Here is a 57,671-nt window from a genome sequence, read left to right as displayed (position 1 = left end):
CAACCCCGCCCCGAAGAGCAGCGCCCGCCCCGGCCGCGTCCACGTCGTCCAGGGCACCGACGCCCACCCGACGCAGGTCCTGCTCATGACCGACACCGAGCCGCCGACTGGGCCGCCGCCACGGCGGACGAGAAGGTCTGACCGGCGGACACCCCACGGGCCCCGGGGGATCAGCCACGACACCCCCGGGGCCCGGCTCGGGGGTCGCATCGTCCAACGACATCGCGGCCCCCGCCGTCACGCGGTAGCCGACTCCGGTACCGGGAGCCTTGCTGCACCGGGCCCCGTGAGCGCCCTTGACGCCGGCTCCAGCCTGCGGGACGGCCGTGCCGCAACTACGCGCAACCGGCTCGCTTCGGAGAGGATCATGGCGTTACTTTTCTTCGGCACGGACCCGAAGTCCGGCGGAGGCAACTGCCCTGCGGTGTGGGTGGACACCGACACCGCCCAGGGCCCGGAACTGGTTCTGCAAGGCAAGTTCGCCGACGCGATGATCCGGGCCGCGTGCAGTCAGGACAGTCCGCCCGCAGACGATGAGGGGATCGTACGGATTCCGCTCAGCATGGTGGAGCAGATCAGGAGGGCGTGCGATGCCGCAGAAGCCGTCGGCACCCAGCTTTGCGGACCTGCTCGACTCCGCCCAGGCCCACGCCTTGCACCTGGAGCTCCGCGACGTGTACGCCATGGGGAGGAGCGCGAGGTCTACGACGCGTTCCTGCGCGACGGGAGCGTGCCTGCGGACGACTCGGAGTTCTGAGGCGGCTGCCTGCCTCTGGTGGAGCAGACCGTCGCCCGCGGGGTGAAGGTCCGCCGAGCCTGGATCGTCTCGGAGCCCGCAACCGACTACATCCGCTTCGAGCACGCCATCACCGACGCCAACCTCCGCGCCGGCGAACGGTCCGCTGGCTGCCCCGCCGCCGCGCTTCCACCCTCGCCCTGCCAGGCAACGGCTTCTGGCTCATCGACGACCGCATCGTGTGCTCGAACCTGTTCTCCGGCGGCGGCCAGGCCCTCGAGCCCGACCACACCGACGACCCCGCCGCGGTCAAGCTGCGCACCGAGGCGTTCCGCGCCGTGTGGGACCGGGCCACCGACCACGCCGACTACCACATCTGACCGACGCTCACTCCAAGGGCCACGCACCTCATGACGATCGCCTCCCCCTCGTCCAGCGCACAAGCAGCCCGCGAGGCGCTCGCCATCCGGCTCTCGCACCTGCGCAAGGACGCCGGCCTCACCGGGAAGGAACTCTCCGCCCGGTGCGGCTGGCACCCCGCCAAGACCACCCGCATCCAAAAAGGCGCCACCCTCCCCTCGGACTCGGACATCCGCACCTGGTGCACGGCGTGCGGCGCCGCCGACCAGGCCGCCGACCTCATCGCCACCGCCCGCGCGGTCGACTCCATGTACATGGAGTGGCGCCGCCTGCACCAGGGCGGCATGCGCCAGGTGCAGGAGGACTGGCTCACCCTGCACGCCCGGACCCGCCACTGCCGCGTCTACGTCTCCAACCTGCCCCCAGGCTTCCTCCAGACCCCTGCGTTCGCCACCGCCCTCCTGGAGCAGATCACCCGCTTCCAGGGCACCCCCGACGACGTCGCCGAAGCCGTCGCCGCCCGCGTCGCCCGCTCCCGCTTCCTCTACGAAGGCGGCCACCGCTACGTCGTCCTCATCGAGGAATCCGTCCTGCGCTACCGCACCGCCGACCCCGAAGCGATGAGCGGCCAGTTGCGCCGCCTCCTGGCCGTGATGCCACTCGCCTCCGTCTCGCTCGGGATCATCCCGTTCACCGCCCAGCGCACCGTGTGGCCGCTGGAGGCGTTCTATGTCCACGACGACACCACGGCCGTGGTGGAGACGCTGACGGCAGAGATCAAGGTGACCCAGCCGAGTGAAGTCGCCGACTACATCAAGGCGTTCGCCGGCCTCCAGGAGATGGCCGTCTACGGCGACACGGCCCGCGCCCTCATCCAAGCCGCGATCGACGCCCTGGAATGATGTTCCGCAATTCCCCGCAATCTCGTTGAGAACCACGCGGCGGCCTCCGTAGCGTCGAACGACACCGACACGACACACCCACCACACGGAGGCGGTGCCCATGAGCGCACCCACACCCGCCGACCCCCAGCCGGAATACCGCAGCCCCGAGCCGCCCGCCTTTGGCCGACCCTCCCCGGCGCTCCTGGCTCGCGCCGACCGCGGCTACGCCCGCTTCCTCGCCGCCCAAGCCCCACCCGCTGACACCAGGGATCACGACCAGGACGCCGCTGGAGCCCGATGAGCAACACCCACCTGGTTCTCCACGACCCCGACGGACGCCTCGGCACCGAGCTCCCCCTCGACCGGGAGCTCCACAAGGCGCTGGTGAAGGCCGTGCTCGGCTGGACCGGCGACCCCGCCCTGCCACCTGCGGACCTCCAGCAGATTGCTTTGCTGCTCACCGGCACCGCCCGCACCGTCGCCGCCGACGTCCGCCGCGCCGCCGACCTGCTGCCCGAAGAGCACGCCGCCCGCGCCCTGTCCAACGTCGTCCTCAAGGAAACCGACCGGCGCCTGTCCGTCCCGGCCGATGGCACCAAGCGCTGCGCCCAGGACCGCGCCCGGCTCGTCCGCGCCCTGTACGAGCGCCTGGACCGCCTCATGGCCGTCGCGCCCCAGGCCGCCATGGCCCGGTCGACTTGACCCGGCCCTGAAGGAGCGGGCTTGGGGGTAGCGTCCAACTGGCTGCTGGGTTGGCTCCTCCGTCCAGACACCCCCTTATGGGGTGGCAGGGACGCGTGACTCACGCACCGCGGTCCACACGGCCTCGCCTTTGCGGGCGAGGTTGTGGGACGCCGCCGAGCCGGCGGTCTCAGCTACGGCTACGACCGCTTCCGCTCGCCCCGGCCGTGGCCCCGCTTCAGTGGCCGGACGACGTCCTGGAGCAGTTCCATCCCGTGGAAGTCCGCGGCCGGGGCCGTCTCGAGCTGCCAGGTGATCTCGCGCAGGTCGATGCAGCCGTAGTCGGTCACGAAGTGGTCTTCGTCGCCGAGGTCGTAGAGCCGACCGGAGCCTCCGACGTCGGCTGCATCGAGGAGTTCGCCGAGAACCTGGGCTACCGGGTCGGGAGCGCGCGCCAGAGGTCGGCCTGCACTGGGAGGAGCACGGGATGTTGGCTGCGGCCGCCGCTTCTGATCGGGCGCCGCTGAAAACCTCGCGTACTCCCGTCCAGTTCCCCGCGCAGCGCTCCGGTCGACCGACGTGTGCCCTCCGGTACGGGCGCAGCTTCGGCAGCGGCGGCCGAGAAGCACCAGCCGGTGGGTGCTTCGGTGCCCGTGGCACGCTTCCGCGGCCGGGACGCCATCTTTGCGTGGTGACCCTCATGCGTGGGTCCAGGTCCTACGTGACGAGTTGCGTGGTCACGTCGGCCGACAGGCTTTCGATCCGACGGATGCTGGCAATCGCTGCGCGAGATCGCGGCCACCGCCGACCGTGATCGGCCATCCGCTCCCAGTGGACGGCCCCGGTTGCCAGATTCCTGGTAACCGGGGCCGCAGAGAGCAGGAGCAGGCCGCTTCGTGCCGGCTCTACTGAGCTGTGAACTGGTAGGAGCCGCTCGCGACGCGGTAGACCTTGAATCCCTGCTGGTCGGAGACGTACTGAGCTCCTGCCGGCGCAGTCACACTCTGCCCAGCCTTGACGGGCACGTGGACGAGTGCCGTCCGGCTGACCGGGACGGAGACATCCAGAGTCAGAGCGGAGCCGGATACCTTCCAGCTCGATGACAGGCTGCCGCCCGACGTCGCCAGGGAAGAGGAGGCCCGGTCCAGTCCGGACGGGACGTGAGGCTTGATGACGGCCTCGCCCTCACTGCGCTGGAGGCCGGCGAGGTCCATGAGCATCCAGTCCTCTGCCGTGCCGAGGAACGGATGTCCCTGCGACCTCGACCACGCGCCCCACTCCTCCCACAGGGAGGTGGCGCCAAGCGACTTCCAGTAGCCCCAGCTGGGGTACGTCGTCGAGGAGGCCACGGCGTACGCGGTGTCGACATGGCCGAACTGGGTGAGCACGCGCAGCAGGTACTTCGTTCCGAGAACACCCGTTCCCAGGTGGTTGCCTCGCGACTCGACGTCGGCCTTGATCTTCTGGGCGATCGCGCTGGTGTCTGCTTCCGGCGCGAGACCGAAGACCAGCGGAAGCAGGTTGTTGGTCTGCCAGAAGGGCCCGCCCGCCTTGGCCCGGTAGATACGGTTGGCTGCGTCGTAGAAGTCGCTGTTGAACGTGCTCTTCATCTGCTCGGCACGGTCGGCGAAGAGCGTGGCGTCGCTCGTCTTGCCCAGCTGCTGGGCGATGTCGGCGAACTGGTCGACGCTGCGGTAGCGGTATGCCTTGCCGACGAACGTCTTGTTGTCGTCGTTGTTGCAGTTGGTGTCGGGGCAGACCCAGTCTCCCCACATCTCCTGCGTCGAGGCCCGCTGGCTCCACTCGAACTCGGCGTACTTCTTCAGTTCGTCGTAGCGGGCGGCCACGACGTCGCGCTGTCCGTGCTGAAGCAGCAGCACGGCGGTCTCCGTGCCGGCATTGGCCCACGCGCTGCTGCGAGCCGTGTCTCCGTGGATAGGGGCGAACATCGGCATGTCGCCGTTGCTCACCTGGCTGTCGATGATGTCGTTGAACCACTTGGCGTAGAAGGCGGTGGTGTCGAAGTTGCGCAGCATCGCATCTTCCATGAGCGCGCCGTCCGCCAGCCACGGCAGCTTCTCCACGTAGGACCCGTCTGTGGGGACGCCCTGCACGGCGTTGTTCAGCAGGGTGTCTCGGGTGGCCTGGTGGATCCAGTTGAGAGTGTCGTTGCCGGAGCTGAAGGTGCCGATGCTCGTCAAGTCGTTGTGCATGCGCAGAGCCTGAACCTGCGGCTGCGGCGCGCCGGCGGGCAGTCCGCTGATCTCGAGGTACTGGAAGCCCCTGTAGGTGAAGGCGGGCGTCCACGTGTGCGGGCCCTTGCCGTCGGCGGTGAACGTGTCGTCCTGGTAGCGTCCGTGGACCACGAGGACCCGGCCGTTGTCCAGCCTTTCCCCGTACCGGAGGTTGACCTTGGTGCCTGCGGGCAGGTCGAAGGTGACCTTGGCGTTGCCGGCGATGTTCTGTCCGAAGTTGTAGACGCGCACACCTGCTGCCGGGCTGGCCACCGACACCGGGTTGAGGGTGCCGCTCACGACGGTGGGGGGCACCGGCGATGCCTGCAACTGCACGGCCTCAGGGTGGTCGATCGTCGCAGCGGGCTTCCAGCCCCCTGCGTCAAAGCCTGCGGTGCTCCATCCGTCCTGTTCCAGCCTGGCGTCGTAGCCCTCGCTGTCCGGGAGGCTGGAGGTGAAAGGCAGCGTGGGTCCCAGGTCCGTGGTCCACTGCGGACCGGTCGTCACGACCTTGCGCGTCCCGTCGGTGAAGGCGATCTCCATCACCGCGCGTGCGCGGAGGACGCCGTCCCAGGCACCGCGCCGGTCAGCGGGCACCCAGTCATGCACCCCCTCGAAGTAGCCCTGCCCGAGCGCGATGCCGATCGCGTTGGCCCCCTGCTTGACGGCACTGGTCACATCGATCGTGTCGTAGTGGACCCGCTTGTCGTACCTCGACCACGGGGAGCCGAGCTGGGTGTCGCCGGCCCGCTCGTCGTTGACGTAGGCGACATAGGCGCCCAGGCCCGCGACGAACAGCCGTGCACTCTTGACGGCCTTGTCTGCCGTGAAGCCGGTGCGCAGCAGTGGCAGGGAGATGGGGCGGGGCTGCGGGGCCGGAGGCGGTGTGGTGTTGGTGTAGGACGCCAGTACGGGCTTGAAGGCTGTCAGATCGAAGCGCTTCATGAAGGAGACGGTGGCCGGCGAGCCCCCCACGGTCTGAGACTTGTCGGTGCGCGGGTAGACCTTGACCTTGTTCACGGTCTTCTCTGCGCCGAGGTCGATGGTGATGGTGCCGGGCCTGGCGTCGCCGTTGGCGGTGAGTACCGGATTCGGCGAAGGCGGCCAGGTGGTGAATCCGCGGGCCTGGCTGTTGTTGGTGTTGGTGATGCCGTCGGTCAGCAGGGTGCGGCCCCAGCCCCAGTCCTCAAGACCCGGGCTCGTCGTGACGGGGAGGCCACGCGCGATGTTGTTGCCCGCCTGGTCCAGGAGCTCGACCTCCGCGAGTTGCAGCAGGAAGCCGTTCGGCGTGTCCGCATAGACGTCGCTGACCTCGGGAACCGTGAGGGTCAGCTTGCTGGTCTTGGTGGGTCGGGCCAGGTCGATGGTGTAGGGGTTTCCCTGAGTCGAGTAGGCAGGGTTGGGCACGTTGTCGTTGCTCGCGATGCCTGACCATCCCGCTGCGGAGTCGGCGGCCCGCACGGTGAGGGCTGTGGGGAAGTTGGGGCTCCTGCCGTCGGCGGTCTTCGCGTCGCTACGGGGGTAGAGGACGAGGCGGTCGATCTTCTTCACGGTGCCGAGGTCGACGGTCAGGGTGATCGGCTGGCCGGGGGAGGCGTCGGTGTGCAGCTGAGAGGAGTACCCCCGCGCGGTCGCGGTCGCGCTGTCACGGACGCCGTCCGTGAGGAAGGACTTGGACCAGCCCCAGTTGTCGATCGACTCGGAGGAGGTCACCGCAGCACCCTTGGCCACGTTGGCGCCGCCGGCACCGTTGCGGGCCTCGAGTTCGGCCAGCTGCAGATAGCGGCCCGACTCCCCGGCAATGGGGGCGCCGAGACCGTTGACCTCGAGTGTCAGGTAGCGGGTGGTCGCAGGGCCGCCGGTGAGGGGAATCGTCACCGGCTGCAGGCCGGGGTCGTTCCCCGGCCCGCCAGGGGTCTTCCAGCTGGGATGGGTGATCCACTTCGCGTCACCCCAGTCGGCCGGCGACATCATGGCCGTTCCGAAGGTGGCGGCCTGGCTCCATCCGGTGACTGCGCTGTTCTCGTCGAAGACACGCACCTGCCAGCCGTAGAGACTGCGCGCCTCGAGGGCCTCGCCGTCGTAGACCACGGAGTCGATGCCGGCAGCCGTGATCTTCCCGCTGTCCCACACGACGTTCGAAGGCGTGTCCTTCCACACGCGCACCTGAGCTGCGCTGACCGACGCGCCTCGGCTGGGGGAGGCGACGTTCCACGACAGCCTCGGCTTCGCAGTGTCGATGCCAGGAGGGTTCAACAGGCCGTTGGTGGTGAGCGCCGACAGGGTCAAAGTCTCGGCAGTATCGGCTGCAGCCACGATCGGCGCGTTGAGGCCGTAGCCCGTGAGGCTGGCTATCACGAGAGCCGCTACCGCAGTGTAACGATTCAGTCCATGGGTCCGCATCATTGCGTTTCCGCCCTTACATGAGGTCTCGCCACCGGCGTCGCGCAGGCCGAGGGGGCCTGCGTCGGTGACGAGTGACCGGAACTGTAAGGGGCGTGTTAACCCCGCGTGAAGCCGTCATGCCCCGCAGTAAAATTCGAGATCTCATCTCTTTGCATGGCGGTGGCGCGCGACTCGGCCCCGACTGGGCAGCTCGCGCCGTGCTCGCCGGAGCGGATCCCGGCTCCCGTCCGGGTTGTCGGCCCGATCGGGAGGGCCGCCGGTGGCGTGTACCGGGAGGGTCCAGGCTGCGGGCGCCGGGCCCGAAAAGGAGCCGGTCAGGGGATCGAACTGTCGGTGAGCGTGTGCATCGGAGCGGAACCGAGGCCGACTGCGCTGGGCCGGCGAGCCAGCCGCGTGACCTGCAGCGAGCGGATCGCTCGGCTGCCTCCGTACGCGACCTCCGGGGCGATGTGATCATCGCAGGGCGCCGGCGCCCTGCGATCAGCCTGAACGGCAGGGGGGCGAGGCGCTGGTGCAAAGTCCCGCCCGTCGAGGGCCCCAGCCCCTCCAGCAGGATTTACAGGCGGCTCTCGGGGCTTGTTCCGTCCGGAGAAGCCTGAGATCGCCCGCCGCGAGGAAGGCGGACGATCGGCCCCAGGAGGGCCCTGCTCGTGGCCGCGGCGGGGCGCCACTCTGTCCGGGCTCTTGCGCCGCCGGGGCTCGAGGGCTCGAGTCGCCGCGGCGCGGCGGGCGCCCTGTGGGATCCGAGGCCCGGCGAAGATCTGCCGGGCGCCTTGCCTCCTTGCATTGACCAACGGCGGGCCTGGGCGTAGCTTCACGGCATCCAGGTATTGAATCGATTCATCTCGGGGTGGGGGCGTGAGGCGACAGGGCGCGGATTGCGCACGATCCGTGAACGCAGACGGGCGGTGTCAGCTGCTGACGCCGGGAGCCTCGCGAATAGGTAGTGAGTACCCATTCAACCCGCACTCTTCTACGCGGTTACGTGAGGGGCAGAGGCGGTTGACCGCTCGAGGCAGCCGGCTGATGCGAGGAGGCCATTATGTCTTTCAGCCTTGACGATGCCAGCCTGGTGCCCCCTGTTTCGTTCGCGACCGGGGCGGCACTGCAGCAGCGCACCGCGCCGATGCCCGGTGTTTCGGCTGACCTCAGCCGCCCTGCGCCCGGCCGATGCGAGTGGTCAGAAGCCGGTGATGTCCGAAGCGCCGAAGACGAGGACGGCATGCGACTGCAGTTCGCCCCTCTCCCGCAGGCCGTCCCGCAGGCCCGCCATCTCGTCCAGCATGCGGTGACCAGGCGAGGCTGGGATGAGCTCATGGAGCCCGTCGCCCTGCTTTTCACGGAACTGGCCGCCAACGCGATCCAGCACAGTACCTCTGCTGGTGGCGAGACTCCCGTGCCGGTCGTCGTCACCGTGCGGTTCGACCACCGCTCGATCACCGTCGAGGTTCACAACGCCGGTCCGGCGGCCGAACCGATCGCGGCACCTGCCCAGCCCCCCACTGCTGACGCCGAGAACGGCAGAGGGCTCTTCCTGGTCGAGGCCCTCGCCGCCGACTGGGGCAGCCGTTCCCACGCCGATGGAACGGTCATCTGGTTCACCATCGACCGCCACTGCCAGTAGGGGAGCAACGCCAAACCGGCGGATTCACACCCCCAGCATGACCGAAAGCCCTGGTCACGACCACGCCGCCGCCTGCCGTGAGCCTTCCCGCCCACGGCCGGCAAGGCAGGCCAGGAATTCTTTCGAGGGGCGAAGAAACGTACAACACGGAGGACCCAATGTTGGCTGCGGACGCCACCCGCCGCGACCACACTGCACTCGTCGGCCGACAGGCCGACCTGGCCGATCTGCTGGCTGCTCTGAAAACACTCCCAGCCGTGACAGTCATCGAGGGAGAGGCAGGAATCGGCAAGTCGCGGCTTCTGCTCGAAGCCGCCGAGGCGCTGAGAGCCGCAGGCACGCATGTCATCCTGGCGAACTGCTACCCCCTTCGCCGACCGTATCCGTTCCAGCCCGTCCTCGAGGCATTGCGCAGCCTGCGCCGGACCCTGCCCGGCACCTCGACCCCAGGCTCCATGAGCCCTGCGATGGCCACACTCATGGCCACACCGCCGGCCCGGCACGCGTCACCGACCGCTCCCGCCGCCTACGACCTCGTCGACGACCTGAAAGACCTGCTGCGCCGCGCGGCGCCAGTTGTCCTGATGATCGAGGACATTCAGTGGAGTGACGAATCCAGCCGTGAACTCCTGCTTCTCCTGACGGCGAACATGCCCGACGGGGTCGGCCTGGTCCTCAGCCACCGCCATGGCGATCTACTCCCTCACGAACCACTCCTAGGCGCCGCCTACCCTCCGCAACCGCCCGTGCACACCATGGAGCTGCAGCTCGCCCCCCTGTCACCGGCGGACGTCCGTGACCTCGCCGCCCGCACCCTGGGCAGTCAGATATCACCAGAATCCGCCGCGACGCTCCACACCCGCAGTGACGGCGTGCCCAGAACGCTCATCGAGGACCTCGCCGCACTGCAACGACAGCTTGGGCGACCGCCGCATCCCCAAGAAGACCTCACGCCGATTCTCGAGGCCCTCGGCGCCCCCCGTCCCGTCCGGGAAGCAATGGCCGCCACCTTCCACAGACTGCCACCCGAAGGCATCACCGTCGTACGCGCCGCAGCCGTCCTGGGTGGCACCTTCAGCCTCCCGCTGGCAGCCGAAGTATCAGGCCTCAGCACGGAGGAAGCCTCCACAGGCATCACAGCCGCCCTGGCCTGTGGCCTCCTGCGCGAGACAGGACCCGTCTCCTACGCATTCCGCCGTTCTGCAGCCCGCATCGCGGTGTACCAGGACATCCCCGGACCTGACAGAAGACGCATGCACCGCCATGCCATCAGCACCATGTGGACCCACCCCAGCCCACCCCTTGCCCACATCGCCTGGCAAGCGCGGCAACTGGGAGACACCGCCCTGTGGATCCAGCAGGCGAACGCAGCCGCCAGCCAGGCCGCCGCGGCGGGAGACCGGGCCGGCGCGACCCGCCTTCTGCTCGAAGTCCTCCAGACACCGACGATGGACACCGACAGCCTCTCCCATGCCGCACTCATGCTGGCCAGGAACTCCTACCACCTCGCACAGCACAAGCAGACGCTCCACACCCTGCGCCGCACCCTGGCACGGCCAGACCTGCCCGCCCGCATCCGGGCGGAACTGACCCTGCACACCGAACGCCTCGCCATCGTGCACGCCGGCGACAGCACCCGCATATCCGATCTGCGTGTCGCGGCAGCCGAACTGCACGCAGACCCTGCAATGGCCGCCGAGGCAGCCAGCATGCTCGCCATGATCGAAAGCGACGAACAAGACGCCCAAACCTGGCTCGAAACCGCCCAGCACGCCGCCACGACAAGCGGAGACACACGAACAGCCGCCGTCGTGCGCACCGCCACCTCCGTCCTGGAAGCGGCACAAGGCGACGAAGAATTCTGGAAAGCCATGGAGAACACCCCCCGCCGTACACCCGACCCGAGCAACGCTCTGGAGACGAACCGAGTCCTGTGCGCACTGGGCTCCCTGGCCCTGGGTATCGGACTCGACAACACAGCCCGCCGACTGCTCACCGACGGCCAGACCATGGCAAGCGTGCTCGGCAGCGACCTCCTGCAATGCCAGAGCACAACCGCCCTGACCCTCCTGGACTGGTGGGCCGGCGCATGGCACGGACTCCCGCACCGGCTGCAGGCGCTGCACGAGAACTATCCGGAGATGGCCATGGCAGAGGGAACCCGCTCCCTCATCCTGGCCAACCTCTGCCTGGCCGCGGGCGATCACGACCCCGCCGTCGAGCACCTCCACCATGCCACAGCCACAGGTGGCCACTACGTCTCCGCAGGAGTACGCGCATCCCTCACCCGCCTGCACCTGGACCGCGGCGAACCAGAGGAGGCATGGAGGCAGGCCGCTCAGTGCCTGAAGTACCGCAAACCCGCACTCCAGCGGCACCAGGCATCCGGTCTCGTCCCCCTGGCCGTGCAAGCCGCACTGGCCACCAGCAGAACCGGAGAGGCCCAGGCGATCGTGACGAGCGCGGAGCGCTCCACCCATGCCAGGTGCGCACCCGCACTCAAAGCCGAGATCCACCAGGCTCGAGGACATCTGATCCTGACGAACGATCCTGCGCGGGCCGTAGCCCACTACGCGCGCGCCAGAGCGCTGTGGCACGACATCGGCCGCCCCTACCAGGGCGCCCAGGCTTCGGAGCAGCAGGCAGCCGCTCTGCTCCGAGCAGGCCGGCCAGACACCGCGGCCATCGTCCTGCGGGCGGCGACGGCCGCCTACAGCACACTCGGCGCCACCTACGACGAAAAGCGCTGCCAGGACTCACTGCGTACGGCCCAGGAAGCCAAACCGAAGCCGAGAGGCCGACGCAGTTACGGCCAAGACCTCTCCCCGCGGGAACTGGAAGTCGCCCGCTTGGTCGCCGACGGCGCCACCAACCGAGAGATCGCCGGCAAGCTCTTCCTGTCGCTGCGCACAGTGGAGCATCACGTCACGAAGATCCTGCGCAAGCTCGAGCTGTCCCACCGACATGAGGTCAATTGCGCTCTGGCAACGCCCCGGTGATCGTCGATACGACCGCCCCATGGGGACGGCAAAAAGGACGTTGCCGCACCTGACCCCGGCGGCGCGTCCGACGCCACCGCAACACTCGACCTGGCATACGATCCACCCACACCACGGCGTCCAGATCAACCAGAGCTGCACCAATTGACCCGATACATTCTGCGTACTGCGGCCATGTACACGATCCTTGTACTGGCCGCCGTCACCGTGACGTACCTCCTCGCGGCGTTGAGCCTCGACCCCCGCTCCAACTACCTCCAGCGCAACCCGCGGCCCTCTGACGCCGTGATCTCGGCCACTCTCGACGCGTACAACCTGAATCCCGAAGTCCCCGTCGTGCAGCGATTCCTGCACTGGGCCGGCGACGTGGCACACGGCAACCTGGGCCGTACCGTGACGGGAGGGCAAGTCAACACCGAGTTCGCCAGACGCGTCGCAGTCAGCACCCGACTCCTCCTGATCGCCACGCTCCTCGGAACCGCCTGCGGGGTGCTTGTCGGCACCTGGAGCGCCGTCAGACAACATCGCCTCGTCGACCGAATGACAGCGGCCGCGTCCTTCGCCATCCTGGCCACCCCCGTCTTCGTCCTCGCCACGACCGCCCAACTCTGGGCCAGGGACCTCAACAGCCTTCTGGGGATCACCCTGATTGAGTACACCGGAGAGTACTCACCCGAAGCCCGCGGAACGCTCGAACGATTCGTCAGCCGCGCCCAGCACCTCATCCTGCCCAGTCTCGTCCTCATCGCGTTCCAAACAGCACTCTTCAGCCGCTACCAGCGCAGCACCATGCTCGACGTACTCGGAAGCGACTACCTGCGAACAGCGCGCGCCAAAGGCCTTCCTCGACGCACAGCTCTCCTGAAACACGGCCTGCGCATGGCCCTGCTCCCACTCATCCCGCTGTTCGTCTACAACACGGTGCTCCTCTTCACCGGCGCGGCATTCATCGAGAAGGCATTCGGCTGGCGGGGCATGGGGGACTGGCTCATCGATGCCATCACGACGAACGACGTCAACGCCGTGGCGAGCATCGGCCTCTTCACCGCCGCGCTGGTACTGATCTCCTCCCTGCTGTGCGAAGTAGCCCACGTCGCCCTGGACCCGCGGATCGCAGTGCGATGACCACACCATCCCGATCTGGCCAGACGCCCGCCCTCCAGGACCCGCCATGACCACAGGACTTCCCGGACCGGCGAACCGGCCCACTGCGGAAACCGACCCGCACAGAACCCCCAGTGGTCGCAGACGGCTCATCTGGACCCGCTTCAAACGAAACCGCGGCGCGGCGGCAGGACTCGTACTGCTTGCCCTGCTCTTCGCCCTCGCCTACCTCACTCCGCTCCTGTACCCCTGGAACCACACCGAACTTGACTACACCGCATTTCAGCAACCACCCAGCTCCCGCCACTGGTTCGGCACCGATTCGGCGGGCGCCGACGTTTACGCCGCCACGATGCGCGGCATGCAGCGCTCCCTGACCGTCGGCCTGCTGACCGGGGCGATCGCCACCGCGCTCGCAACACTCGTCGGCGGCTGCGCCGGCTACTTCGGCAGGGGCACCGACCGCGTTCTCATGGGGCTCGTCAGCATGATGCTGGTCCTCCCGAGCTTCCTCATTGTCGCCGTCGTGGCCGGCCGCATCGGCGGCCGAAGCTGGATGCTCTTCGTTCTGCTGCTGGCAGGCTTCAGCTGGATGCTCACCGGACGCGTGGTGCGCGACATGATCCATACGCTGAGAAGCGCGGGATACGTACAGGCAGCCGAGTACGCGGGAGTCCCTGCACACTCCATCCTCACCCGACACATGCTTCCCGCCATCGCCTCGCTCCTCATCATCGACGCCACCCTCCAAGTAGGCGCAGCTGTCATCGGAGAGGCAGGCCTGTCGTACTTCGGGTTCGGCGTACAGCCCCCCGACGTCTCACTCGGAGGGGTGATCGCCGCCGGCACACCCGCAGCAGTTTCCTTCCCCTGGCTGTTCTACTTCCCAGCCGCTCTCCTCTTCCTCGTATGCCTCTCGGTCTTCCTGATCGGTGACGGGCTGCGCGATGCACTAGACCCCGGCGCACCCGCCGCCAAGAAACGGCTCGCGTCCCCCAACACCAGGGACCGCAACAAGCGGATCTCTCCCAGGTCCAGGCCACGGAAGCGGCCGAACACTCCACACCCAGGGCCGGACGTCACGCCGCCCGGCACCGCTCCCGCCCTTGAAGTCACCGACCTGAACGTCTCGTTTCCCAGCGAGGGCCAACCGGTGCAAGCAGTCAAAGCACTGTCCTTCGCCGTCGCGGAGGGAGAGAACCTCGGGATCATCGGCGAGTCTGGGTCAGGCAAGAGCACTGTGGCGGCCGCCCTCATGGGCCTGCTGCCCGACACCGCCACCACCCACGGTTCCGTAAAGCTGCTAGGCCGCGACATCCACGACCTGCCGGACCGGGACCTCAGCGCCATCCGGGGCAAAGAGATCGCCCTGATCCCGCAAGACCCGCGGGCAGCCCTCACCCCCGTGTACACCCTCGGCGAGCAGATCTCCGAAGCACTACGGACACATCAAACGCTGGACAAAAAAGCCGCCCGAGCCCGAGCGATCGAGCTGCTCGACCTTGTGGGTGTGCCAGAACCAAACCGAAGAGCGGACGCCTTCCCGCACGAGTGTTCCGGCGGGATCTGCCAGCGCGCCGTCATCGCCATGGCCATCGCCAACAACCCCAAGGTGCTCATCGCCGACGAACCCACGAGCTCCCTGGACACCATCGCGCAGGTCCAGATCCTCGACGTGCTGAAGAAGGCCGCACTGACGACCGGCGCCGCACTCGTCCTCATCACCCACGACCTCGGCACACTGGCCGGGATCGCCGACCACATTCAGGTCATGTACGCCGGAAAGGCAGTGGAACGCGGCCCCGCCGAAGCTGTGTACCACCGTCCCCTCATGCCCTACACCATTGGCCTCCTGGGAGCAGTACCCCGACCGGAGCTGGCCGCAGACCGACCCCTCCAACCCATCGACGGCAGCCCACCGCCACGTGGCAGCACCTCAGCCGGATGCCCCTTCGCCGACCGATGCCCCATCGTTCTCCCCGTCTGCCGCCAGCAAGATCCCCCCCTGACAACCAGCACCGAAACGGCACCCCACGCAGCCGCCTGCCACCGCGCCCCGGAACTCCACCTCGGACTGCTCGACAGAAGCCGCATCTACCCCACACCCCACGTGCAGATCCCCGGAAACCCCCCACCCTTGCCCCGCCCACAACGCCCCGTCGCACTCCAACTCGACGGCCTAGTGCGACACTTTCCCGTCCTGAGAGGCGCCCTGCTCAGGAAGAGGGTCGGCACCGTCCGTGCGGTCGACGGCGTCGACCTCGACATCAGAGCGGCGGAAGCCCTCGCCCTGATCGGGGAATCCGGATGCGGCAAGTCAACGATGCTCCGGACCATCGCCGACTCCCTCACCACGGACGCCGGCAGACGAACCCACGAAGACGAGCAGGGCACAGTCACACTGTTCGGACGCAAGACAGCGGATCTGAACCGGAACGAGCGCGCACAACTGCGACGAGACGTACAGATCGTCTTCCAGGACCCCAGCGCCGCACTGGATCCCCGCATGCCGGTCGTGGACCTCCTAGCAGAACCACTGCGCGCCCAGGCCTGGAGGCCGCAGCGCATCAGTGAAAGAGTCGAAGAGCTGCTTGATCTCGTGGGCCTTGATGCCGAGCACGCGAGCCGGTTTCCCTCGGAACTCTCAGGCGGCCAGCGCCAGCGAGTGAACATCGGCCGGGCCCTCGCCCCATCCCCGCGGCTCCTCCTGCTGGACGAACCGGTTTCCGCCTTGGACGTCTCCGTCCAGGCATCCATGCTGAACCTGCTAGGCACACTCAGGCAGCGCCTATCACTGAGCTATCTCTTCGTGGCACACGACCTCGCCGTTGCCCGCTACGTAGCGGACCGAGTAGCGATCATGTACCTGGGGCGCATCGTAGAAATCGGCAAGGTCCAGTCCGTCTTCTCCGCGCCAGCCCACCCCTACACCCACGCCCTCTGGTCGGCAGCGCCAGTGCCCGACCCCGCCACGGAGCGCAGACGCCCACGGATCCAACTGGCCAACGCCACCTTCGATGCTGCAAACATCCCGACCGGCTGCCGATTCCGCCCTCGATGCCCCCGGTATGCGACTCTCCAGCCCGGCGAGCGGCTGCGATGCGAGCAGCAAGACCCGCATCTGCGGGACTACGCACACGACCACGCTGCAGCCTGCCACTTTGCCGGCCCCTCCCGGGACGAGGAATGGAGCTCGGGACAAGGCCCCCTTGGCTGATCATTCAGGATGAGTTCGACTCGCGAGCTGGGCAGTTGAGGCACCCGGGCGGCAGAACTCCACAGGCGCCCGATCCCGTGCCGGACGACCTGTGGACGGGTAGCTTCGCGGCTCCGCCTCGGCGCCACTGCTCCCCGGGCGGCTGCCGGCCGATGCCGCAAGTGTTGCCAGACCCCTGGCCTCGTCCCCGTCGCCGTCGCCGTCCAGGCAGCACTGTTCACCGGCAGGACCGACGGGGCTGAGGCCGACCTGTCCGGTGGGGAAAGGGCCACAGCGAGCCGCGGGACGCCCGCCCCCGGGCCGAACTGCACCAACCCCGGGGCACTGTGCCTCCAGTGCGAGCCGGTCCGTGCCGCACCGCAGCTCGGACCTGCACAGCCGCATGGGAGGGGATCGGCCGCCCTATCAGACGGCAGTAGAGGCGGAGAAGGAGGCTGACGCGCTCCTGAGGGCGGGAGGGCCTATGGCGATGCTGCTCAACTGCGCGCGTTGACAGGCACTTTCACCGACCTGGAAGCTGCCGGGCGGCCTGTCCAAGCGCTTGGACCCCGCCCTCTCATGCCTTGCGGTGTCGGTTTGCATTTCGATCCTATGCGCGAAGTATTGACCCCCCTATGACCCCGTGCTCGTATGGGCCTCAAGAGAAACGCTCCAGCCCTGCGCCCGCCCTGAGGGTGACGGACTGAGACAGCGGTGGACAGCGGAGCCTGCAAGTCACTCGGATCCCCGGCACTGCCGGACCTTCCGACGACGGGGTGGACGACTGTCTGGCCGAGTCGCCCGAATCATCGGTCACGCCACGCACGACATCGAGCCCCGCTCGTCATGCGCGGCCTTCCGGATTCGTTGGAGCTGTCATCCTCATCCAACGTCTTCGTCAGGACTTCCCATGCCTCAATCACGTCGCGACCTGCTGCGCAACGCGATCAGTGTCTCCCTCGCAGCGTGTGCGTCCTCTCTGGTAGTTCCCGGCATTGCATCGACCGCCGCCGCGGCCGAATGGTCCGGTCGGTGGATGTGGGCAGGAGCCGGCGCCGTCAACCAGTGGGCCGCGTTCCGGCGCGTCGTACGACTCCCAGGCGTTCCGACGTCGGCGATCACCCGCATCGCGGTCGACTCGAAGTACTGGCTCTACGTCAACGGCAATCTGGTGATCTTCGAAGGTGGACTGAAGCGGGGCCCGAATCCCAACGACACCTACTATGACCAGGTGGACCTCGCGCCCCACCTGGTCGAGGGGGACAACACCATCGCCGTGCTGGCATGGCACTTCGGCAAGCACAGCTTCTCCCACAAGAACAGCGGCAAGGCCGGACTGCTCTTCGAGTCCTCCATCGTCGCGGGCGACACGACCACCTCGATCGTGAGCGGCACCGGCTGGAAAGCCATGGTCCATCCAGGCTACGGCGCCAACACCATTGGCGGGCAGCCGAACTGGCGGCTTCCCGAATCCAACATCTACTACGACGCCCGCAACGCGAGCAGCGTGAACGGCTGGCACACGCCCGCCTACAACGACAGCGCGTGGCCGTCCGCCACCGACCAGGGAGCAGCCGGTGCCGCGCCCTGGAACGCACTGGTGAAGCGCCCCATCCCCTTCTTCCGTACCACTGGACTGCTCGCCTACACCAACCACCACTCCCTGCCCGAAACCGGACAGGGGACGACCGTGATCACCGCGAAGCTGCCCTCCAACATCCAGATCACCCCGTACCTCAAGGTCGACGCTCCGGCCGGCGCGGTGATCAACATCCAGACGGACCACTACACCGACGGCGGGGAGAACAACCTCCGCTCCACCTACATCACCACAGGCGGCGTCCAGGAATTCGAGTCCCTCGGCTGGCTGAGCGGTACCGCCGTCCACTACACCATCCCGTCGTCCGTCACCATCCTGGAGCTGAGGTACCGGGAAAGCGGCTACGACACGAGCTTCGCCGGCTCCTTCACGAGCAACGACCCGTACTTCAACGCTCTGTGGGGCAAGGCCGCGCGCACGATGTACGTCAACATGCGCGACACGTACTTCGACTGTCCCACCCGCGAGCGCGCCCAGTGGTGGGGCGACGTTGTCAACCAGCTGAAGGAGGGGTTCTACACCTTCGACCCACGCAGCAACGACCTGGGCCGAAAGGCCATTGCCGAACTCGCCGCATGGCAGAAGCCCGACGGCGTTCTCTACTCCCCGGTGCCTGCCGGCAACTGGAGCGCCGAACTGCCCACCCAGATGCTGGCCTCCGTGTGGAGCTTCGAGACCTTTCACACCTACACCGGGGACGCCACCACGGTCAGCTCGGTGTACCCCCAGGTGAAGAAGTACCTGAATCTCTGGACCCTCGACGCAGACGGCCTGGTCAATCACCGGGCGGGAGGTTGGGACTGGGAGGACTGGGGAAGCAACATCGACGCCCGGATCCTCGACAACGCCTGGTACTACCTCGCGTCTGGATCGGCCATCACGCTGGCCGAACTCTCCGGCAACTCCGCAGATGTCGCCACCTGGCAGGGGCGTCGCAACAGCATCAAGGCAAACTTCGACCGTGTGCTGTGGGACGCTGCGAGAAGGGAGTACCGCTCTCCCGGCTACAACGGAGACACCGACGACCGGGGCAACGCGCTCGCCGTCGTGGCGGGCCTGGCCGCTCCGGCGAACCACGCGCACATCACCAAAGTGCTCACCGAGCACATGAACGCCAGCCCCTACCTGGAGTTCTATGTCCTGGAGGCCCTTTACCTCATGGGCGCGGTCTCCGTGGCGGAATCGCGGATGCGCACCCGGTACGCGCAGCAGGTGGCCGATCCGGGCTACACCCTGTGGGAATTCTGGACCAAGGGAGGAAGCGGCACGGACAATCACGCCTGGAACGGTGGACCGTTGTACGTACTGTCCGCCTACGCCGCGGGTGTCCGGCCCACCGAGCCGGGGTGGGGGAAGTACGACGTGGTGCCCCAGACGGGAACGTTCGCCCACATCAACACGGTCACCCCGACCGGCAGGGGCAACATCGGGCTGGACATCGAGCGTGCGGACGACACGGTGACACTCCGGCTCGAATCTCCCAGCGGCACCACGGCCCGCCTCGGCGTGCCCACATACGGAGGTCAGCATCCGGAGATCAAGATTGGAAGCACGGTTGTGTACCGTGACGGCGCGCCCGTGGGGTCCGTGTCCGGAGTGTCATATGCCGGTAGGGACGGCTCCTACGTCTACTTCCATATGGAGCCGGGGACGCGGACCTTCACAGCGACAGGGGTCGGGAGCCTGAGCAATCTGGCCGTCGGAAAGCCCGTCACGAGTAACAACACTCTGGAGAACGCGCATTGGAGCGTGGCCAAGCTCACGGACGGCCACGACACGAGCATCAGCGGAGCCAAGGGCTACACCAGTAACGACTTCCCCTCCCTTGACGCCTCCGCCTCACCGGTCTGGGTCGAGATAGACCTGGGCGCCGACACCGACCTGGACGCGGTGCGACTCTTCCCGCGCACCGACACCCCGGCGTCCGGGGGTGGGACCGCCGGTTTCCCGGTGGACTTCACGGTCCAGACGCGTACCTCGGGCGCCACCACTTACAGCACCGTCCGTACCGTCACCGCCGCGGCCAACCCGAACGGCCGCCCGCAGACCTACGGCTTCAAGTCGACGCGAGCCCGGTACGTGCGGCTGCGAGCGTCCAAGCTGGGCACACCCGCCACGGACGAACCCACCCGCTACCGTCTCCAGCTCGCCGAGGCACACATCCCGGCCCGGGGCACCACCGTGACCAGCAACAGCTCCCTGGAGAACAGCGACTGGGGCAGGGACCGGCTTCTCGACGGCATCCTCACCAGCGCCGTCGGCACCAAGGGATACACCAGCCACGACTTCGCCTCGGCCGACGTTTCCGGATCCCCGGTCTGGGTCGAATTCGACCTCGGCGCCGACCGGGCCTTCAGCTCCGTCACGCTCTTCCCCCGGACCGACACCGCAGCCGCCGGCGGAGGCACGGCCGGCTTCCCCGTCGACTTCACCATCCAGACCCGCACCGCCAGCGGCACGGGCTACACCACAGTGCGGTCCGTCACCGGCCAGCCCTCACCAGGAGGACAGCCACAAACCTTCGGCCTCCCGTCGGCCTCTGGCCGCTATCTGCGCCTTCACGTCACTCGTCTGGGCGCACCTGCGAGCGACGAATCCGGCCGCTTCCGGCTTCAGCTCGCACAGCTCGTCATCGAATAGCCGAGTCGGCATCCGCTGTCGCACCAGCCGCGACAGCGGATGCCGCTTCCCCCGCTCGGTGGATCGGGGCCGGACCCGGCTGCAGGTCGAAAGCCCCAGCCCGGTTTCCTGCTGGCCCCCGACGCACGACGTCATGAAGCCATGGCAAGCCACCGCACCAACGGGCCGAGGGTCACTTTCTATCCGTCGGACCGTGCCTGCAAAGCGCCACCCACCGCGCTGCGTTCCGTCACCCCAAGCTTGCTCAGGGCACGGGCTACGTGGTGTTCCACGGTCCTCACCGACAGGAAGAGAACTTCTGCGATCTCCTTGTTGGAGGCGCCGGTCGCGAGGAGCTGAGCCACCTCTATCTCCCGCGGCGACAGCTGGCCACCGTAGCCCCGCCGGCCGCGCACCGATGACCGCACCGAGCCTGTCGGGCCCCCGTGCGCCGTTCGACGGCAGCGCGCGGCATCGTAGGTGGCGCCCAGCTGCACGAAGACATCTGCCGCTGCGTTCAGCCCCTCCTTCGCCAGCTCGGGCGAGGCCTCAGCAACGGCCCTTGCGCGCGCTTCCATGGCCTGCGCTCGCGGGTAGGGGCGCCCCATCTTTCTCCACACCTGCTCGGCGTCACCGAAATGCGCAGCCGCGGCCTGAGGGTCGCTGCTGGCCAGTAGATGACCGCACGCCGTGGATACTTCGGCGTCCGCAGCCGGCGCGAGAAATCCGCGGGCGGTTCGTTCTTGCTGTGCCTCGATGGCCTCATCCACCAGGCGCGCGCCATCCGCATCGTCACCGCAGGCCATGGCCGCCCGGACAGCGACCGGCAGCAGCCCGCAGCCGCGGGCCCATGCCTCTGAGTGCCGCAGGAGTTCCAGGGCAGGCTGCACCGTAGCCCAGGCCCGGGCCGGGTCACCGCTCGCAAGCTGAACCGATGCCCGTGCCGCAGCTCCTTCCAGGTCACCTGTCACCTCGCCCTCACGGCCCTCTACCAGCGCCTCGAACCATTCAAGGGCCTTGCTCCATTCACCTCGAGCGGCTGCTGTGGTGCCGCAGACCAGCCCCTGGATCGGAGCGATCATCGCCATGCCCGGGTACCGGAAGGCGAGTTCGCTGAAGCGGCCCTCCACGCCGGCCCAGTGACCGCCGAGCCAGTCCAGTCGTAGCAACTGGGTCCTGGCGTAGGACTCAAGAGAAGGATTGGTGCCGCCCTCGGTCAGACGCGCACATTCTTCGATGAGCCCCCGGGCCTGCGCGTCCAGCCCGGATCGGATGCCGGAAAGTCCCACGTTGTAAAGGGTGATCAGCATTTGCCGGTGCACCTCGGGGTCAGCCGATCCGCGGGGAAGCGCAGCAACGGCGTCCCATGCGGCACTGTCCCCCAGGCCTGCCTGCACTGACAGCCGTGCCGAAAGGACAGCCGCCTCCCCGGCAGGGAAGTCGTCACCTTCGAGCAGAGCGTCAGCTTTGTCCAGCCATCCGGTGATCTGGTCAGGCGTCTGCGTATGCTCGTCGAGCACCATTCCCACCATGCTCAGCACCGCGCAGCGTGGCCAAGGCATGAGTTCGGTGATCGCCCGCTCCATCTCCCTGTAGCCGGTGATGTCGCCGGCTTGGTTGACCATCAGCGTGGCGAGGGTGGCCCGTACGCGGCCGCGCGTCAGTTCCGGCAGCCGCGGATCGGCGAGGAGACGGCGCAAGATTGTGACGCTGCGCGTGTAGTCCGTGGCCTTGTGGGCGATCTCGGCCAAGGCGAGTGCTGCCTCCGAGCGCATCGCCGGGTCCGTACCCGACTGGTCGAGGATCTGGTGCAGCAGGCTGGAAGCGGTGGCGTCGTCGCCCAGGGCGACGGCCTGCCTGGCGGCTGCCTCGGCTGCCTGGGGCCAGTTCTTCGTGTCTCCGCGTGCCCAGATGTGATGAGCGATCTGCACAAGCGGGGGAGGGTCGCAGGCCTCGAGCGCGCGCACCGCCTCGCCGTGCAGCATGTCCCGCACCGGTCCGAGCATATTGGCGTAGACGGCCTGGCGCGCCAGCACATGGCGGAATCCATACCGTGCCGGCGAAGCCTCGCACAGAACTTTCGCCTTGAGGGCTTCGATGAGCCCGCGCGTGCCCTCAGCCGGGGACAGCCCCGCGACCTGTGTGAGAAGGGTCTGCTCCGAGGCCACTTCGACTACCGCTGCGGCCTCGACCACAGCCAGCCCGGCGGCGCTCAGCGGCTCCATGCGCTCGAAGATGGCCTCACGCAACGCTCGGGGAACCCCCTTCTCGCGCAGAGCCACCTGAACCGCCGCGCCGTCCGGCGCCTGCCCCACCACCTTTCGCCGCTCGATCAACGTGATCAGGTCTTCTTCCACTACCAGTGGGATGCCGGCGCTGCGCTTGAACAGCTCGTGTGCGAGCGCTTCAGCCCCGCTCGGCCCTAGCTCTTGGGCCACCAGGCGGGTGATGTCAGGCTCGCTCAGGGGCCCCAGCCGGATCTCGGCACCACCGGAAGCAACAGGAAGGCGGTAGGAGCTGCTCAGCACTGGCTGGCCCGCGTTCAGGTCGTCCTCCCGGTAGGTGAGGACCAGCCCGCATTCCGCCGGTGGATTACTCGCCAGCAGGAACAGCGCTTCCCGCGTCGGCTCGTCGGCCCAGTGCACGTCCTCGATGATCAGGATCGCTGGTTTCAGCGCCTCAAGGACGACGCGGACCGCCTCTGCCACGAGATCCCGGTGCGGCTCATCAGGGTGGGGACGATGAGCGCGGTCGGCCACATGGCCGTCCAGCTCAGGCAGGAACGTCGACAGGACTGCGGCCTCCGGCGGAAGCAGCGTCGTCTGGGGGAGCAATCTGGTCACGCCCCGCAGACCGCGTACCAGGGGCTCATAGGGGAGGGGTTCGCGCAGGGGAGTGCAGTGGCCAAGGAGCACCTGCACCTGCGTCGTACGGTTCAGCGCCCGCATCACCTCCTGGACCAGTCGCGTCTTGCCGGAGCCCGCTTCACCCTCAACCAGTACGACGGCCGGCGGGCGCTGCAGGGCGGCAACGGCTGTGTGCAACTCCTGCTCACGGCCGATCATGCCGAAGTGAGGGGTGCTGTCTTCTTCGCTCGGGATGTTCTCAGCCATGTCGGTTCTCAGCCCGCAGGAGTCGGCTTTCCTAGGCCCCGGCTGCCCGCGGTGTGCTGCCAGGCGATATCAGGGACGTACGCATACCATTCTAGCGAGGAAGCGACGGCAGGAACCGGAAGGCGTTACCGTGCTGGCACCGACCCGCTCCAGGCCTTTGTTGGCGGCATCGACCGTTCTCGGCGTGCTCCTATTCTCTGCCTGCTCTGCGCATGACGAGACTTCGCAGGATACCGCGACGGCGGACAGTATGAACTCCACCGAGCGGTCGGAAATCTCTGCGGGCGGAACGCTCAAATGGCCGGTCGAGGACATCACCGAGAACCTCAACAGCCATCATGTGGATGGCGGGAGCGTGGATACAGCCCGCATCGTGTCTTCGATGATGCCGGTGATCATGAAAGTCGACCCGGCAGGTAAGGTGTCACCGAATTCTGACTATCTTTCCGACGTGAAGGTCGCGCAGGATTCCGGTCGGCAGACCGTGACCTACAAGATCAACCAGAAAGCCAAGTGGACGGACGGACGGGCGGTCTCATATCGGGACTTCCAGGCGCTCTGGCGTGCAAGCAATGGAAAGAATCCTTCTTATGGGGTGGCGTCGAAGGCGGGATACGAACTCATCTCCAGCGTGTCGAGGGGTGTGGATGACAGGGAGGTGATCGTCTCCTTCGCCAGGCCTTTCGGGGAGTGGCAGTCTTTGTTCAATCCGCTTTACCCGAGTTCTGTTATCGGGACGGAGCAGGGATTCAATAAAGGCTACGTCGAGAAGATCCCTGTCACGGCTGGACCTTTCAATTTCTCTGCTTTGGACGCAACAGCCAGAACCCTGACCGTCACTCGGAATCCTGACTGGTGGGGGGAGCGGGCGATGCTCGACAGAATTATCTTCAGGGCGCTGGAGGAATCAGTTGCCGAGAGCGCCTTCGCGAACGGCGAGATTGACTTTGTGAATGTAGGGGCGAACGCCTCTGCCTACTCGCATGTCAAGCAGGTCAAGAACTCCCAGGTCCGTCGAGCCGGGGCGCCGAACTTCCGGCATTTCACTTTCAACGGACAAGGGGAAATCCTCCAGGACGTGCGAGTTCGCCGAGCGCTGGCCCGTGCAATCAACCGTGAGGTGGTCGCGAAGTCGGCCCTCCAGGGCCTGGACCAGACCGCCACCACTCTGGGCAACCATTTCCTTTTCCCTGGACAGCAGGGCTACCAGGACAACGCCGGCGACATCGGAGAATTCGACCCTGAGGGGGCGAAGCGGGAGCTGGACGCAGCGGGGTGGAAGATGGACGGGAACGGACGCAAGAAGGGCGGGGTCCCGCTTGAACTCAGATTTGTCATCCCTTCCGACCTTCAGGAAGCAGCCAATGAGGGTAAGCTCCTGAAGGACATGCTCGCCAGCGTCGGCATCTCACTGCGGATCCAGTCCGTGCCGGGTGCACAGCTTTTCGACAAGTACATCATTCCTGGCGACTATGACATCACCGCCTTCAACTGGTTCGGATCCGCCTTCCCCGTGACCGCGAACCAGCCCATCTATGCAGCCCCGAAGGATGGGTCGAACCAACTCAACTTCGCCCGAGTCGGAAGCCCCAAGATTGATGCTGCACTGAACCGGGCGTCGGCGTCCCTGGACAGCGAGACGACCCTCCGGGAGATCAATACAGCCGACTCCCTGGTGTGGCAGGAAGCTGCAGTGATCCCGCTGTACCAGTCGCCTCAGATCGTTGTGAGCAAGGAATCTCTGGCAAATTTCGGGGCCAATGGGTTCGCCTCAGTCAATTATCAGGACATCGGGTTCACCAAACCGTGATTCCGGGCGGCCGCCCCGATGCCAGGAATGGAGGCACTGTCTCCTCGCGCGGCCCCTCCGGCTGAACATCTTCTTGACCGGCAAGCCAGATTACTTCCGGGCAGGTGAGGTGCGCGCGAACTGCTCGGTTTGATCACCATCGGCAGGTGGACATCACCCTTCCTCGCGCGATCACCCTCAGTCGTTAGCGCGTACCGGCTCGTCAGTCCTGTTTTTCGCCGGAGGCGAAGCGGGAGATGATCAGAGCGACGATGATGATTGTGCCGTTGAGGAACTGGTTCCAGAGTGGGGGGACGCCGGCCAGAGTCATGACGTTGATGACCAGCTGGAGAGTCAGGACACCGGTAAGGGCGCCGAACAGGGTGCCGCGGCCCCCGTTGAGGCTGACGCCTCCGATGACAGTGGCGGCGAATACCTGGAAGATCCAGCCATTGCCTTGATCGGCGGAGATCGAGCCGTAGTGGCCGGTGTAGAGGATGCCGGCGAAGGCAGCGAGGACGCTGCCGATGATCAGAATGGTCCATGTGATGCGATCGACCTGGACACCTGCTGTGCGAGCCGCTTCTGCGTTGCCGCCGATGGCATAGAGAGCACGGCCGTGGCGCAGCCAGGCGAGCACACAGCCAGCTGTCACGAAGAGCCCCGAGCAGATCCAGATCGAGGCCGGGACGCCGAGCCAAGCGGAGCGGCCGAGGTAGGTGAACGAGCTGGGCAGGCTGACGATCGACTGCCCTTCGGAGATGGCGACCTGAAGGCCGCGCAGCAGGGTGAGCGCACCGAGAGTGACGATGAATCCGTTGAGACGCAGCTTGAGGATGAGAAAGCCGTTGACCGCCCCGATCAGCGCACCTACCAGAAGGCAGAGAGGGATGGCAGCCCAGGCGGGAAACAGGCCGAGTCCGAGGAAGCGTGCACCGTGGTCCGGTAGGACCAGCCAGACAGCGACCACGGGGGCAACACCTATGGTCGATTCCAGCGAAAGATCCATTCGGGCGCAGATCAGGATCAAGGCCTCGGCGAGAACCAGCAGGCTCAGCTCGGTTGCCTGCTGGCCGACCCCGAGGAGGTTGCTCGAGGTGAGGAAGGCCGGAGAGACGGCGAACCCGATGAGGCCCAGCACCAGCAGGACCGGGACGAGCGAGAGGTCGCGATAGCGGGCCAGCTTGAATCGGTGACGGGATACCTGAACGGTCGGCGCTGGTGTGCGGAGCTCAGCGGTAGGGGGCATCGGTTTCCTTTGTGTGGTTCGGGCCGGACACGCCCTCCATGGCTGCGACAAGTTGTTCGTCGCTCCACCCCTGGGCGAACTCGGCGACGACGCGGCCGTGGAACATGGCCAGGACGCGGTCGCAGATCCTCAGATCGTCGAGCTCGTCGGAGATGATCAGGGCGGTCTTTCCCGAGTCGGCGACCTGGCGGACAGTGCCGAGCAGAGATTCCTTGGATTTGATGTCGACGCCGTTAGTAGGCCGGATGGCGACCAGAGCGTGGGGCTCGGTGGCGAGGGCCCGTGCGATGACGACCTTCTGCTGGTTGCCGCCGGAGAGCGCGGACACCGGGGCGGAGACACCCGGGGTCTTGATGTCCAGTCCAGTGATCATCTTTTGTGCGAAGGCCCGGGTGCGGGCCGGCAGGACCGTCCCGAGAGGCCCGAGCTGGCTGGCGACAGTCAAGGTGGCGTTCTCGGCGATGCTGCGCTGCGGGATGAGTCCCTGGATATGACGATCCTCCGGGACGAAACCGATCCCGGCGGCGAGGGCGGCAGGAACACGACCGGTACGCACAGTGCTGCCGGCGACGGTGATGGTGCCGGAGGTGGGGTGGTGCAGGCCTGCGAGCGTCTCACCGACCTGGACGTTGCCGCTGGCAGAGGCGCCGGCGAGGCCGACCACCTCACCCGCGTGAGCGGTGAGGGAAAAGTCCTGGTAGAAGTGGCGTAAGCCCAGTTCCTTGACCTCCAGCAGGGCTTTGCTGCTCTTGCTGGCTCTCGGGGCGGACATCGGATGGGGACCGGCCGTACGGACGCTGTCGCCTGTCATCGCCGCGACCAGGGCCGGCTGGTCCATTTCGGCGACTGGGGCGGTGACAATGTGCTTGGCGTCGCGGTAGACCGTGACGGTAGTGCACAGGTCATAGACCTCCCGCAGATGATGAGAGATGTAGAGAAACGCGACCCCCTGGGCCTGTAGCGAGCGCAGCTTGTCGAAGAGCTTGTCGATGCCCCGGGCGTCGAGTCTGGCGGTCGGCTCGTCCAGGATGATGAACCGGGCGCCGAACGACAGAGCACGAGCGATCTCCACGAACTGCCGCTGCTCCACGGTCAGGTCTCCGGCCTGGGCTGTCGGGTCCACGTCGACCCCGTACTCGGCGAGCAGCTCGCTCGCACGGTCGCGCAATCGCCTCCATCTGATCGGGCGCAGCACTCCGGTGCTCTGCCGGTCGAGGAAGAGGTTCTCGGCGACGGTGAGTGCGGGGATGACAGTGGAGCGCTGGTAGACGCAGGCGACCCGGGTGCGCCAGGCGTAGGTGTCACCTGATGCCGGCGCGGCCGCGCCGTTGAAGCGCAAAGAGCCGGTGTCAGGGCTCTGCAGTCCGGTGAGGATCGAGACGAGGGTTGATTTGCCCGCTCCGTTGCGGCCGACCAGGGCGTGCGACTCACCTGGTGCCACGCAGATGCGGGCGTCGCTGAGGGCCACGGTGGCGCCGAAGCGCTTGCTGATCCGGTCGGCTTCGACGACGGGGCCCTGATCGGGGCTGGGGTCCGCCATGGCGGCGTCCTTTCCGATGGCAGTCGCTGAGCGGCGGTCGGCCCTGGTGCTGCTTGACCCTCGCCCGCGGACTTCGGGCTACTGGCCGACGTTGTTGCCCCACAGAGTCGGGTCGTCAACGTTCTCTTTCGTCACCAGCGGGGCCGGGAGCTGGTCTTCGAGTCCATTGGGCAGTTGGACGATGGTGGAGCCGTGGTCGGTGGGGCCGGGCTGGAAGGTCTTGCCCTCGGCGCCGGCCTGCGCGTAGTACAGCGCGTACCTGGCGTAGAGGTCTGCCGGCTGAGCGACGGTGGCGTCGATGTCGCCGCGGCGGATCGCGTCCAGCTCCTGCGGGATGCCGTCGTTGGAGACGATGGTGATGTGGTCGCTCTGCCCGGCAGGCTTGAGCATGCCCTTCTGCTGGAGCAGGGCGAGGGTGGGCTGAAGGAAGACTCCGCCGGCCTGCATGTAGATGCCGTTCAGGTCGGGGTTCGCCGCGAGTGTGGACTGGAGCTTGGCGGAGGCGACGTCCCCCTTCCAGTCGGTGGCCAGTTCGATGACCTGGATGCCGGGGAACTTCTCCTTCATGCAGGCGGCGAACGCTTCGGAGCGGTCACGTCCATTGATGGAACTCAGCGCACCCTGGAGCTCGGCCACCTTGCCCTTGCCGTTGAGCCGCTTCCCGAGGAACTCGCATGCCTTGACGCCGTAGGCCCTGTTGTCCGCGCGGACGACCATGAAGACGTTGCCCTTGTCAGGCCGGGTGTCGATGCTCACCACGGGGATCTTCTTTGCCGACAGCTGCTCCAGGGTGGAGGCAATGGCACCGGTGTCCTGAGGGGCCATCACCACGGCCTTGGCTCCGGTGTTCTGGAAGACCTGCACGTTGGCCACCAGCCTGGTGACGTCGTTCTGGGAGTTGCTCAGCGGCAGGATGTTCAGGCCCTGGGCGGCAGCGCCCCGCTTGATGTACTGCGTGTAGGAGTTCCAGAAGTCGGAGTCCGCCCGAGGCAGATCGATGCCGATCGCCGGCTTTCCTGCCGATCCGTCGGCGGAGGTCGAGCCGCGATTGCAGGCCGTGGCGAACCCCGCCAGGACGATCACGCCGACGGCCGTGGCCACGACTCTGGAGGAGCGAAGCTTCATAAGTGCCGGTCTCCTTGGCTGGGATGCCGAGGCCCGATGGGGCCGGTGCACCGATCACGCGGGCTGCGCCTTCCTCCTGCCTCGCTGAGACGAGGAGGCCGGCCGGGAAGGTCGGTCCGAGGCAGAGGAAGCCGCGGAGTCGACAGCCGCAGCCATGACATGACTGTGGGTAGTGAGGACCATACGAGCAGTATGAGGAACTGACAAGAGGAAACCTCGGATGAATTACCGCTCGCAGGTCAGTAGGACCAGGTCGGCCTCTCCTGAGAAGTCAAGGGTGAGCTATATAAATGGTCATACTTTGGGTGGCTCCTTGCGTCATGTGGAGCTGGATCGTATGGTCGGGGCCGACTGATTCATCCGATGAATCAGCCTCGACGTGGCAAGCCACAGACAGGTAGGACATGAAGCTCTTGCGTATCGGCGAGGCGGGATCCGAGATCCCCGCAGTCCTCGACCAGGACGGCAGCGCCTACTCACTCGCGAACCTGACCCCTGACATCGATGGCACCTTCCTCGCCTCCGACGGCATCCACCAGACCCGCTCGGCACTGGCCCAAGGGGCGCTGCAGCGCATCAACATCACCGGCTTACGGGTCGGCGCACCCCTCGCCAACCCCGGCAAGATCGTGTGCATCGGCCTCAACTACCGCGACCACGCACAGGAGACCGGGGCGCCCATTCCCGAACGTCCGGTGGTCTTCATGAAAGATCCCGCCACCGTCATCGGCCCCGACGACCCGGTCCTCATCCCCCGCGGCTCGGTCAAGACGGACTGGGAAGTCGAACTCGCCATCGTCATCGGCGCCACGGCCCGCTACATCCCCACCCCGGCAGAGGCAACCTCACACATCGCCGGCTACACCATCAGCAACGACATCTCCGAACGACAATTCCAGCTCGAACACTCACACCAATGGGACCTCGGAAAGTCCTGCGAGACCTTCAACCCCATGGGCCCCTGGCTCGTCACACCCGACGAGATCGATGACCCCCAGGCCCTCAACCTGCGTCTGTCTGTCAACGGCCAGCTCCGCCAGAACAGCAACACCAAGAACATGATCTTCAACGCCGCATACGTGATCTGGTACCTCAGCCAGTACATGGTGCTGCGCCCCGGCGACGTCATCAACACCGGCACTCCCGCCGGCGTCGCCCTCGGCCTTCCCGGCAACCCCTACCTGCGCGCAGGCGACACCCTGGCCCTGTCCATCGACGGCCTAGGCACCCAACGCCAGAGGCTCCTCAACGCGTGAAAGGCACCAAGTTGCCCGACGTCACCCCGCGGATCACCGCTGTCGACACCTACGACCTCCGCTTCCCCACCTCGCGGGAACTGGACGGATCCGACGCGATGAACCCCGACCCCGACTACTCGGCGGCCTACGTCATCCTGCGCACCTCCCCAGGAGAACAGGAAGGCTACGGCTTCACGTTCACCATCGGCCGCGGCAACGACATCCAAGTCGCGGCCATCGACGCACTGCGCGACCACATCCTCGGACGCTCCGTCGCCGAACTGTGCGCCGATCCCGGATCGCTCTACAACGACCTCATAGGCGACAGCCAACTCCGCTGGCTCGGACCCGAGAAGGGCGTGACCCACATGGCGATCGGCGCCCTGATCAACGCCGTCTGGGACCTCGCCGCCCGACGTGCAGGCAAGCCGCTGTGGAAACTGCTAGCCCACGCCGATCCCGCCTGGCTGGTCAAGCAGATCGACTTCCGGTACATCGCAGACGCCCTGACCCCAGACGAAGCCCTCGACCTCCTCACCAAGGGAAAACAGGGCGCCGAAGAGCGGGCCGCCCACCTGACACAGCACGGCTACCCCGCTTACACGACCTCCCCAGGCTGGCTCGGCTACAGCGACGAGAAACTCACAACCCTCGCGCAGCAGGCAGTCGCGGACGGGTTCACCCAGATCAAACTCAAGGTCGGCTCCGACCTGACGGACGACATTCGCCGCTGCCGCGCCGCACGCCAGGCAATCGGCCCCGGCATCCGGATCGCCATCGATGCAAACCAACGATGGAACGTCCCCGAAGCGATCGAGTGGACCAACGCTCTCGCCGAATTCGATCCCTACTGGATAGAGGAGCCAACCAGCCCCGACGACATTCTCGGCCACGCCACCATCCGGCGCGCCGTCCACCCGATCAAGGTCGCCACCGGCGAGCACGTCCACAACCGGATCATCTTCAAACAACTGCTGCAGGCCGACGCCATCGACATCCTCCAACTCGACTCCACCCGAGTCGCCGGCGTCAACGAAAACCTCGCCATCCTGCTGCTCGCCGCCAAGCACGACATCCCCGTCTGCCCCCACGCCGGCGGAGTCGGCCTGTGCGAACTCGTTCAGCACCTCTCCATGTTCGACTACGTCGCCCTCTCGGCCACGACCCAGGACCGGGCCGTGGAATACGTCGACCACCTCCATCAACACTTCCTCCACCCGGCACGGATCACCGCCGGCCACTACCGGGCACCGACCGCCCCAGGCTTCTCCGCCCAGATACACCAAGCCACCATCGACACCTACACCTACCCCCACGGCGCCTTCTGGGCCGCCGACCTGGCCGCCCAGAACCCGGAGGACCGAACATGACCACCGACCTCTCCGGCCTCACCGCCATCATCACCGGCGGCGCCTCCGGCATCGGCCGCGCCACCGCCCAACTCCTCAGCGAACGCGGCGCAGACGTCGCCGTCCTCGACCTCCACCCCGACAACCTCCCACGACCGCTACGCGGCTTCACCACCGACGTGGGCGACGACACCTCGGTGCGCCGAGCCGTCACCGCCGCAGCACAGGACCTCGGCGGCATCGACATCCTCGTCAACAATGCCGGGATCGGTGCCACCGGAACCATCGAGGACAACCCCGACGAGCAATGGCACGCAGTCCTGAACATCAACCTCCTCGGAACCGTACGCACCACCCGGGCCGCCCTGCCCTACCTCCGCAGCTCTGCCCACGCCTCAGTCGTCAACACCTGCTCGATCGCAGCCACCGCAGGCCTACCGCACCGGGCCCTGTACTCAGCCTCCAAAGGCGCAGTGTTCTCACTCACCCTCGCAATGGCCGCCGATCACGTCCGCGAAGGGATCCGCGTCAACTGCGTGACGCCTGGCACCGTCGACACCCCATGGGTCGCCCGACTGCTCAACGACGCCACCGACCCTGCAGCCGAACGAGCCGCCCTGAACGATCGCCAGCCCACCGGCCGACTGGTCTCCGCCCCCGAGGTCGCCGCCGCCATCGCCTACCTCGCCTCCCCGGCAGCCGGCTCCACCACAGGGACCACGATCGCCGTGGACGGCGGCATGGCAGGGCTGCGCCTGCGGCCACAGCCCACACGATGACTCCCCGCCTCCGCACCATCGGCCGAGCAGCCATCCCCGTCAGCAGGCTTTCCTTCGGAGCAGCAGGGATCGGAAACCTGTTCACCCCGGTCACGGACACACAAGCCGAAGAAGCGATCACCACCGCCCTGGCACACGGCTACCGCTACTTCGACACCGCACCCCACTACGGCCTCGGTCTCTCCGAGCGCAGACTCGGATCCGTCCTCCGCCGGCAACCACGCGACCAATTCACGATCTCCACCAAGGTCGGCCGCCTGCTCGTACCTCAGGAAAGCCACGGTGACGACCTGGCCGACGGCTTCGCCGTCCCAGCCACCCACCGCCGCGTCTGGGACTTCTCCGCACAAGGAGTGCGCCGCTCACTGCTCTCCAGCATCGAACGCCTCGGCCTGGACCGGGTCGACATCGTATACCTGCACGATCCCGACGCCCACGAACAGCAGGCACTGGACGAGGCATACCCCGAACTGGAGCGACTCCGCAGCGAAGGGATCATCAAAGCGATCGGCATCGGAATGAACCAGGCCGAGCTGCCCACCAGATTCATCAGGAACACCGACATCGACGCCGTCCTCCTGGCAGGCCGCTACACCCTCCTCGACCAGCGCGGACTGCACCAACTCCTCCCGCTCGCCCACGAACGCGGAGTGGCAGTAATACTCGGCGGCATCTTCAACTCCGGCCTCCTGGCCGACCCCAAGCCCGGAGCCCCCTTCGACTACTCCGCAGCCCCCGAACAGACCCTCGCCCGCGCCCTCGCGTTGAAAGCGGTATGCGAGCGCCACCATGTTCCCCTTCGCGCCGCTGCCCTCCAGTTCCCTCTCAGCCACCCCGCAGTCGTCTCCGTACTGGTCGGCACACGCAGCGCCTCGCAGACGACAGACGCCACGCAGATGACAGACCTCAGCATCCCCACCGAACTATGGGCGGAGATGAAAGCACTCGGCCTGCTCCCCGACTCAGCCCCAACACCAGAAGAGACGGTCTGAAGCACGCCGTATTGCCCCCACCGCTCGATGACGCCCGGCCCAACAGCGCCGAGCGCACCTTCCTCAAAACACCCACCACCCACCCTCACGCCGCACCCGGAGCGCCATGAGAGTCGCCCTGCACACCCGCGTCCGACCCGACCGAATCGACGACTACGAAGCCGCCCATCGCGCCGTACCACCCGAACTCGCTGCCGCCATCCGCAAGGCAGGCGTCACCTCCTGGACAATCTGGCGCAGCGGCTGCGAGCTGTTCCACCTCATCGACTGCGCCGACTACGCCCGGCTCCTGGCCGAACTCGAGACCCTCCCCGCCAATGTCGCATGGCAGTCCAAGATGGCCGAACTGCTCGATGTCGCCCACGACTACTCGACGAGCGGAGCCAATGCCAGCCTCCCGGCAGTGTGGGACCTGTGACCCCACCAGTGGTCATCGACGCGCACCATCACGTGTGGGACCTCGCAGTACGCCCGCAACCATGGATTACGGGCGAGCGACTGCAGCCACTCGCACGCAGCTTCTCCGTCGACGATCTCACTACCGCGGCGCGAGCCGCCGGCGTCGCCGGAACAGTCGTAGTCCAGACCGTGTGCGTGCCGACGGAGACGCCTGAACTCCTGGCAATGGCAAAGGCCCACCCACTGGTGAAAGGCGTCGTCGGCTGGACCGACCTCACCGCTCCAGACATTGCCGACTCTCTCGCCGCGCTGCGCGCAGGCCCAGGAGGCGACCGCCTGGTGGGCATTCGCCACCAGATCCAGGATGAGCCCGACCCGTACTGGCTGGTCCGCAAAGACGTGCGACACGGACTGACCGCCGTCGCCGAGGCAGGGCTCGCCTACGACCTCGTCGTACGCCCACACCAATTGCCGGCAGCAGCCGCGGCCGCAGCCGCCCTGACAGAGCTCACCTTCGTCCTCGACCATCTGGGCAAACCTTCTGTCGCCACGAAGGAGACCGAACCCTGGGCGACGTACGTACGCCACTTCGCGGCGCTACCCAACACCTTCTGCAAGCTGTCCGGGCTGGTCACCGAAGCCGCACACGGCACCTGGACCACTGCAGACTTCGCGCCTTACGTGGACATCGCCCTGGACGCATTCGGACCTGACCGGCTGCTGTACGGGTCCGACTGGCCGGTGTGCACCCTCGAGGCCGGATACGACACAGTGATGAGACTCGCCGATGAACTGACTTCGGTGCTCAGCCCGGCCGAGAAGGAGGCCGTATTCCATCGCAACGCTGTGCACGTCTACCAGCTGACTCTGGCCTGAGCTGACATCAGCTCCTCCATATGGCGACGGCATGGACACAAGCGGCAGCCGGCGACCACCAGCCCTGAGCCCACTGGGCCTCCCAGTAGCCAGCCCGATGACATCTCGAACATCCGACCACTGAGCAGACGCTGTCCATCAGGCCGCACCTGTCGGACACCCGCTGGTCCCGGCGTGGTCGCGGTAACCCGAGGGCGGCTCCTACGAGCCGCCCCGATAGCGTCGCTGCTGACGTCGTCAGCGATTCCCGTGCCAATTCTGGTTCCTCCCGGGCCCATGCCGGAGCGCAGACTCTCGTGCCTCCCGCGGTAAGGCGTGCCAGTGGTTGGTTGATGATTCAGATGAATCCGGAGGACCTATGCTTCAGAGATCGGACCACTTGGGAGGCGGAACTGTGCCGGTCACGGATGAGGCGATCGAGAAGATCAAGGCGATGATCGTCAGCGGGGAGCTCCGGCCTGGCTCCAAGCTCCCCAAGGAGGTGGATCTCGCCGAACGGCTGGGGCTCTCCCGAAACTCCCTGCGTGAAGCAGTCAAAGCCCTGTCATTGATCAGAGTTCTCGACGTGAGGCAGGGGGACGGCACGTACGTGACGAGCCTGGAACCGCACCTCCTCCTCGACGCACTCGGCTTCGTCGTCGACTTTCACCAAGACGACACGGTGCTCGAGTTCCTCGAGGTTCGGCGGATCCTTGAGCCGGCAGCCGCAGCCCTCGCCGCTCGCACGATGTCCGACGAGGACATTGCGGCGCTCGATGAGCTGCTCTCCCGCCTCACCGGCGACGTCTCGCTCGAGGAACTGATCGACAACGACCTGGAGTTTCACCGCCGACTTGCGGCAGGCAGCGGAAACAAAGTCCTCGGCTCGCTCATCGATGGCTTGTCCGGCCCGACGGCAAGGGCGCGGATCTGGCGTGGTCTCACGGAAGAGGGTGCCGTCGAGCACACTCGGCAGCAGCACCGGGCGATCTTGGACGCGGTGGCCGCGCGCCGCCCAGATGCCGCGCAGGCATGGATGACCATCCACATCGGGGGAGTCGAGCAGTGGTTGCGAGGAACCGTCGGCGAAGCCGGCTCGGTTCTCGGCTGACTCAGGAACGTCCCGCGGTGCAGCCTCCCAGCCCCAGGACCGGTGTCTGCGCACACGTCGGCTACCCCACCAGGCGTGGATGAAGGAGCCCGTGTCGGCGTACGGACTTTTCTCCCCAGTGCCGTACGGACGAACGTCCCCGGTTCTGGCCGCGGGCAGCGGCAACGGGACAGAGGATCTCGGTTGAGATCGATGACCCGAGCAGGGACACTCACGTGATGAGCCCCAGCACATCGTCGGAGCCGATCGAGCGAGGGTGGGACGAGCCCTGGTATCGGGTCCGCATGGAGAACTTCCAGGCGTCGTTCCTGCCCAGCGCCGGCGAGGACTTGGACGAGGTCTGCAACGTCGATGTCTTCGTGACTCTGAAGGACGGATCCTGCTGGACCGCGACCATGTTCACCGTCGCGGAAGTCGAGCGCCTGATGAAGCTTTGGACAGGCACCGACGAGGCCCTCGGGGGCCGGTATTTCTGGGTCTCGGACGGCCTGATCGTCAGGGATCCCGGCATCGGCAGCATGACCGGCGTGATCGCCGGCCTGATCGAGAACGGCGAGTTCTCCGGGATCTTCCAACGGGTGATCAACGACTGACCAAAGTGCTCGGCCGCCGGAAGCGTCGTGGATGGTCAGGCCACGTCGGTCTCGCGCTCGATGGCCTTGAGGCGGTTCTTGAGCCGGTAGCTGGGGCCGTTGATGGAGATCACGTCGCAGTGGTGGAGGAGCCGGTCGAGGATGGCGGTGGCGAGGACCTCGTCGCCGAAGACCTGGCCCCATTCACTGAAGGTCTTGTTCGAGGTCAGGATGATCGAGCCCTTCTCGTAGCGCTTGGAGATGACCTGGAAGACCAGGTTCGCTTCCGCGCGTTCGAGGGGCTGGTAGCCGACCTCGTCGACGACGAGAACGCTCGGTCGCAGGTAGGTTCCGAGCCTATTCGTCAGCCGGCCGGCGGCTTCGGCAGCTTTGAGGTTGCGGACCATGTCGTCGAGGCTGGTGAAGTAGATCGAGTAGCCGGCCCGGCAGGCCGCGACGGCCAGGGCGACGGCGATGTGGGTCTTGCCGACCCCGGGCGGCCCGAGCAGGGCGGCGTTCGCCTTGCCCTCGACGAACGAGAGGGTGGCGAGGTCCTTGACCTTCCGTGGGTCGAGGTCGGGCTGGAAGGAGAAGTCGTATTCGTCGAGCGTCTTGTGGTGCGGCAGCCGGGAGAGCCGCAGGCCCTGGCGGAAGCGGCGGTCGTCGCGGACGGCGAGTTCCTCGGACAAGACCAGGTCGAGGATGTCGAGGTAGCCCATCTTCCCCTCGTCGGCCCGGCGGGTGTACTCGTTGATCGTTTCGGCCAGGTGGGGCAGGCCGAGCTTGCCGGCCGTGTTGCGGATGCGGGTGGAGACCAGCTCGCTCAAGACGTTTCCCTCGTACTCGGACGGGTGGTGAAGGGACGGGTTCCGGTCAGCTCGTCATAGACCGACAGTGGCCGGCGGCCGACCTCGACGCGAGTGGCCGCGGCCCGGTTCAGCAGGGCCTGCAGAGGTCCGGCCTCCTCGCCCAGAGGACGCTCTTGGCGGGGCTGGGGCAGGACGTCGCCAGTTGTGGTGCGACGTCCTCTGCCAGTGGGCAGGCCGTCCCAGTGGGCCTCTTCGACGACGCGGACCCCGCGGCCGATCGCCCGAGGATGAGTCGCCAGCAACGTCTCGCCGCTGCTGGCCGCGACGGTGGAATGCAGCATGATCTGCGACTTAGTGGCCCGGATCTCCACCAGTTGACGTGGTCGGACCCTGCGTGCGGGCACCGAATAGAGGTTGCCGCCGAACGCGACCAGGCAGTCCTTGCCGACCGGCCGCAGGTGCCGTTCGGCCACGAGATACGGGGTCGGCGGCAGTGGCTTGAGGGCCACGTGGTCGCGGGCGGCCCGCTCTCCGATGATCTGCTGGTGGGTCCTGTGGGCCTGGGCCCGTCGCTGCGGGACCCAGGTGATGAAGGCCGCGTCCATCTCCTCGACGGAGGTGAAGGACCGGCCGGACAGGACGTGGTCGCGGACGATGAGGACTTGCCGTTCGACGCGTCCCTTGCCCGTGGGCCGGTAGGCGGCCAGGACGTCGACGTCGAAGTCGTAGTGGCCGGCGAAGCCGACCGCCTCCGGGTGCAGCGGGACCGCCTCGCCCGGGGCGACGTGGCGGCGGACGACGGTCTTGGTCCGGTCGTAGACGATCGTCATCGGGACGCCGCCGAAGTGGGCGAAGGCCCGGCGGTGGCAGTCGAAGAACGTCTGGAGGTCCTGGCTGGTGGTGAAGCAGCAGAACGGGTCGCGTGAGTACGACAGTGTCATGTGGAACGAGTAGACCTTCGGGATGCCCATGTGGGCGAGGATCTTGCCCTCGTCGCCCCAGTCCACCTGGGCCTGGGCGCCGGGGATGACCTCGAAGCGGCGGTGCATGCCCGCCAGTTCCTTCGGCGTGATGCCGAGTTCCTCGGCGATCCGGGGCCGGGCTTCCTGGACGTAGAGCTTGGTCCGCTGGTAGTTGCCGGTGAACCCGTACTGCGCGGTCAGTCGCTCGTGGATCACTGCGGCCTTCATCAGGATCTCGGCCCGCAGCATCGAGTCGACCAGCGGCGCGAACTCGTCGATCACCCTCGCCTTCGATCGCCCGTTCGGCGACCGCCGCGGCGGGGTCGCCGGCCCCGGCGCCGACAGATACTTGCGGACCGTCTTCCGGTCCAGCCCGGTCTCCCGGGCCACCTCCGACAGGCTGATCGCCCCGGATTCCAACAGACTCCGAAAGCGCCGCAGTTCCAACCAGCGTTGCGGATCCAGGACCACCGTCGACCGCCTCCTGTCACCTCTCACTGACCAAGCAGCAGAGTGCCGAGCAGCAGGTCTCAACGCATCAACAACTGGCCCTTTTCATCCGTACGGAGCTGGGGACGTTCGTGTGTACGCCGACAGCCCGGGGTGACAGCCGCCAGGCTGCGGGCCTTCTTTGCGGAATCCAGGGCAGCTCGTGGCATGTGCCCGTGATAGGGATGATCACCTCGTAATGCGAGGTGACTTCGACGACGTCCTCTGGCCGCGCTCTTTCCTTTCCTGGCGCTCGAGGATGCGGACTCCTTGAACCAGAAGACAGCCAACGGTCGATGCGGCTCGTGCAGGCAGAACCACAGCGGATTGGGAGTGGGTACTGGAGCATGTTGCCTTCGCAGGCTCGCAGCCCGGGATGCCGATCGTCCTCGGGCTGGTTGTGATCGAGCACGCTGCTGGCGGCGACCAGCTGGAGTTCCTATTGCAGGTGGTGAGGACCGGCCCGGGCCAGCTTGTGCTTGAGGCGGCGGTGAATGTGGCTTGCTGGTGCGAGGCCGATCACGCCGCGCATGACGTCGACAACGCCCTCAGGCTCCCGGTCGGCGAGGCGTTTTCGTGGCCCGATGCCTCCTGTGCGGGCGTTGAACGTCCGACCGGCTTGCTAACCGACCCGCAACGACGGCGACCACTGGCGCGGCCAGGAGAGGCTACCTCTCCGACGAATCGTGACAGCGCCGACGGGCATGCGCGACTCTACGCGGTTGCGTACGTTCGCCTGAACGCCGACAGTCGGGGATCTGTGTCCTCGCCGATCCTTTCGTCCACGGTGACAGTGGCGTCCCGCGTTCCGCACCGTCGCACGATCAGCCCCTCGCAGTAAAGCGTTGAGGGTGGGGTTGTTCCCGCGAGCGGGAACAACCCCACCCTGGGCAGCGCGCCCGGGGGAGCTGCGCTACTGGATGCGGTACCCGTCTATGAGCATCCAGGTGCCGCCGGCTTTGGTGAGGGTCAGCGTGTGACGGCCAGCGGCTAGGCCTGCGGCTGTGTAGATGGGCTGCTGAGAGCGGCGAGATGCGCTGTAGGTGTTGACGGAGGGTTGGGGAACGCCGTCGAGGTTGATGGCGATGTGTCCCTGATCGCTGTTGGTCTCGGACAGGACTGTGATCGAGGTGCCGGTGAAGGTGACAGTGACCGTGTTGCCGTCTGCGGTGGTGGCGTGGACGTCGTCACTGAGGTCTCCGAAGCCGCGGTGAGAGTAGTGGACCCAGGCGGCACCGGTGTAGTCGATGGCGGGGGAGGTGTCGTTGACGACGGTATTGACCTGGAAGCCGTCGAGAACCATGAGTGTCCCGCTGCGCTTGACGACCTTGACGGTGTGGGTTCCGGGGGAGAGTGCGCCGGAGGAGTAGATCGGCACCTGTACCTGGCGGCCTTCTGAAGCTCCGCGAGATGTGTCGATGAGGCCCTTCGAGGCGCCGTCGACGAAGACCTCCACCTCGCCCTGGTCGCTGTTTCTGTCCCCGATGACGGTGACGGAGGTACCGGTGAAGGTGAGGGTGGCGCTGCCGCCGTTTTCGGTCGTCGAGTGGACGTTGTCGAGGTACTCGCCCTTGCCTCGGCCGCCGGCAGCCTGCCAGGCGCCTGCGTAGTCGATGGCAGTGTCGTCGTCGTCTATACGACCGGCGAGGGGGCGGTGGGTCGCGCTGGGGCCGGCGGCAGCGATGATTTCCTTCGCGGCAGCCGGCCAGACGCCGTTCACCGGCCTGATCGCGGGATCCATCGAGACGTTTGTACCGCGGTTGTAGTCGTAGCCGTTCAGATCGGAGTAGTTGTTGTATCCGGCGATGTGATGGATCGTCGGTGTCCACATGCCGGTCCACCACTGGCCGTTGAAACGAACGACGTTGTCGTGTGTGTTCCAGTAGGAGCTTCCCTCGTCGTGGTAGAGGAGGAAGTTGCTGTGGTTGCCGACTTCTATGAGGTTTCCGGCTACCTCGGAGCGGACCGACCCGTCGCCCTGACCGCCGTTGGTGTAGATCGGGCCGCCGTCGTGGAGGACCTGCATCACGTCGTGGATGTGGTTGTTCAGGACTCGGTTCCCCTGCGCGTAGATGGTTCCGCGGCTGCAGTTGGCCAGCCCTTGCGAAGCCTGTAGGTCGCAGGATGAGGCCCAGCCCCAGCCCCAGCCGATGGAGACGCCGGAGTAGGGGGTGTGGCCGATGTCGTTGTGGTCGATGGTCAGGCCGCGGGTGTAGCCGGCCCACACGCCCACAGCGTCGGAGTAGTCCTGGCCCACGCGGGAGATCCAGTTCTGGCTGATGGTGTCCCCGGTCGTCATGCGTCGGGTGTCGGTGAGGTAGTAGTCGTCGACCTCGCCGACGGAAATGCCTCCGCCCGACGTGTCGTCGATGACGCTGCCGGTCACCGATGAATACTGCGTTCCGTCAGCGAGATCGATACCGGCTCCGCCGACGTGCTTGACGGTGACTCCCTTGAAGGCGATGTTCGTGCCGCGGTGGACCTGCACGGCTGCCGGGACGCGGACAGGATTGTGCTCCGGTGTGCTGTCCCACAGGACGCCGGCTTGGTTGTCGATGTACCCGTTGGTGCTTGGGGCGTTCCAGGTGGTGTAGGCGAAGTGCAGCCCTTGGAATGTGATGTCGCGAACTGGGGCGATGGGATCGGGAATGACGGTGAACCCGTCGACGAGCATGAACTCACCGCTCGTCTTGACCATCGTCAGGGTGTGCTGTCCCTTGGGCAGGTCGGTGACCGAGGCGATCACTTGCTGGGACAGCCTGGTTGTGTTCGACGCGTCGATGCTCTTGACCCGCGTGCCGTCGATGTAGATGTCGGCGGTGCCTTCGTCGGCGTTGGTCTCCGAGATCACGTCGATCCCGGTGCCGGTGAAGGTGTAGCTGACCGAGTCGCCGTTGTTCTTCGTCGCGTGGACGGTGTCGTGGAGGTCTCCGAGTTTTCGGCCCGGTCCGTAAGCTTCCCAGCCGCTGCCGGTGTATCGGACTGCTGCGCTGGTGTCGTCGATGGGTGATAGGTGTCCGGGAGTGCCGGAGACGTTGAGAAGCGACTCGAGTGTCGGCAGCTCCACATTTGCGGTGCCCAGGTCCTCGCCCGGGCGCGGCTTGTAGTAGAGCTGGCCGGCTGCCGTATCCAGGTAGAACTCCCCGGGGCGGTCCAGCAGCTGGTAGGCGTTTTCGAGGTACGTGACGGCGCTGAGGGAGGGGAGGCCGCTGCCGTTGAACGGGAAGCCCCGTGAGATGACGGCGGTGCTGTTGTTGGCGAAGCACGTCGGATCCACATTGAGGCTGGACCCGCCGCTGCTCGTCGCCGTGATGCTCGAGAGGGGGCACCGCATGTGCTTCCACGCGTTGTTGTCGATCACTTCGATCGCAGAGGGGTTCGTCCACGACAGGTAGGAGGCGTCCCCGGTGGTGAAGCCGGTCGCTGAGAGTGTGAACCCACTCGGTTCCGCAGTGCTTCGGGCACGCTGGGCTCGAATGCCGTTGACGAACAGCTGCCGGCTCTGCGTTGCCGCCGGCACCGAAGCCCGGTAGATGCCCCGGTTCGGATCGTGGAGTGTGAACCCTGATACCTTCTTGGCTCCGCTCAGGACAGGTGTCTCACCCGGGTGTGCAGTCCACCTGACAGTGTGCCCACGCCGACCAGAATGCTCTACGCCGAGGCTGAGCGGGCGATCCAGTCGGTAGGTGCCGCCCCGAAGAACGACGTTCACATCCGCGTTCATGGTCGGGGCCAGGGAGGCGACCCGAGCCTTCGCACCCTCCACGCTGCACGGTGCGTTCACCGAACACGAGTCGCCCGAGCCGGTGGGAGAAACGTACAGGGAAGTCGTCGCTGCGGCGGCCCCGCTTGCACTCGTCGCAACGAGCCCCGAAGCCGCGACGAAGACAGCAAGCACCTGCGCGAGGAAGCTACTTCGGCGTGTGTGTCTGGGTTTCGACATGCATCTCCTCGGTGAATCCAGCGGAGGGAGGCGCGGGCTTGGGCAGGAGCTGTTTCAGCCCGCAGAACATGTGCAGCGGATTTGACCAGCACGGTGCGGCGGTAGACCTGCCAGGTAGCGGGCTGACCGCCCAGGACTCGAGGGCCCTGAGGCGTTGGTGCGGTTCGTCTCATGCAGGGTCAGCACCCGCGGTGTGACCCGTTCGCGATCGTCACGGCTGGGCCGGCCGGCCCAGCCGACAGGCATCCGGTGTACCAGGCGTCGTCCCCTACCGCCCGCAGGTGTCCTATGTATTAAGGCGCAGTCGCTGCGTTGTGTCCAGAGAGGTGACGAAAAAGCTAGCAAATGAGACACGTAGAGGAAGAGGATCTCCTTATAGGTCCGATCTATCGCAGTCTTTCGTGGACTGCTCCCGGAGCTGTGCCGGGCGACCGCTGGCGGGCAGGCAACAGCGCCGTCTGATCGTTGGCTGTCGCAGCGAACCCCTCACCGGCTCGATGCCCGGGGGAGAGCCAGGCACGGCAGGACTCCCTGGCGCTTGCAGGAGCAGAAATTCGCGCCCTCAGAGCTCCGAGCGGGTGGCAGGGCCGGCTGTTCGACTGCTGCGGACGAGGCCCGGCCGCAGTGCTCGCGGGCCGGGCCTCACCGGGGCTCAGAGGGCTTTCATCGATCTCTGAACCAGGACATTGACGCCAGTGCTCTGTCGTCGTAGCCGAACAAGGCTTGGTTCTCCCACCCGTTGCCGGAGGAGGAGTTGGTGGGGTCCCAGCCGTTGCCGGCCACCCCGGTCCAAGTCGCCTCCCAGTAGAAGACGCCCAGACCGCGGCCGTTCGGAACGGCCTGCACGATGTTCGCGACCGTGTTCATCCATGCTGTCTGTCCAGCCACGCTCGCCGGGTAGCCGCTAACCAGTTCGCCGGTGGTGTCGATCTGGTTGATGAGCGCGTCGTCGCTGTCCAGTCTGAACGGGTAGGCCGTCTCGGCCAGGAACACTGGCTTGCCGTAGCGGGAGGCGGCGTCGTCCAGGGTGGTCTGGAAGTCCGAGAGCGAGCCGTGCCAGTAGCCGTAGTACGAAAGGCCGATCGCGTCGAACCACACGCCGTGGTTGACGGCGTTGTCGAACCACCAGCGAGTCCCGCCCAGACCCCCGATGTTGGCAAGGTGCAGCGCGACGAGGGTGGACGGATTGACGGCCTTGACGGCGTCGTATCCACTGTTGAGGAGTCCGGCGAGCTGCGTCCAATTGTTCGCCGACCCCTCGCTCCACAGCATGCCCCCGTTGATCTCATTGCCCACCTGGACCATGTCTGGGGCCGTTCCCTGGGCCTTCAAGGCGGTCAGCACGTTGTAGGTGTGCTGGAACACGTCCGCCTTGAGTTGGCTGTAGGAGTGGTTCGCCCAGGCGGCGGGCTTCGTCTGGACGCCTGGGTCGGCCCAAGTGTCGGAGTAGTGGAAGACAACCAGCAGCTTCATCCCGGCTGCCTTGACGCGCTTGGCCGTCATCAGCACGTGCGCCTGGTCGTTGTAGCCGTCGGCGGGGTGCACCCAGACCTTCAGCCGGGCGTAGTTCATTCCCGCGTTCCGCAGGATGGTGACGGCATCACCGGTGACGCCGGAGGCATTCCTGTAGATGCCGCCGTACGCCTCACTCTTGGCCAGCGAGGAGATGTCGGCGCCCTTGACGGACAGCCGGCTCGTCCCCCGGGTGAAGCTGACATCATCGACATTGATCCAGTTGCCGGCATTTGCGTCACTGGTGACGCTGATCGTGCACCGGTGTTTGGTGACTCTGACCGGAGTGACGATCCGGATCCAGCCACTCGTGGAGACCGGCAGGTCGGTGCGCTGCTCTGCGCCGCCGCAGTCCTTCAGCGCGAGGTAGGCGGCCTTCTGTCCGCCGCTGGAGCGGACCCAGGCTGTGAGCGTGTAGGAGCCGTTGGCCAGTCCCGTAAGGTACTGGTAGGTCCTCACTTTGTAAGCCCTGGACGACCAGTGGCTGAGGCGGAAGCCGCCGCTGTGGCCGCCGGCTTCGGTGTAGCTCGCGCCTGCGGCTCCCTGCTCGGACCACCCGGCGGGGGTCGCCGTGCCGGCGCCGCCTGTTTCGAAGCCGCCGTTGGTGAGAGGGTGGGCCAGTTGCGCGCTTAGGGCCGGCACGGTGCTGAGCGCGAGGGCCACCACGAGCAGCGGCAGCACGGCCTTGATCATGCGTCCGAGATGGAACATCGTCGTCCCTTCGACGTAGGGCGTGGGAGCCTCCTCACCGGCGAGGAGGCAAACCCCTTCACCTGTGATGCGCGGCTCGCGCAGGCGAAGGGGGCGGCTGAGTCGTCGAGCCGCACAACGCGGACGGCTCCCGCAGGCACGGCCAGTCGGCCTGTGGCGCGCTCGCCGGTCAGCAGCTCGGTGCCGGCGGTCTCCAGCGGCACTTTTGCGTCGGTGGTGGTGTGGTTGATTGCGAACAGATAGCGGCCCCGGTCGCCTGCGCGGCGCACGACCTCGACATCGTGTGGCAGGTCGGTGCGCGTGATGATGCGGGCATCCGCGGTTGCACGATCGAGAAGCGCATCGAGCCCCTCGTATCCGAGGCGGGTGGATACGTACCAGGCCGTGCCGTCGCCGAGACAGTGGCGTGTGACAGCTGGGTGGCCGGCGGCCGGTCCGTCGGCGTAGCTCCACACGGTCTCGGCGTCGCGCGGCGAGACGAATTCGGTCCACACGTCCGCGCTCAGCCTGTAGCCGCCGGGACCGGTGATCCCCACCCGCTCGTCGCGCAGCAACGGGGAGAATTCTTCGACGATCAGGCCAAGGGTGTCGCGCAGCGCGCCGGGGTAAGGGCCCAGGTGGACGGCGTCGTGCTGGTCGACAATGCCTGAGAAGTACGACACGACCAGTGTTCCGCCGCGCTCGACGTACCTTTTGAGATTGCTCCCTGCCGCCTCGGTCATCGAGTAGAGGGCGGGGACGACGACCAGGGGGTAGCGCGACAGGTCGGCTTCCGGGTGGGCGAAGTCGACGGTGAGATGGCGATCGTAGAGGACCTCATAGAATGCGTCGGCGCGTTCGCGGGCGTCATGATCCTCGCTGGGGCGCCAGTCGAGATTCTGCGCCCACCAGGACTGCCAGTCCCACACCATGGCCACGTCGGCCTGAGTGCGGGTGCCGAGGATCTCGCGCAACCGTGCGAGGGAGCACCCGAGGTCGACGACCTCGTTCCAAACGCGCGTGTCGGTGCCGCCGTGCGGGAGCATCGCGGAGTGGAATTTCTCGGCGCCGCGCCGGGACTGTCGCCACTGGAAGAACATCGCGCCCTCGGAGCCGCGGGCGACATGGGCCAGGGAGTTGCGCGCCATCTGGCCGGGTGTCTTGGCTGGGTTACGGGGCTGCCAGTTGACGCCGGAGGTGGAGTGCTCCAGCAGCAGCCATGGGGCGCCGTCGGCGACGGACCGCGTGAGGTCAGCAGCCATGGCGAGGTTGACGTGGGTACGGCGGCCGTCCGTGATGAGATAGTGGTCGTTGGTGACGATGTCGACCTCGCGTCCCCACGCCCAGTAGTCGACGGAGTCGCACTGGCTGAGTGCGGTCATGAAGTTGGTGGTGACCGGTACGCCAGGTGAGAGCTGATGCAGGATGTCGCGCTCGGCGCGGAAGTTCTCGCGCATGGTGGCGTCGGCGAAGCGGCGATAGTCCAGGGCCTGAGCGGGGTTGGCGACTGTGGCGGCCAAGCGCGGCGGGTTGATCTCATCGATGCTGGCATAGCGCTGGCCCCAGAAGTTGGTCCCCCAGGCGTCGTTGACGACGTCGACCGTGCCATAGGTGCTGCGTAACCAGAGGCGGAAGTGCGCGGCGCAGGATTCGCAGTAGCAGGAGGAGACGGGGACGCCATACTCGTTGTGCACATGCCACATCGTGAGCGCAGGGTGGTCGCGGTACCGCTCGGCGAGCCGAGTGGTGATGCTTGCGGCGGCTGCCCGGTAGTCGGAGTTGCTGTGGCAGATCGCGCCGCGGGAGCCGAACTCCAGGCGCAGTCCCTCGGCGGTGACCGGGAGGGCCTCAGGGTGGGCTCGGTAGAACCAGGCGGGCGGCGCCACAGTGGGGGTACCGAGGTCGACCCGGACACCGTTCTCGTGCAGCAGGTCGAGGACCCGGTCGAGCCAGCCGAAGTCGTACTCCCCAGGTGCCGGCTCCAGCAGGGCCCAGGAAAAGATCCCGACGCTGACCATGGTCACGCCGGCCCTACGCATGAGTCGGACGTCCTCCTGCCAGACGGATTGCGCCCACTGCTCGGGGTTGTAGTCCCCGCCGAAGGCAAGCGTCGTGAGACCCCAGGGGGTCGTATCCGGCACGGATCTCTCCCATCGATGTTTGATGATCTGGGAACGAGCACAGTCTCGACAGTGGATTGATGTCAACTAAACCGCCAGTGGCAGACGTTGACAAGCACCCGAGAAGCTTCTCTACTGTGCACGATCACAGAAGCATGACAGGTCTCCGCGTCCAGCGTGAGACCCCGGTCAGGGGAGAGAACCATGCCGTACACCAAGCCCCGTCGGCTCGTGACTTCCGCCGCCGTCGTCGCGTTAGGCGCCACCGCACTCACCGCCTGCGGCTCCTCCGACGACCAGGACGACGCCCAGTCAGGTCCGGTCACACTGACGTACTGGAGCTGGGCGCCCGGCATGGACAAGGTCGTGGACCTGTGGAACAAGGGCCCGGGCAAGAAGAACCAGATCACCGTCACGGTGAAGAAGCAGGCATCCGGCGACACGCTGGTCACCAAGATCCTCACCGCGCACAAGGCCGGCAAGGGACCGGACCTGATACAGGCGGAGTACCAGGCACTGCCGACCCTGGTCAGCAACGGCGCGCTGGCCGACATCGCGAAGAACGTAAGCGACGTCAGACAAAAGTTCACCGACGGTGTCTGGCAGCAGACCACGCTGGGCACCGATGCCGTCTACGCGATACCGCAGGACATCGGACCCATGATGTTCTACTACCGCGCAGACCTCTTCCGACAGTACGGCCTGGCCGTGCCGGCCACCTGGGACGAGTTCGCTCAGACCGCCCGCGCGCTGAGACAGAAGGCCCCGGACAAGACCCTTACCACCTTCTCCGCCAACGACTCCGGTCTATTCGCAGGCCTGGCCCAGCAGGCAGGTGCGCGATGGTGGACGATCTCCGCTGACAAGTGGAAGGTCAGCATCGACGACGCGGCGACACAGAAGGTCGCGAAGTTCTGGGGCGACCTGGTCCACGAGGGAGCCATCGACAACCAGCCGATGTACACCCCCGCCTGGAACAAAGCCCTCAACACCGGCAAACAGATCGCGTGGGTCAGCGCGGTGTGGGCGCCGGGCACCCTGACCACGGCAGCGCCGGCCACAAAAGGCAAGTGGGCCATGGCCCCGCTGCCGCAATGGTCCAAGGGCGAGGAGCGCACCGGCAGCTGGGGCGGCTCCTCAACGGCCGTCACCACCGACTCCAAGCACAAAGACGCCGCTGCCAAGTTCGCCGCCTGGCTGAACACCGACGCCGAGGCGCTCAACGCGCTCGCCAGACAGAGCGGGATCTACCCAGCAGCCACGTCCGCGCAGCTCAGCGGCGCCTTCCAAAACCCGCCGGACTTCTTCGCGAACCACAGCGACTTCTACAGCAAAGCCGCCGACATCGCCGAGACCACCGCGCCCTCCGCGTGGGGTCCGAACGTGAACGTCGCCTACACCTCCTTCAAGGACGCATTCGGGGCGGCTGCCCAAGACAAGTCGGACTTCCGTGCGGCACTGCGAAGGATGCAGGCCGACACCGTGGCCGACATGAAGAAGCAGGGCTTCGAGGTCGCTCCGTGACCGCTGCCTCACACAGGAGACCGGGCAGAACCAGGCCGGCTCCCTTCGTCTTCCTCCTTCCCGCAACGCTCCTGTTCATCCTGTTCCTCGCCCTGCCCATCTGCTACGCGCTCTGGCTCAGCTTCCGCAGAATGCACGTCCACGGGCTCGGTCTCGGAGCCCACGCCCGCACCGAGGTCTGGGCCGGCCTGGAGAACTACGCCGACGCACTCACCGACAGCGAACTGCTGCACGGCGCGATACGCGTAGCCGGATACGGCTGCATCGTCGTCCCCGTCATGCTGGGGCTCGCCTTGCTGCTGGCGTTGATGCTCGACACCGAAAGGGTCCGCCTGGCCCCGTTCACCCGCCTCGCGATCTTCCTGCCCTACGCCATCCCCGGCGTCGTGGCGGCGCTCCTGTGGGGCTTCCTGTATCTGCCGGACGTCAGCCCCTTCTACTACGTCCTGGAAAAGCTGAATCTGCCGCAACCGGACCTACTGGACGGTGGACCGCTCTACCTCGCCCTGTCCAACATCGCCGTCTGGGGCGGCACCGGATTCAACATGATCGTCATCTACACCTCGCTGCGGGCCATCCCTGCCGAGGTCTACGAGGCGGCAAAGCTGGACGGCGCAACCCCGCTGCAGATCGCCCTCCGAATCAAGATCCCGATGGTGGCGCCCTCGCTTGTGCTCACCTTCTTCTTCTCGATCATCGCGACACTGCAAGTGTTCAGCGAGCCGACCACACTGAAACCCCTCACCAACTCCGTCTCCACGACATGGAGTCCGCTGATGAAGGTCTACCGGGATGCCTTCGGCTCCGGTGACCTCTACGCCGCCGCCGCCGAAGCCGTACTCATCGCCATCGCCACGCTGCTGCTCTCCTTCGGAGTCCTGAGGACGGCGACCCGCCGCAACCGTCAGGAGCCAACCCCATGAATGCCACGGCCCTCCGCGAAGCCAGCTTGACCACCGACACCACACCAGGCACCGCCCAGGGGCCTCCGCCGCGTCGCCGGATCGCCCTGGTCCCGACGGCGACGCTGCTGCTGGGCGCGCTGTACTGCCTGCTACCCGTAGCGTGGGTGGTCATCGCAGCAACCAAAACCGGCCAGGAACTGTTCTCCACGTTCACCTTCCTGCCAGGCACCGGATTCTCCAGCAACCTGCACGAACTGAACGCCTACCGCGACGGCATCTACTGGGAATGGATGGCAAACTCCGCACTCTACGCGGGGCTCGGCGCCCTGCTGTCGACGGCGGTCTCCGCACTGAGCGGCTACGCGCTGGCGACCTACTCCTTCCGCGGACGCGAGTCGGTGTTCAACATCATGCTCACGGCCGTACTGATGCCACCGGTGATCCTCGCCGTGCCGCAGTACCTGCTGCTGGCACAGGTGAACCTGTCTGACTCCTACCTGTCCGTGCTGCTCCCGCAGATCCTCTCGCCCTACGGCGTGTACCTCTCGCGGATCTACGCATCCGCCGCCGTGCCGGCGGACGTGGTAGAAGCAGGCCGGATGGACGGGGCGAGCGAGTGGCGGATCTTCACCCGCATTGCGCTGCCCATGATGCTCCCTGGCCTGGTGACGGTGTTCCTGTTCCAGTTCGTCGCCGTATGGAACAACTTCCTGCTGCCGCTCATCATGCTCAGCGACGACGAAAAGTTCCCGATCACACTAGGCCTCTACACGTTGCTGGAGCAGGGCTCAAGCCAGCCGGCACTGTACACACTCGTCATCACAGGCGCGTTCCTCGCGGTGCTGCCACTGATCGCCCTGTTCCTGGTGATCCAGCGGTTCTGGAGCCTGGACCTTCTCTCCGGGGCCGTAAAGTCATGACCATGACTGCAGCAGGAGGCCGACGCAGACCGCCGACGATCCACGACGTGGCGCGCGAGGCGGGAGTCTCGCGCGGCACCGTCTCACGCGTACTCAACGGCGGGCACTACGTTAGCTCCGCTGCCCAACAGGCCGTCAACGCGGCCATCCGCAAGACAGGCTACGTCGTCAACCGACACGCACGCTCACTGATTACCGGACGTTCCGATTCAGTGGGCTTCCTGCTCACCGAGCCCCAGGAACGGTTTTTCGAAGACCCCAACATCAACGTCCTCCTGCGCGGCTGCACCCAGGCGCTCGCCGCGCACGACATCCCACTGCTACTCATGCTGGCGGGGAACGAGGACGAACGGCGGCGGATCACCCGCTACATCACCGCCGGACATGTCGACGGAGTGCTACTGGTCTCCAGCCACTCCGGAGACCCCGTTGCCCAGGAGCTACGCGAGGCAGGCGTGCCACTGGTCGTATGCGGCAAGCCTATCGGCCTGGGCTCAAAAGTGAGCTACGTCGCCGCCGACGACTGGGACGGAGCCCGCGAAATGGTGCGATACCTACTCACCCTGGGACGACGCAGGGTTGGAACGGTCACCGGCCCGCTTGACACCCCGGGCGGTATCGAGCGCCTGGCCGGCTACAAGAAGGTGCTCACCGACGCGGGGCTCACGGTCGACGAGCGGCTGATCGTGTCAGGCGACTACAGCAGGGCCAGCGGCGAATCGGCCGCCGAGCGACTGCTCGATCGGGCGCCGGACGTGGACGCCGTGTTCGTCGCCTCCGACTTGATGGCGCAGGGCGTACTGGCCGCACTACACCGGTCCGGACGGCGGGTGCCTGAAGACGTGGCAGTCGGCGGATTCGACGATTCCCCTGCCGCACTCTCCGCAAGGCCCGAGCTGACGACCATGCGGCAGCCGTGGGACCGCATCAGCTCCGAGATGGTCCGTGTCCTGCTCGCCCAGATCGGCGGCGACGACCCGGCGGCGGTCATCCTGCCCACGGAACTGGTCAAACGGGCCTCCACATAACTGACTCGGTGCAGTGAGTGGTGACTGGCGCGGCACTACAGACCCTCCTTCCCCTGACAACCTGAATCGCACAGGGCACGGCTGAGGCGGGGATTGGGTCGTTCGCGTGGCTCGAACCGAGGACGTCTGAAGAAGGATCACGCGCCTGCTGCAGCACGTGGGTTCAGGCGGCGCTTGCGTCTTCTGATTTTCCTGCCGGCGTCGATGCTCTGGCTGGTCTCGGCCACGTTGCCCGAGGTCTTCACGCTGTGGGTGTCCACCACGGCCGCGGGCGGTTTCATCGTTCGATGTTTCACCAACAGACCACGGTCCGCACCCGCAATAGTGGAGACGAACGCCGATCCTGTCTGCTTCGACGCCCCAACGCCCACGGTGTACGAGCTCGTTAGGCACGGTGGCTGCCTGGTCGCGGACCACGTTCCGGCACCTGAGAACCTCAGCTATTGGCTGACGGTCAACGTCAGCACGATCCTTAGCCGCCCTTGGGGGGCGCATAATTTGCGCCAGGCGTGCGCCGTCTCTCTCGTAGTCCTAGATGCGCTGTGAATTCTCCCTGGTGATTCCAGCGCGGTGCCCCGGCCGTAGTGCGGAAGCAATTGAAGTCCTACACTCGCTTTTGAGTGATTGGCTGCGCTGGCCTCCCTATTGGTGGGGCTGCGGGCCGAATCCGTGGAAGGAGCATCCCGAATGAATCCGATCCAGAAAATGGCGCTGACACTGGCTGTCCCAGCAACCCTGGGGCTCGTGGCTGTCGTTCCTGCCAGCACCGATGACGTAGAGCTGCAGGCCGCAGTGGGTACCGGCTACCAGGCCCGCAACTTCGGCGGCAGCACGGTGGCATTGGAGGATACCGGTGGAGTGTGCGAAGAGCTCCCGAACCGCATCCTCTCCGCGCGGAACACCTCTGGGCCGAGTGGTCCCGCCATAGCGATCTACGCCAATGGGCTATGCCTGGTTCCCCTCATCACACTGGAACCAGGAGAGGAGGACAGCAATTTGGACCCCCTCAACCTGTGGGGTGGCGCCAACCACTACCGGACCATCAACTAAGCTCTGTCCGCCACGTAGATGATCTCTGAGTGGTGTGGGGCATGGTGAGTTCCTGTAGCGCTGGCAGGCCAATCTAGCGAGGGCGAGGCGAATTCAGGCGATGCCGACATCGGTGTAGTGAATTCCCTCGCCCTTGATCCTTTTTCATCCTGTGCTGGAGGGTGAAATGAGCTGGTCAGCGAGGGTATGGCGAGGCAGGGCCCCTGCGCGTTGGCGTAGTGATCTCACTCAACACGCCGACGACCGAAAGGGCGGCGTTGCCCAATACGACGGCTGGAACGTGAACAGGTTGCAGGTCACCAGCTCGCCTACCAGCTTCACCGTGACCTTCCCGAAGTCGACCTCTGCCTCGGCACCGGGCTCGTAGGTCTGCCGGACGAACGCGTCCACGACTCCCTGCGGCCTACAACCGGATTTTCTGGTGGCGGTCGGCAACGTATTCCCGGATCATCTGGTAGCAGATGTCGACGGCGTCACCCTGCCCGCACAAAACGCGCTTTGAGTGACCGGAAGCGCAGAACCAGTGCGTCTGAGGAGGCGCTTCCGGTGCCGAATGGCCGTGACCGGATCAGAAGGCGGTAGGGGCTTGGTAGAGGCCACGGCCGGCGCGGACAGCCCGTGAGGTGGCCACGAGGCGGTCGAGCGTGCTGCGGACGGCGTTTACGGCGCCCGTTGAGGAATCACGACCCAGCACCTGGGCGACGTCCCGCGCACGCATCGGCTTCTCCGGTGAGTGGGTGAGAATGGCGATCACCTGCTCCGTAAAGCCACCAGGCTCCTTCGCAGAGGGGGTGGCTTTCGGGGCAGAGGCCGTGACGGGAGGCTTCTTCGCGGAAGAACGTTCCTTCCGACTGTTCGCCTTGGCCGGCGAGGTCTTGCGCTTACCGACCGCGCGCGCCGCTGTGGCCTTCCGCGGCGCGGGCACCGGTGCGGCCTCTTGAGGTGCCGGCGCCTCCGCCGTCTCGGCTGCGGTTTCGTCCTTCACCACAGAGGGTTCCGGTGCGGCCTGCAAGGTTCGAAGAGTAGGCGTGTCGGTGAGTGCCAGCAGCGCCGTCAGCGCAGTACGGACCGCCCGGGCGCGGTCCGAGACCGCGGCCAACTCCTTCTCCAGTTCCTGCTGTCGCTGCTCCAGCTGAGGAAGTTCCCTCTGGAGTGCCGCAGTCGTCGCGTCGATGCTGTGATCGGGTGCAGTGGTATCAGACACGAACAACTCCTTGGGAAGGGGGAACCGGACAGGAGGTAACCGGCCATGTGATGTGCAGGGTACGGGTTCCTGGTCGGCCTTCGACGAGTGTGTGCCGCATCCGCACCTCCGCGCCGACCACCATGGCCGTGCAGTCCCTCCTGCGGGGCTACGGCTATGAAGCGATCGACATCGACCCAGGTCCTTCGATCGGCACCGGGGACAGGCGGCGTCGAGAGTCCTCGCGTTCGCCAATCTCATCGAACCCCGCGCCCGCGAGCTGGATGCCAGGGCTGCATCACGAGCCTTGGCCTCCTCCGAGAACTCGTGAGCCAGTCGGGCACCACCGCCAGCGGCTCAGAGCCCGCATGAATCGATATTTACCACCACACAAGGCTGGCGGCTGACGCCGCCGAGATCTTCCGCGATCTGAACCCCGGCACCGCCCTGGCCTCGAACCAACAGGCCGCAGCCATGCCCATCGGAGTGCTCACCCGATCGGTCGGGCTGAGGCCGGCGATCGTGAGATCCGCCCATCTACAGGACCGCGACCTCGGCCGCGGCCTGACCCTGACCAACCTATCCGTGGATATCCTCGCCCGTGTCCGCTCCTCCAGGGCCAAGGAGTGCGTCAGCGCGTTCAGTCAGCCCTCGCCCCGTCGGCGGATCGAGCCGGCCGCCCGTGGATACCTACACCGCACACTCGGCATCGCGGCCTGACCACAGGCTCGCCGCCCTCCCTCGCCTCCTCTTCAAGCAGAGAAGTATCAGTCAGCCGCCCCACTTCTGGCACCCGTCCATCGGCTGATCGACGTGGAAGATGTTTGCGCACCAGATCGCACTACCTGATGGCAGCAGGGTCTGTGTCGAGATCCGCCGCCCTAGAAAGTCGGTACACAGGGCTGCGCTGACGCCAAAAGCCCTGCTGTCCTCTGGCTATGTCAATGCCAGCATCACAGGGGATGCGACGCTTTCGCTCGTTCGTGTGGTAACTGCCAAGGGCGGTCGGAGAGGCGTCGCTCTCCAGATACGGTTAGCTGCGTAGTGGGGAACACGAGCCGACTGGTCGTTGGCCCCGTTGCCCCAGTGCCCCACACCCTTCGGTGTGGGGCACGGTACGTTTTCGGGCGGCGATGATGAGGGCAGACAGCGCACGGTGGTCGCCTCGCAGGGCTGAGCCCAGGTCCTTCGAGCGTCGATCTCGACCTGGGCCTCGGCCTGGTCGGTGGCCAGCCCGCGTGCAGAGTGGGCGCAAGCGGGCAGGCGGTGGAAAGCGCCATGTACCCCGCGGCAGATTGCGGCAAGGACAACGCCCATGGGCACAGCGGGATTCGGCGCTTCCTCATCCGCTGGGTACCACCCCATGATGGACACCTTCAGCAGGCATACCAGGTCGGGTGTCGATCCGAACCCCGGCCACCGGCCCCTCTAAAGACGCACAGGCAGCAGCGGCACGGGACTCCGAGGCCCAGACTCCAGGCCCTTGCGGCAACGCCCGCAGCCGCGGGCGCCAACCTCCCGGGAACCCATGCCGCGCCCCCTGCGCTAGGGCGTGTCCGCAATGTCGATCAGTCGTTACTCCGTTCGTGGTGCGACGTCATGAACTGACTGATGAGGCATGGGAAGTGATCGGCCCGCTGCTGGCTCCGCCCCGGATGGGCCGTCCGGTGCGGGACCGGCGCCAGGTCCTCAACGGCATCCTGTGGAAGCTGTCCACGGGCGCCGCCTGGCGAGACCTGCCCGAACGGTACGGGCCGTGGAAGACCGTCTACGAACGGTTCCGCCGCTGGTCAGCGGACGGAACCTGGGACCGGCTCCTGGCCCACGTCCAGCAGCGCTCGGACGCGATCGGCGAAGTCGACTGGTCGATCGTCTGCGTCGACTCGACCATCGTGCGGGCTCATCAGCACGCCGCCGGGGCCCGAAAAGGGGGCCCTGGACCGGCGAAGCACTCGGCCGGTCCCGCGGCGGACTGAGCACGAAGATCCACCTCGCCTGCGACGGCCAGGGCCGGCCGCTCGCCTTCACGATCACCGGCGGAAACGTCAACGACTGCACGCAGTTCGAGCCGGTCATGGCCCGCATCCACATCAAGCGATGCGGGCCCGGCCGGCCCCGCACCCGACCGCTGCGGGTGGTAGGCGACAAGGGCTACTCGTCCCGCAAGATTCGCTCCTACCTGCGTAAACGTGGCATTGCCTGCACCATCCCCGAACGCGTCGACCAGATCAACGGACGCCTTCGACGAGGCGAGAGCCTGTGCCGTCTCGACCGTCAGGTCTACCGGCGCCGCAACGTCGTCGAACGCTGTTTCAACCGGCTCAAGCAGAACAAGGCCCTCGCCACCCGCTACGACAAACGAGCCCGCCACTACAAAGCCCTGGTCACCCTCGCCTGCCTGCGACTATGGCTCCCCAGCTGACATTGCGGACACGCCCTAGTTCCTCGTGCGTCTCTGCGGAATCCTGGCATGAGGTGCTGACGACGCGACCACGGGGGAGGGACGGCACCTCTCCCTGCCCTTGACACGGGCACGCCCCAGACGTGATCCGTCCGCCAGCGCGGCAGGGACCAGCGCCGAAAGTACGAAGCAGACGTCAACCTGCTGCGATGTCTGATCGTTTCGCCGGTGAATCCACCACCCGGATGACGGATCGCGCCCGCCCCCTTCCGCACGGCGCAGGCCACCGGTACGGCAGGCTCTCGGATCGTGATCAAGAACCTTGCGCGCCGCAGCGCCGCGCTCCTCCTCGCCCTTACCCCCCTCGCCGTCTCCACCCCGGCCTCGGCCGCCCAGGCTGCGCCGCCGGCCGCGGCTGTACTGCCGCTCGCCGACGCCGTCGACCAGCTCCCGATCGAGGTCGAGGACCGCACCGGGTACACCAGGGACTCCTTCAAGCACTGGAACAAGGGGCTGAACGCGACCGACGGCTGCCACACCCGCAACGAAGTCCTACTCTCCGAGGCCATCGAGGCCCCGCTGGTCGGCGAACGCTGCAAGCTCACCGGGGGCCGCTGGTTCAGCTACTACGACGGCCGAACTCTGACGGACGCCACGGACGTCGACATCGACCACGTCGTGCCCCTTGCCGAGTCGTGGGACTCCGGCGCGAGTGCCTGGACCTCCACGCGCCGAGAGGCGTACGCGAACGACCAGGACGCGTCCACCTCGCTCATCGCGGTCACCGACCGCGTCAACCAGGCGAAAGCCGACCGTGACCCCGCCGAGTGGATGCCGCCGCTGCCCGATGTCCACTGTCGGTACGTCGGCGAGTGGATCGCCACGAAGCTGCGCTGGGGTCTGGCTGCGGACCAGGCCGAAGTTGACGCCCTGAAGGTGTACGCGGAGGCATGCGAATCGACCGTCGTGCACTACACAATCGCCCCCTGACGTTCGCACAGGAGCGTGAGGACGTCGGAGCTGATCGGCGGCATCATCGTGTCGGTCGACAGGATCATGATGATGACGTCCATGCGGCCGATCTGCTCCAGGCTGGCGACGGCCAAGAGCAGGGCATCGGCCTGGCCGGCCCATCTCAGGCCAGGCGTGGCGTAACTCCACTGGTCCAAAGCGGCATTGACCGCGTCGCGTGCGGCGGCGGAATCGAGGACAGAGTGCTGGCGCAGGAGTTTTGCAGCGTGCCAGCGCAGATGGTCCCTGACCGTCGCTGCCGGATCCTGAAGCTCAGGAGGTTCGGGTTGGGACCAGCTCCAGGCTCCGTCGATGTGGACGGTGAAGGACACTGCCTTCAAGCGGCTCGCCATCCGCTCCTCGCGCAGGACGAGCGGATGGCGAGCCTCCTGATCCTCGGTCGCACACAGTGCGGGCGGCGCCGGGGCGCGAGGCGCCATGGCAGGAAGGTCACGTCTGCGTCGGGAAGGTGTCATCACCGGCGTGGGGAGCGGATGCCGCGGGGGCGGGTGCCTGTTCGTCGACCAGGCGGTGAAGGAGTTCTTTGCGGCGCGTCCGGCCCGGGTCGGA

General features: G+C 66.6%; 37 protein-coding genes and 4 pseudogenes (1 of these 41 cut by a window edge). 25 read left to right on the top strand and 16 right to left on the bottom strand.

All coding sequences use genetic code 11. The features are described from left to right. Positions 1-367: 367 nt before the first annotated feature. From ACF1BN_RS03745 to ACF1BN_RS03730, 4 genes and pseudogenes are all read left to right on the top strand, one after another. Positions 368-757: a hypothetical protein gene (locus ACF1BN_RS03745; RefSeq protein WP_389168118.1), complete on the top strand. Its 390-nt coding sequence runs from the start codon at positions 368-370 to the stop codon at positions 755-757. 18 nt (positions 758-775) lie between these two features. Further along, positions 776-1,116 (top strand): annotated as a pseudogene (locus tag ACF1BN_RS03740) (DUF6879 family protein). Positions 1,117-1,146: 30 nt separating this feature from the next. Then, positions 1,147-1,998: a helix-turn-helix domain-containing protein gene (locus ACF1BN_RS03735; protein ID WP_392329940.1), complete on the top strand. Its 852-nt coding sequence runs from the start codon at positions 1,147-1,149 to the stop codon at positions 1,996-1,998. 279 nt (positions 1,999-2,277) lie between these two features. Then, positions 2,278-2,682 carry a restriction endonuclease gene (locus tag ACF1BN_RS03730; RefSeq protein WP_392329939.1) on the top strand — a complete coding sequence of 135 codons (405 nt, stop codon included), beginning with the start codon at positions 2,278-2,280 and terminating at the stop codon, positions 2,680-2,682. Between the two features lie 179 nt (positions 2,683-2,861). Here ACF1BN_RS03730 and ACF1BN_RS03725 read toward each other — a convergent pair whose 3' ends face one another. Next, positions 2,862-3,011, bottom strand: coding sequence for a hypothetical protein (locus ACF1BN_RS03725; protein ID WP_392329938.1), 150 nt, complete (start codon positions 3,009-3,011; stop codon positions 2,862-2,864). Between the two features lie 555 nt (positions 3,012-3,566). Beyond that, a complete protein-coding gene (locus tag ACF1BN_RS03720) occupies positions 3,567-7,253 on the bottom strand; it encodes a family 78 glycoside hydrolase catalytic domain (protein ID WP_392329937.1) in 3,687 nt (1,228 codons plus the stop codon). A 1,090-nt stretch (positions 7,254-8,343) separates the two neighbouring features. Here ACF1BN_RS03720 and ACF1BN_RS03715 point away from each other — a divergent pair. The 5 genes from ACF1BN_RS03715 to ACF1BN_RS03695 all read left to right on the top strand — a co-directional run bounded on the left by ACF1BN_RS03715 (position 8,344) and on the right by ACF1BN_RS03695 (position 20,464). Beyond that, a complete protein-coding gene (locus ACF1BN_RS03715) occupies positions 8,344-8,925 on the top strand; it encodes an ATP-binding protein (RefSeq protein ID WP_392329936.1) in 582 nt (193 codons plus the stop codon). Positions 8,926-9,083: 158 nt separating this feature from the next. Next, complete coding sequence (locus ACF1BN_RS03710) at positions 9,084-11,924, top strand: AAA family ATPase (RefSeq protein WP_392329935.1); 2,841 nt, start codon at positions 9,084-9,086, stop codon at positions 11,922-11,924. A 174-nt stretch (positions 11,925-12,098) separates the two neighbouring features. After that, positions 12,099-13,049 carry an ABC transporter permease gene (locus tag ACF1BN_RS03705; RefSeq protein ID WP_392329934.1) on the top strand — a complete coding sequence of 317 codons (951 nt, stop codon included), beginning with the start codon at positions 12,099-12,101 and terminating at the stop codon, positions 13,047-13,049. 46 nt (positions 13,050-13,095) lie between these two features. Further along, positions 13,096-16,245: a dipeptide ABC transporter ATP-binding protein gene (locus ACF1BN_RS03700; protein WP_392329933.1), complete on the top strand. Its 3,150-nt coding sequence runs from the start codon at positions 13,096-13,098 to the stop codon at positions 16,243-16,245. 1,015 nt (positions 16,246-17,260) lie between these two features. Next, positions 17,261-20,464, top strand: coding sequence for a discoidin domain-containing protein (locus ACF1BN_RS03695; protein WP_392329932.1), 3,204 nt, complete (start codon positions 17,261-17,263; stop codon positions 20,462-20,464). 179 nt (positions 20,465-20,643) lie between these two features. Here ACF1BN_RS03695 and ACF1BN_RS03690 read toward each other — a convergent pair whose 3' ends face one another. After that, complete coding sequence (locus tag ACF1BN_RS03690) at positions 20,644-23,556, bottom strand: ATP-binding protein (RefSeq protein ID WP_392329931.1); 2,913 nt, start codon at positions 23,554-23,556, stop codon at positions 20,644-20,646. 130 nt (positions 23,557-23,686) lie between these two features. Here ACF1BN_RS03690 and ACF1BN_RS03685 point away from each other — a divergent pair, with 130 nt between their 5' ends. Continuing rightward, entirely contained in the window at positions 23,687-25,366 is a 1,680-nt protein-coding gene (locus ACF1BN_RS03685; protein ID WP_392329930.1) for an ABC transporter family substrate-binding protein, read from the top strand. 202 nt (positions 25,367-25,568) lie between these two features. On the opposite strand, the gene ACF1BN_RS03680 is transcribed toward ACF1BN_RS03685, so the two are convergent. From ACF1BN_RS03680 to ACF1BN_RS03670, 3 genes are all read right to left on the bottom strand, one after another. Then, positions 25,569-26,594 carry an ABC transporter permease gene (locus ACF1BN_RS03680; RefSeq protein ID WP_388882157.1) on the bottom strand — a complete coding sequence of 342 codons (1,026 nt, stop codon included), beginning with the start codon at positions 26,592-26,594 and terminating at the stop codon, positions 25,569-25,571. Further along, complete coding sequence (locus ACF1BN_RS03675) at positions 26,578-28,134, bottom strand: sugar ABC transporter ATP-binding protein (protein ID WP_392329929.1); 1,557 nt, start codon at positions 28,132-28,134, stop codon at positions 26,578-26,580. The genes ACF1BN_RS03680 and ACF1BN_RS03675 overlap by 17 nt, the downstream gene beginning before the upstream one ends. A gap of 78 nt (positions 28,135-28,212) precedes the next feature. Continuing rightward, positions 28,213-29,259, bottom strand: a complete 1,047-nt coding sequence (locus ACF1BN_RS03670) for a sugar ABC transporter substrate-binding protein (RefSeq protein ID WP_392329928.1) — start codon at positions 29,257-29,259, stop codon at positions 28,213-28,215. Positions 29,260-29,663: 404 nt separating this feature from the next. Between ACF1BN_RS03670 and ACF1BN_RS03665 the strand changes: the two genes are divergently transcribed. The 8 genes from ACF1BN_RS03665 (at position 29,664) to ACF1BN_RS03630 (ending at position 36,575) form a co-directional block, all read left to right on the top strand. Further along, entirely contained in the window at positions 29,664-30,515 is an 852-nt protein-coding gene (locus ACF1BN_RS03665; protein WP_392329927.1) for a fumarylacetoacetate hydrolase family protein, read from the top strand. Further along, positions 30,512-31,867: an enolase C-terminal domain-like protein gene (locus ACF1BN_RS03660; RefSeq protein WP_392329926.1), complete on the top strand. Its 1,356-nt coding sequence runs from the start codon at positions 30,512-30,514 to the stop codon at positions 31,865-31,867. Before ACF1BN_RS03665 ends, ACF1BN_RS03660 begins: the two co-directional genes overlap by 4 nt. Next, the gene (locus ACF1BN_RS03655) at positions 31,864-32,625 is read left to right on the top strand and encodes an SDR family NAD(P)-dependent oxidoreductase (protein ID WP_392329925.1); all 762 of its coding nucleotides are present in this window, start codon (positions 31,864-31,866) and stop codon (positions 32,623-32,625) included. The genes ACF1BN_RS03660 and ACF1BN_RS03655 overlap by 4 nt, the downstream gene beginning before the upstream one ends. After that, positions 32,622-33,617: an aldo/keto reductase gene (locus ACF1BN_RS03650; protein ID WP_392329924.1), complete on the top strand. Its 996-nt coding sequence runs from the start codon at positions 32,622-32,624 to the stop codon at positions 33,615-33,617. The genes ACF1BN_RS03655 and ACF1BN_RS03650 overlap by 4 nt, the downstream gene beginning before the upstream one ends. A gap of 106 nt (positions 33,618-33,723) precedes the next feature. Further along, positions 33,724-34,035: an L-rhamnose mutarotase gene (locus ACF1BN_RS03645; protein WP_389168069.1), complete on the top strand. Its 312-nt coding sequence runs from the start codon at positions 33,724-33,726 to the stop codon at positions 34,033-34,035. Then, positions 34,032-34,892: an amidohydrolase family protein gene (locus tag ACF1BN_RS03640; RefSeq protein ID WP_392329923.1), complete on the top strand. Its 861-nt coding sequence runs from the start codon at positions 34,032-34,034 to the stop codon at positions 34,890-34,892. Before ACF1BN_RS03645 ends, ACF1BN_RS03640 begins: the two co-directional genes overlap by 4 nt. A 394-nt stretch (positions 34,893-35,286) precedes the next feature. Then, on the top strand, positions 35,287-35,982 hold the full coding sequence (locus ACF1BN_RS03635; protein WP_392329922.1) for a FadR/GntR family transcriptional regulator: 696 nt from the start codon (positions 35,287-35,289) through the stop codon (positions 35,980-35,982). Between the two features lie 218 nt (positions 35,983-36,200). Then, on the top strand, positions 36,201-36,575 hold the full coding sequence (locus ACF1BN_RS03630) for a hypothetical protein (RefSeq protein WP_392329921.1): 375 nt from the start codon (positions 36,201-36,203) through the stop codon (positions 36,573-36,575). 35 nt (positions 36,576-36,610) lie between these two features. On the opposite strand, the gene istB is transcribed toward ACF1BN_RS03630, so the two are convergent. The 5 genes and pseudogenes from istB to ACF1BN_RS03605 all read right to left on the bottom strand — a co-directional run. Next, positions 36,611-37,381, bottom strand: a complete 771-nt coding sequence (gene istB, locus ACF1BN_RS03625) for an IS21-like element helper ATPase IstB (protein ID WP_392329920.1) — start codon at positions 37,379-37,381, stop codon at positions 36,611-36,613. Beyond that, entirely contained in the window at positions 37,378-38,796 is a 1,419-nt protein-coding gene (gene istA / locus ACF1BN_RS03620) for an IS21 family transposase (protein ID WP_392329919.1), read from the bottom strand. Before istA ends, istB begins: the two co-directional genes overlap by 4 nt. 931 nt (positions 38,797-39,727) lie before the next feature. Next, complete coding sequence (locus tag ACF1BN_RS03615) at positions 39,728-42,334, bottom strand: hypothetical protein (protein WP_392329918.1); 2,607 nt, start codon at positions 42,332-42,334, stop codon at positions 39,728-39,730. Positions 42,335-43,420: 1,086 nt separating this feature from the next. Then, entirely contained in the window at positions 43,421-44,980 is a 1,560-nt protein-coding gene (locus ACF1BN_RS03610; protein WP_392329917.1) for a glycosyl hydrolase 53 family protein, read from the bottom strand. A gap of 104 nt (positions 44,981-45,084) precedes the next feature. After that, a pseudogene (locus ACF1BN_RS03605) lies at positions 45,085-47,100 on the bottom strand (beta-galactosidase); the annotation flags it as partial. Positions 47,101-47,283: 183 nt separating this feature from the next. On the opposite strand from ACF1BN_RS03605, the gene ACF1BN_RS03600 reads away from it, so the two are divergent. From ACF1BN_RS03600 to ACF1BN_RS03585, 4 genes are read left to right on the top strand one after another with little or no spacing between them, the layout of a single operon-like run. Beyond that, complete coding sequence (locus ACF1BN_RS03600; protein WP_392329916.1) at positions 47,284-48,603, top strand: ABC transporter substrate-binding protein; 1,320 nt, start codon at positions 47,284-47,286, stop codon at positions 48,601-48,603. Continuing rightward, positions 48,600-49,526 (top strand): carbohydrate ABC transporter permease, encoded by a 927-nt coding sequence (locus ACF1BN_RS03595; protein ID WP_392329915.1) that lies wholly within the window; start codon positions 48,600-48,602, stop codon positions 49,524-49,526. The genes ACF1BN_RS03600 and ACF1BN_RS03595 overlap by 4 nt, the downstream gene beginning before the upstream one ends. Then, complete coding sequence (locus ACF1BN_RS03590; RefSeq protein ID WP_392329914.1) at positions 49,523-50,428, top strand: carbohydrate ABC transporter permease; 906 nt, start codon at positions 49,523-49,525, stop codon at positions 50,426-50,428. Before ACF1BN_RS03595 ends, ACF1BN_RS03590 begins: the two co-directional genes overlap by 4 nt. Then, positions 50,425-51,456, top strand: a complete 1,032-nt coding sequence (locus ACF1BN_RS03585) for a LacI family DNA-binding transcriptional regulator (protein ID WP_392329913.1) — start codon at positions 50,425-50,427, stop codon at positions 51,454-51,456. The genes ACF1BN_RS03590 and ACF1BN_RS03585 overlap by 4 nt, the downstream gene beginning before the upstream one ends. A 137-nt stretch (positions 51,457-51,593) precedes the next feature. Here ACF1BN_RS03585 and ACF1BN_RS03580 read toward each other — a convergent pair whose 3' ends face one another. Beyond that, positions 51,594-51,737, bottom strand: a complete 144-nt coding sequence (locus ACF1BN_RS03580; RefSeq protein WP_392329912.1) for a hypothetical protein — start codon at positions 51,735-51,737, stop codon at positions 51,594-51,596. 406 nt (positions 51,738-52,143) lie between these two features. Between ACF1BN_RS03580 and ACF1BN_RS03575 the strand changes: the two genes are divergently transcribed. Continuing rightward, on the top strand, positions 52,144-52,506 hold the full coding sequence (locus ACF1BN_RS03575) for a hypothetical protein (RefSeq protein WP_392329911.1): 363 nt from the start codon (positions 52,144-52,146) through the stop codon (positions 52,504-52,506). Between the two features lie 228 nt (positions 52,507-52,734). Here the strand turns inward: ACF1BN_RS03575 and ACF1BN_RS03570 are convergent, their stop codons facing one another. Then, positions 52,735-52,896: a hypothetical protein gene (locus ACF1BN_RS03570; protein WP_392329910.1), complete on the bottom strand. Its 162-nt coding sequence runs from the start codon at positions 52,894-52,896 to the stop codon at positions 52,735-52,737. 178 nt (positions 52,897-53,074) lie between these two features. Next, positions 53,075-53,710 (bottom strand): hypothetical protein, encoded by a 636-nt coding sequence (locus ACF1BN_RS03565; RefSeq protein WP_392329909.1) that lies wholly within the window; start codon positions 53,708-53,710, stop codon positions 53,075-53,077. A gap of 1,568 nt (positions 53,711-55,278) precedes the next feature. Here ACF1BN_RS03565 and ACF1BN_RS03560 point away from each other — a divergent pair. Next, positions 55,279-56,111, top strand: a pseudogene (locus ACF1BN_RS03560) (IS5 family transposase). A 288-nt stretch (positions 56,112-56,399) separates the two neighbouring features. Continuing rightward, the gene (locus ACF1BN_RS03555) at positions 56,400-57,080 is read left to right on the top strand and encodes an HNH endonuclease family protein (RefSeq protein WP_392329908.1); all 681 of its coding nucleotides are present in this window, start codon (positions 56,400-56,402) and stop codon (positions 57,078-57,080) included. Here ACF1BN_RS03555 and ACF1BN_RS03550 read toward each other — a convergent pair. Together ACF1BN_RS03550 and ACF1BN_RS03545 are read right to left on the bottom strand one after the other, a co-directional pair. Beyond that, positions 57,074-57,220 (bottom strand): annotated as a pseudogene (locus ACF1BN_RS03550) (hydroxymethylbilane synthase); the annotation flags it as partial. The gene ACF1BN_RS03555 and the pseudogene ACF1BN_RS03550 sit on opposite strands and share 7 nt — an antisense overlap. Before the next feature lie 331 nt (positions 57,221-57,551). Next, positions 57,552-57,671 carry the final stretch of a hypothetical protein gene (locus tag ACF1BN_RS03545; RefSeq protein ID WP_392329907.1) on the bottom strand. The gene runs 990 nt beyond the window's last position, so the window shows 120 of its 1,110 coding nt (coding positions 991-1,110); the start codon falls outside the window, past its right edge — the gene reads right to left on this strand; it ends in the stop codon at positions 57,552-57,554.

Origin of the sequence: Streptomyces sp. NPDC014861 (assembly GCF_043081625.1) — a bacterium.
GTDB lineage: Bacteria > Actinomycetota > Actinomycetes > Streptomycetales > Streptomycetaceae > Streptomyces.
The sequence above is the reverse complement of the archived record's forward strand: the minus strand, read 5'-3'. Positions and strand labels throughout refer to the sequence as shown.

Excerpts from the sequence above, each read along its gene's own strand:
- ACF1BN_RS03745 (WP_389168118.1), top strand. The coding sequence starts at position 368 with ATGGCGTTACTTTTCTTCGGCACGGACCCGAAGTCCGGCGGAGGCAAC.
- ACF1BN_RS03735 (WP_392329940.1), top strand. The coding sequence starts at position 1,147 with ATGACGATCGCCTCCCCCTCGTCCAGCGCACAAGCAGCCCGCGAGGCG.
- ACF1BN_RS03730 (WP_392329939.1), top strand. The coding sequence starts at position 2,278 with ATGAGCAACACCCACCTGGTTCTCCACGACCCCGACGGACGCCTCGGC.
- ACF1BN_RS03715 (WP_392329936.1), top strand. The coding sequence starts at position 8,344 with ATGTCTTTCAGCCTTGACGATGCCAGCCTGGTGCCCCCTGTTTCGTTC.
- ACF1BN_RS03710 (WP_392329935.1), top strand. The coding sequence starts at position 9,084 with ATGTTGGCTGCGGACGCCACCCGCCGCGACCACACTGCACTCGTCGGC.
- ACF1BN_RS03705 (WP_392329934.1), top strand. The coding sequence starts at position 12,099 with ATGTACACGATCCTTGTACTGGCCGCCGTCACCGTGACGTACCTCCTC.
- ACF1BN_RS03700 (WP_392329933.1), top strand. The coding sequence starts at position 13,096 with ATGACCACAGGACTTCCCGGACCGGCGAACCGGCCCACTGCGGAAACC.
- ACF1BN_RS03695 (WP_392329932.1), top strand. The coding sequence starts at position 17,261 with ATGTGGGCAGGAGCCGGCGCCGTCAACCAGTGGGCCGCGTTCCGGCGC.
- ACF1BN_RS03690 (WP_392329931.1), bottom strand. The coding sequence starts at position 23,556 with ATGGCTGAGAACATCCCGAGCGAAGAAGACAGCACCCCTCACTTCGGC.
- ACF1BN_RS03680 (WP_388882157.1), bottom strand. The coding sequence starts at position 26,594 with ATGCCCCCTACCGCTGAGCTCCGCACACCAGCGCCGACCGTTCAGGTA.
- ACF1BN_RS03675 (WP_392329929.1), bottom strand. The coding sequence starts at position 28,134 with ATGGCGGACCCCAGCCCCGATCAGGGCCCCGTCGTCGAAGCCGACCGG.
- ACF1BN_RS03670 (WP_392329928.1), bottom strand. The coding sequence starts at position 29,259 with ATGAAGCTTCGCTCCTCCAGAGTCGTGGCCACGGCCGTCGGCGTGATC.
- ACF1BN_RS03665 (WP_392329927.1), top strand. The coding sequence starts at position 29,664 with ATGAAGCTCTTGCGTATCGGCGAGGCGGGATCCGAGATCCCCGCAGTC.
- ACF1BN_RS03655 (WP_392329925.1), top strand. The coding sequence starts at position 31,864 with ATGACCACCGACCTCTCCGGCCTCACCGCCATCATCACCGGCGGCGCC.
- ACF1BN_RS03650 (WP_392329924.1), top strand. The coding sequence starts at position 32,622 with ATGACTCCCCGCCTCCGCACCATCGGCCGAGCAGCCATCCCCGTCAGC.
- ACF1BN_RS03645 (WP_389168069.1), top strand. The coding sequence starts at position 33,724 with ATGAGAGTCGCCCTGCACACCCGCGTCCGACCCGACCGAATCGACGAC.
- ACF1BN_RS03630 (WP_392329921.1), top strand. The coding sequence starts at position 36,201 with ATGAGCCCCAGCACATCGTCGGAGCCGATCGAGCGAGGGTGGGACGAG.
- ACF1BN_RS03610 (WP_392329917.1), bottom strand. The coding sequence starts at position 44,980 with ATGTTCCATCTCGGACGCATGATCAAGGCCGTGCTGCCGCTGCTCGTG.
- ACF1BN_RS03600 (WP_392329916.1), top strand. The coding sequence starts at position 47,284 with ATGCCGTACACCAAGCCCCGTCGGCTCGTGACTTCCGCCGCCGTCGTC.
- ACF1BN_RS03590 (WP_392329914.1), top strand. The coding sequence starts at position 49,523 with ATGAATGCCACGGCCCTCCGCGAAGCCAGCTTGACCACCGACACCACA.
- ACF1BN_RS03585 (WP_392329913.1), top strand. The coding sequence starts at position 50,425 with ATGACCATGACTGCAGCAGGAGGCCGACGCAGACCGCCGACGATCCAC.
- ACF1BN_RS03580 (WP_392329912.1), bottom strand. The coding sequence starts at position 51,737 with ATGAAACCGCCCGCGGCCGTGGTGGACACCCACAGCGTGAAGACCTCG.
- ACF1BN_RS03575 (WP_392329911.1), top strand. The coding sequence starts at position 52,144 with ATGAATCCGATCCAGAAAATGGCGCTGACACTGGCTGTCCCAGCAACC.